The organism is Corynebacterium sp. LK33 (genome assembly GCF_014334955.1).
Taxonomy (GTDB): domain Bacteria; phylum Actinomycetota; class Actinomycetes; order Mycobacteriales; family Mycobacteriaceae; genus Corynebacterium; species Corynebacterium jeikeium_D.
Genome location: NZ_PDGU01000025.1, coordinates 57672 through 107887 on the forward strand (window position 1 = coordinate 57672; position 50216 = coordinate 107887).

Annotated in this window: 46 protein-coding genes and 1 riboswitch (1 of these 47 only partly in view); of the genes, 27 read left to right on the forward strand and 19 right to left on the reverse strand. The window is 58.3% G+C overall.

What is annotated here, in order from left to right; translation table 11 throughout:
• Both CRD20_RS08685 and CRD20_RS08690 read left to right on the forward strand, forming a co-directional pair.
• Positions 1–416: the 3' end of a trimeric intracellular cation channel family protein gene (locus CRD20_RS08685; RefSeq protein WP_187405258.1), read on the forward strand. 679 nt of this gene lie to the left of the window's left edge; 416 of the gene's 1095 nt are visible here — the last part of the coding sequence; the start codon falls outside the window, past its left edge; it ends in the stop codon at positions 414–416.
• A 15-nt stretch (positions 417–431) separates the two neighbouring features.
• A complete protein-coding gene (locus tag CRD20_RS08690) occupies positions 432–1727 on the forward strand; it encodes an alpha/beta fold hydrolase (RefSeq protein WP_187405259.1) in 1296 nt (431 codons plus the stop codon).
• Between the two features lie 49 nt (positions 1728–1776).
• On the opposite strand, the gene CRD20_RS08695 is transcribed toward CRD20_RS08690, so the two are convergent.
• From CRD20_RS08695 to arsC, 8 genes are all read right to left on the reverse strand, one after another.
• Complete coding sequence (locus CRD20_RS08695; RefSeq protein ID WP_187405260.1) at positions 1777–3585, reverse strand: amino acid ABC transporter ATP-binding/permease protein; 1809 nt, start codon at positions 3583–3585, stop codon at positions 1777–1779.
• Between the two features lies 1 nt (position 3586).
• On the reverse strand, positions 3587–5305 hold the full coding sequence (locus tag CRD20_RS08700) for an ATP-binding cassette domain-containing protein (RefSeq protein WP_370546166.1): 1719 nt from the start codon (positions 5303–5305) through the stop codon (positions 3587–3589).
• 117 nt (positions 5306–5422) lie between these two features.
• Positions 5423–6448: an ABC transporter substrate-binding protein gene (locus CRD20_RS08705; protein ID WP_187405262.1), complete on the reverse strand. Its 1026-nt coding sequence runs from the start codon at positions 6446–6448 to the stop codon at positions 5423–5425.
• A gap of 97 nt (positions 6449–6545) precedes the next feature.
• Entirely contained in the window at positions 6546–7406 is an 861-nt protein-coding gene (locus CRD20_RS08710; RefSeq protein WP_187405263.1) for an ABC transporter ATP-binding protein, read from the reverse strand.
• A complete protein-coding gene (locus tag CRD20_RS08715) occupies positions 7403–8500 on the reverse strand; it encodes an iron ABC transporter permease (RefSeq protein ID WP_224433635.1) in 1098 nt (365 codons plus the stop codon). The genes CRD20_RS08710 and CRD20_RS08715 overlap by 4 nt, the downstream gene beginning before the upstream one ends.
• 142 nt (positions 8501–8642) lie before the next feature.
• Positions 8643–8810 carry an antitoxin gene (locus CRD20_RS08720; protein ID WP_016422348.1) on the reverse strand — a complete coding sequence of 56 codons (168 nt, stop codon included), beginning with the start codon at positions 8808–8810 and terminating at the stop codon, positions 8643–8645.
• 153 nt (positions 8811–8963) lie between these two features.
• On the reverse strand, positions 8964–10361 hold the full coding sequence (locus tag CRD20_RS08725) for an MFS transporter (protein WP_187405264.1): 1398 nt from the start codon (positions 10359–10361) through the stop codon (positions 8964–8966).
• A gap of 197 nt (positions 10362–10558) precedes the next feature.
• Complete coding sequence (gene arsC / locus CRD20_RS08730; protein WP_187405275.1) at positions 10559–10903, reverse strand: arsenate reductase (glutaredoxin); 345 nt, start codon at positions 10901–10903, stop codon at positions 10559–10561.
• A 315-nt stretch (positions 10904–11218) separates the two neighbouring features.
• Here arsC and CRD20_RS08735 point away from each other — a divergent pair, with 315 nt between their 5' ends.
• The 7 genes from CRD20_RS08735 to CRD20_RS08765 all read left to right on the forward strand — a co-directional run bounded on the left by CRD20_RS08735 (position 11219) and on the right by CRD20_RS08765 (position 16257).
• Positions 11219–12310, forward strand: coding sequence for a metal ABC transporter substrate-binding protein (locus CRD20_RS08735; protein WP_255468800.1), 1092 nt, complete (start codon positions 11219–11221; stop codon positions 12308–12310).
• A gap of 23 nt (positions 12311–12333) precedes the next feature.
• A complete protein-coding gene (locus tag CRD20_RS08740; protein WP_070827869.1) occupies positions 12334–13002 on the forward strand; it encodes a metal ABC transporter ATP-binding protein in 669 nt (222 codons plus the stop codon).
• A complete protein-coding gene (locus tag CRD20_RS08745) occupies positions 12992–13822 on the forward strand; it encodes a metal ABC transporter permease (RefSeq protein WP_070549457.1) in 831 nt (276 codons plus the stop codon). Before CRD20_RS08740 ends, CRD20_RS08745 begins: the two co-directional genes overlap by 11 nt.
• Positions 13815–14633, forward strand: coding sequence for a metal ABC transporter permease (locus tag CRD20_RS08750; RefSeq protein WP_070549459.1), 819 nt, complete (start codon positions 13815–13817; stop codon positions 14631–14633). The genes CRD20_RS08745 and CRD20_RS08750 overlap by 8 nt, the downstream gene beginning before the upstream one ends.
• Before the next feature lie 3 nt (positions 14634–14636).
• Entirely contained in the window at positions 14637–15329 is a 693-nt protein-coding gene (locus CRD20_RS08755) for a metal-dependent transcriptional regulator (protein WP_049172669.1), read from the forward strand.
• Between the two features lie 92 nt (positions 15330–15421).
• Positions 15422–15739 carry a hypothetical protein gene (locus CRD20_RS08760; RefSeq protein ID WP_126107947.1) on the forward strand — a complete coding sequence of 106 codons (318 nt, stop codon included), beginning with the start codon at positions 15422–15424 and terminating at the stop codon, positions 15737–15739.
• Positions 15736–16257 carry a hypothetical protein gene (locus CRD20_RS08765; RefSeq protein WP_070643751.1) on the forward strand — a complete coding sequence of 174 codons (522 nt, stop codon included), beginning with the start codon at positions 15736–15738 and terminating at the stop codon, positions 16255–16257. The genes CRD20_RS08760 and CRD20_RS08765 overlap by 4 nt, the downstream gene beginning before the upstream one ends.
• 13 nt (positions 16258–16270) lie before the next feature.
• On the opposite strand, the gene CRD20_RS08770 is transcribed toward CRD20_RS08765, so the two are convergent.
• Complete coding sequence (locus tag CRD20_RS08770; protein WP_246819678.1) at positions 16271–17236, reverse strand: NADP-dependent oxidoreductase; 966 nt, start codon at positions 17234–17236, stop codon at positions 16271–16273.
• Between the two features lie 30 nt (positions 17237–17266).
• On the reverse strand, positions 17267–17953 hold the full coding sequence (locus CRD20_RS08775; RefSeq protein WP_070549497.1) for a GntR family transcriptional regulator: 687 nt from the start codon (positions 17951–17953) through the stop codon (positions 17267–17269).
• A 148-nt stretch (positions 17954–18101) separates the two neighbouring features.
• Between CRD20_RS08775 and CRD20_RS08780 the strand changes: the two genes are divergently transcribed.
• From CRD20_RS08780 to CRD20_RS08800, 5 genes are all read left to right on the forward strand, one after another.
• Positions 18102–19313 (forward strand): NRAMP family divalent metal transporter, encoded by a 1212-nt coding sequence (locus CRD20_RS08780; RefSeq protein WP_070862844.1) that lies wholly within the window; start codon positions 18102–18104, stop codon positions 19311–19313.
• 89 nt (positions 19314–19402) lie between these two features.
• A complete protein-coding gene (locus CRD20_RS08785; RefSeq protein ID WP_187400422.1) occupies positions 19403–20176 on the forward strand; it encodes a LamB/YcsF family protein in 774 nt (257 codons plus the stop codon).
• Positions 20177–20247: 71 nt separating this feature from the next.
• Positions 20248–20901, forward strand: coding sequence for an allophanate hydrolase subunit 1 (locus CRD20_RS08790; protein ID WP_187400423.1), 654 nt, complete (start codon positions 20248–20250; stop codon positions 20899–20901).
• Positions 20902–20919: 18 nt separating this feature from the next.
• Positions 20920–21804 carry a biotin-dependent carboxyltransferase family protein gene (locus CRD20_RS08795; RefSeq protein ID WP_187400424.1) on the forward strand — a complete coding sequence of 295 codons (885 nt, stop codon included), beginning with the start codon at positions 20920–20922 and terminating at the stop codon, positions 21802–21804.
• Positions 21805–21891: 87 nt separating this feature from the next.
• The gene (locus CRD20_RS08800) at positions 21892–22359 is read left to right on the forward strand and encodes a GNAT family N-acetyltransferase (RefSeq protein WP_049193633.1); all 468 of its coding nucleotides are present in this window, start codon (positions 21892–21894) and stop codon (positions 22357–22359) included.
• 49 nt (positions 22360–22408) lie between these two features.
• Here CRD20_RS08800 and CRD20_RS08805 read toward each other — a convergent pair whose 3' ends face one another.
• Positions 22409–23884, reverse strand: coding sequence for an NAD(P)(+) transhydrogenase (Re/Si-specific) subunit beta (locus CRD20_RS08805; protein ID WP_048734918.1), 1476 nt, complete (start codon positions 23882–23884; stop codon positions 22409–22411).
• A gap of 6 nt (positions 23885–23890) precedes the next feature.
• Entirely contained in the window at positions 23891–25480 is a 1590-nt protein-coding gene (locus CRD20_RS08810) for a Re/Si-specific NAD(P)(+) transhydrogenase subunit alpha (RefSeq protein WP_101687675.1), read from the reverse strand.
• 387 nt (positions 25481–25867) lie between these two features.
• Here CRD20_RS08810 and CRD20_RS08815 point away from each other — a divergent pair, with 387 nt between their 5' ends.
• A complete protein-coding gene (locus CRD20_RS08815; RefSeq protein WP_187405266.1) occupies positions 25868–27070 on the forward strand; it encodes an alpha/beta hydrolase in 1203 nt (400 codons plus the stop codon).
• A gap of 6 nt (positions 27071–27076) precedes the next feature.
• Here the strand turns inward: CRD20_RS08815 and CRD20_RS08820 are convergent, their stop codons facing one another.
• The 4 genes from CRD20_RS08820 to CRD20_RS08835 form a co-directional block, all read right to left on the reverse strand.
• Complete coding sequence (locus tag CRD20_RS08820) at positions 27077–27622, reverse strand: TetR/AcrR family transcriptional regulator (protein ID WP_049189337.1); 546 nt, start codon at positions 27620–27622, stop codon at positions 27077–27079.
• A complete protein-coding gene (locus CRD20_RS08825) occupies positions 27609–29105 on the reverse strand; it encodes an MFS transporter (protein WP_187405267.1) in 1497 nt (498 codons plus the stop codon). The genes CRD20_RS08820 and CRD20_RS08825 overlap by 14 nt, the downstream gene beginning before the upstream one ends.
• A 212-nt stretch (positions 29106–29317) precedes the next feature.
• Positions 29318–31165: a hypothetical protein gene (locus tag CRD20_RS08830; protein WP_069359586.1), complete on the reverse strand. Its 1848-nt coding sequence runs from the start codon at positions 31163–31165 to the stop codon at positions 29318–29320.
• Positions 31162–31788, reverse strand: a complete 627-nt coding sequence (locus tag CRD20_RS08835; RefSeq protein WP_246822226.1) for a hypothetical protein — start codon at positions 31786–31788, stop codon at positions 31162–31164. Before CRD20_RS08835 ends, CRD20_RS08830 begins: the two co-directional genes overlap by 4 nt.
• Positions 31789–32075: 287 nt before the next feature.
• A riboswitch (TPP riboswitch) is annotated at positions 32076–32197 on the forward strand.
• On the opposite strand from CRD20_RS08835, the gene thiC reads away from it, so the two are divergent.
• The 3 genes from thiC to CRD20_RS08850 all read left to right on the forward strand — a co-directional run bounded on the left by thiC (position 32196) and on the right by CRD20_RS08850 (position 36925).
• Positions 32196–33902, forward strand: coding sequence for a phosphomethylpyrimidine synthase ThiC (gene thiC / locus CRD20_RS08840; RefSeq protein WP_187405268.1), 1707 nt, complete (start codon positions 32196–32198; stop codon positions 33900–33902). Its footprint overlaps the riboswitch before it by 2 nt.
• A 381-nt stretch (positions 33903–34283) precedes the next feature.
• Entirely contained in the window at positions 34284–35267 is a 984-nt protein-coding gene (locus tag CRD20_RS08845) for an HtaA domain-containing protein (RefSeq protein WP_255468801.1), read from the forward strand.
• A 314-nt stretch (positions 35268–35581) separates the two neighbouring features.
• Positions 35582–36925, forward strand: coding sequence for a glycosyltransferase family 87 protein (locus CRD20_RS08850; RefSeq protein WP_255468803.1), 1344 nt, complete (start codon positions 35582–35584; stop codon positions 36923–36925).
• A 2-nt stretch (positions 36926–36927) separates the two neighbouring features.
• On the opposite strand, the gene CRD20_RS08855 is transcribed toward CRD20_RS08850, so the two are convergent.
• Entirely contained in the window at positions 36928–37125 is a 198-nt protein-coding gene (locus CRD20_RS08855; RefSeq protein ID WP_101738976.1) for a hypothetical protein, read from the reverse strand.
• Between the two features lie 264 nt (positions 37126–37389).
• Here CRD20_RS08855 and CRD20_RS08860 point away from each other — a divergent pair, with 264 nt between their 5' ends.
• From CRD20_RS08860 to CRD20_RS08870, 3 genes are all read left to right on the forward strand, one after another.
• Positions 37390–38772 (forward strand): M18 family aminopeptidase, encoded by a 1383-nt coding sequence (locus CRD20_RS08860; RefSeq protein ID WP_187405269.1) that lies wholly within the window; start codon positions 37390–37392, stop codon positions 38770–38772.
• 135 nt (positions 38773–38907) lie between these two features.
• On the forward strand, positions 38908–40320 hold the full coding sequence (locus CRD20_RS08865; RefSeq protein WP_048732929.1) for a M20 family metallopeptidase: 1413 nt from the start codon (positions 38908–38910) through the stop codon (positions 40318–40320).
• Between the two features lie 4 nt (positions 40321–40324).
• Positions 40325–41665, forward strand: coding sequence for an alpha-amylase family protein (locus CRD20_RS08870; protein ID WP_187405270.1), 1341 nt, complete (start codon positions 40325–40327; stop codon positions 41663–41665).
• Positions 41666–41821: 156 nt separating this feature from the next.
• On the opposite strand, the gene CRD20_RS08875 is transcribed toward CRD20_RS08870, so the two are convergent.
• Both CRD20_RS08875 and CRD20_RS08880 read right to left on the reverse strand, forming a co-directional pair.
• Positions 41822–42019, reverse strand: coding sequence for a hypothetical protein (locus tag CRD20_RS08875; RefSeq protein ID WP_049172707.1), 198 nt, complete (start codon positions 42017–42019; stop codon positions 41822–41824).
• Between the two features lie 89 nt (positions 42020–42108).
• Positions 42109–44160, reverse strand: a complete 2052-nt coding sequence (locus CRD20_RS08880; protein ID WP_187405271.1) for a hypothetical protein — start codon at positions 44158–44160, stop codon at positions 42109–42111.
• Positions 44161–44317: 157 nt separating this feature from the next.
• Between CRD20_RS08880 and CRD20_RS08885 the strand changes: the two genes are divergently transcribed.
• The 6 genes from CRD20_RS08885 to CRD20_RS08910 all read left to right on the forward strand — a co-directional run bounded on the left by CRD20_RS08885 (position 44318) and on the right by CRD20_RS08910 (position 50038).
• Positions 44318–44926: an ECF transporter S component gene (locus tag CRD20_RS08885; RefSeq protein WP_187405272.1), complete on the forward strand. Its 609-nt coding sequence runs from the start codon at positions 44318–44320 to the stop codon at positions 44924–44926.
• 8 nt (positions 44927–44934) lie between these two features.
• The gene (locus CRD20_RS08890) at positions 44935–46551 is read left to right on the forward strand and encodes an ABC transporter ATP-binding protein (protein WP_187405273.1); all 1617 of its coding nucleotides are present in this window, start codon (positions 44935–44937) and stop codon (positions 46549–46551) included.
• A gap of 44 nt (positions 46552–46595) precedes the next feature.
• Entirely contained in the window at positions 46596–47366 is a 771-nt protein-coding gene (locus CRD20_RS08895) for an energy-coupling factor transporter transmembrane protein EcfT (protein ID WP_187405278.1), read from the forward strand.
• Between the two features lie 19 nt (positions 47367–47385).
• Complete coding sequence (locus CRD20_RS08900) at positions 47386–47901, forward strand: hypothetical protein (protein WP_101687664.1); 516 nt, start codon at positions 47386–47388, stop codon at positions 47899–47901.
• A complete protein-coding gene (locus tag CRD20_RS08905) occupies positions 47901–48746 on the forward strand; it encodes a YdcF family protein (protein WP_101687663.1) in 846 nt (281 codons plus the stop codon). Before CRD20_RS08900 ends, CRD20_RS08905 begins: the two co-directional genes overlap by 1 nt.
• A 107-nt stretch (positions 48747–48853) precedes the next feature.
• Complete coding sequence (locus CRD20_RS08910) at positions 48854–50038, forward strand: acyl-CoA dehydrogenase family protein (RefSeq protein ID WP_016422383.1); 1185 nt, start codon at positions 48854–48856, stop codon at positions 50036–50038.
• The last annotated feature ends 178 nt before the right edge of the window (positions 50039–50216 follow it).

Consider the following 50216-nt stretch of genomic DNA (forward strand, 5'->3'; position numbering starts at 1 on the left):
GTCGAGCAGAGGGCAAGAGTCGCGAGGTTGGTCGACGTTTCGAGCCCGCACGCCTCCGCAGCTGGCGTCACCGTCAGATGGAAAAGGCGCTGCAGCGTCGCATTCAGTCTGAGGTTGATAGGGGAGTGTCTCGTTCCGACGCCGAGGCCAGCGCGGAGGAATTCCTGGAGGAGTTCAATGCGGACTTTCCAGCGGATCTGCACATGCCGACGGCACAGCAGGAGACAGTGCAGGATGACAGCGACGAATCCGATTTCGGTGTGGACCTATCCGGTGATTCCTATGATGACTACGGAGAAGATACGGCACTGCGGCAGCGGGAATACCGGGAGATGTTGGATCAAATTCTTGCTGACGATGAGGCGACCGATTTACTCGTCGCAAAGCTGATGAAGAAATACGAGCAGCGGGATTAGAGGAGCGGTAGAGACATGGCATCGACGAGTACTGCAAGCAGGCATTTTGGGCACATTATTAAGGAACACACCGTTGAGGTGCCCTGGGATCCTTTTACCGAAGCTGCGAATGCCGCGACATTTGAGCTTTTCGCCAGGGAAATCTATGCGCCAGGAAATGAGGATGCGCCGGCAATTGTCTATTTGCAGGGCGGCCCGGGATTTCCGGCACCGCGTCCGGTAGGTGCCAGCGGAGTAATCGGTGAGGCGCTGAAGGAATTCCGCGTCATCCTGCTGGATCAGCGCGGCACTGGGCGCTCGCATCGAATTGATGCGACCAATATTGCAGATGTTCCGGCCGAGCGGCTTGCCCAATTGCGTCAGGAATACATCGTCGAAGACGCGGAAGCATTGCGAAAGCATTTGGGCATTGCCAAATGGTCACTGTATGGCCAGTCCTTTGGCGGGTTTTGTATTACTTCGTATCTCAGTTGGTATCCGGAATCCGTGGAGCACGCCTACCTCACAGGTGGTTTACCTGTTCTGGACCGTGGTGCTGACGACCTTTATCGCACGACATATGCGAAGCTGCGCACCCGACACGAGCGTTTTTATCGCGAGTATCCGTGGGCCGAAAACCGAATTCGAGAAATCTGCGCGCACCTGGAGCAATCTGCAGAAACTCTCCCTACCGGTGAGCGACTGAGTTCTCGCCGATTCCGCACCATCGGAATTGAATTGGGCCGCGGAGATGGATTCCACAATCTGGCGTATTTGTTGGAAGAGCCATTCCACATTCGCAATGGCGAAAAGCAATTGCGCACCGATTTTCTGGCCGATGTAGGATTCCGCGTGAGTTTCGCCGACGGTCCGCTATACGCCGCGATTCACGAATCCATTTATGGTGGTGTCGGCGAGCAGCCCACAACTAATTGGGCAGCGCACCGTATTCGCGAGGAAATTCCAGGTTTTGAAGAAAAGGCCAATCCTGCAGGAGACGAGTCGTTCTACCTCACCGGTGAGCACGTTTTCCCCTGGCAATTCGACGAAGACCCCGCGCTCCTTCCTTTTAAGGAAAAGGCGGAAGCATTGGCGCAGCACACCTGGGAAAGCTCGCCGTATGATTCCGCGCGCTTGCTTGCCGACGCCCCAACCTCGGCAGCCGCGGTTTACCTCGACGATATTTTCGTGCCGTTCGAGTACTCCATGGAGACAGCCAACTGCTACCGCGACCTGCGACCACATGTGACCAATGCGTTCCAGCATGACGGTATTCGCCACGACGGCGCGGCCATCTTCGCGCGGCTCCGCGAGCTCGTCGAGGATCATTAGGCGAGTATCCGAGTGCTGCGGAAGACCTGCGCGGAGAGCTAGAAGGAGCCTAGACCTCGGCGCGCGCAAGTCGAGCAAATGCGCCGTCTGCGTTTAGGAGGTTGTCATACGTGCCGCGTTCGATGAGCTGGCCGTTTTCGATGACCAGGATGTCATCGGCCTCGGCCAGTGTCTGAAGTCGGTGCGCAATAAAGATGCAGGTCGCTCCACATGCGCGGGCATTGTCCACGATACGAGCCTGCGTCAGTGGATCCTGGTGGCTGGTGGCTTCGTCGAAAATAGCAATCTTTCCGGCGAGGTGTGCAGCGAGGTCATTGGGCTTAGTGCCGTCGGCTAGTACCGCGCGTAAGTAGGTGCGGGCCAGCGCCAGACGTTGACGCTGACCACCGCTGAGCCGCTGCGCGCGGCGGCCAATGGGCCTGTCCAGCGGCATCTCAGCAGGGTTGATGGCGGCGAGTTCGAGCGCCCAGTGCATCAGTGATTCGGGAACCTCGCAGCCATCAGGCGCGCCGAGACATAGATTCTCAGCGACGGTGGCCTCCATGAGAAAGGGATTCTGATCTGCGACAACAACAGCTCGGCAGACATTGGTTGAGCCGAGGTCACGGGCATTGTGGCCATTGATGATGACCTCTCCCGCATCCGGATCGACATGCCGTTGGATTAACCGGGAGAGTGTGGACTTTCCCGAGCCGGTTGGTCCGACCACACCGATGAACTGCCCTGTGGCAATGCGCAGACTGATATCGCTCAGCGCGGGGTGATCAGCGCCAGGGTAGCGGTAGCTGACATCGCGCAGTTCGAGGGCAGGGACTGAGCTGGTGGATTCGGACAGGGACGTCTCCGCATCTGGTGTCTTCGGTTCTTCCACAGTCGGCGGCTGCGCGGCCAGCTCCCTGATCCGAGTGACTGCATTGAGTCCTGCTGGCAGAGAAGATGCTAGGCGCTCGATCGAATCCATTGATGAAGCAGTTCCCGCCACCAGGGACGTCGTCACCAAAACAGCAGGGAGCATACGGTAGTCGGCTGAAAGCGCCGGGATACCAGCACAAAAGACGGCAATGCTGCCACCCCAAATCCGAAGTCCCGTTGCACCAGAACGGAGGCCCGCCCGCTTGCCGCCTGTACGCATTTTCTGAGCAAGCTGTTCATCGAGCTCACGCAATCCCCGCAGCCGCTGCTCGGCTGCGCCGTAGATGAGGATTTCCTCCCGAAGTCGTAGCGTATCGGCAATGTACTGCGCAATGTCCGTGCGTGTGGAGTTCGTTGCGGAAGCCTCCGTCGTCGCCTTCTTAGAGCCCGCGAGTGCAATCACAAAGCCAACCGCGAAGGTCAGTGTCAGAGCAATCGCAGGCAGGGCTCCGGCAGTCAATGCCGCTGTCACGACCGCCATCAGCGGAATCAGTACGGCCGTCACCGCGGGCGCAATTGTGTGCGCGAAGAAGACTTCCACACGGTCAACATCACGAATCGCAATCGTGTGGATTCTGGCGGTACCCAGCCCATCGGTTACCGCGGGTGCCTGCGGGATAAGACGCTCGACGATCCACAACCGCAGCTCGCCGAGCAGCCGAAACGCCGCCAGATGCCCGAGGTACTGCTCGACATACCGCAGAATCGCTTTCAACAGCGCCAGGCCTGCAATCACGCCAATGACCGCCCACGTCCACTGCATGCTCAAGCTTTGCGACGAGTCGGTTGCGTCCCACTTCGACAGCGCAATTGTGGCAATTGCCCAGGCGGGCACAGCCAGCATCAATGCACCCAGAATGTGCCCAGCCACGCGTGCGAGGATAGATGCACTGAGCGCTCCGCGAGCCTGTGCGGAAAAGCGCAGCAACCAGATGATGTTGTTCATGTCAGCTCTCCTCGGTCAGCGCTCGTGCGTAATACTCATTGCTTGTGCTCAGTTGGTCGGGTTTGCCCGCAGCCACGATCCGGCCTTCGGCGACGACAATGACCAGATCAACGTCCGATAGCGCTTCCATGCGGTGAGCGACCATGATGCTCGTTCGTCCTTCAGCAAGGCGGGTCAAGGACTCCTTGATGAGACCTTCCGTCCGACGATCGATGTCCGCTGTCGGCTCGTCGAGAAGCACAATCGGAGCGGCGCCGAGCAGACCACGCGCAATGACCAGGCGGCGTCGTTGCCCGCCTGAGAGCCAATTGCCCTGATCCCCGACCTCTGAATCGAGACCACCAGGGCGCTGCTCGATTTCGGTGAGTAAGTGCACGTCGCGAAGTGCTTTTCGCATATCGACGGCCGTTGCGTCCGGGCATGCGATGCGAAGATTGTCCGCGACGGTGGTGCCGAAGATGGCTGGTTGCTGGGAGATGAGCAGCGAGTTGGCGAGCAACTCCGGGGTTGAAAGCGCGTGGCCGTCGAGGCAGACTTCCCCGGAATGCGGCTGCAGACCTGCGAGTACACGCAGGAGTGTGCTCTTTCCGGAACCGCTGGGGCCAACGATGCCGACCCTGCTGCCGGCTGGAATGGTCAGGTTGATATCGGAGAGAATACGCTTTTCGCCGATGTCAACGCTCACATCGCGGAGGGAAATCTCCGGTGCGTGTGGCGCGATGGCCTTGGTGGAATGCGTTGTTGCGGCTGTGGGCGCTTCAGCTCGAGGCTCACCGAATATCTCCACAATTCCATTTCGATGCGTGCGCCCGCCGAGTCCGATGTAGAAAGTGCGGCCGACGCGATTGACAGGTTCGTAGAGCAGAACGGATAGGAAAACGCCTGCGAGAGCTGTACCAACGCTGATCGCATCTGCCTGCAGACGCAGCAAGACAAGACCGATTGCGGTCGTCGACATTGCAATGCCAAAAACCGCGTCGTTGACAATAATCATCAGCTGATTGCGGGCGAGCAGGGCGGTGAGCTCAGCCATCGCAGTGCGAGTTTGGCTGGCAAAACGCGCCATGACCCGGTCAACTGCTCCAAGAACTTTGAATGTGCCCAGCCCTTCGAGCATTTCCAAATACGCATGCGTGGCCTTGGCTTGCTTTCGGCGATACGTCGCATTGGATTTCCGCAGAATCTTTCCAGCACCAATAATGATTAACGGTGTGGAAATGAAAAATAGTGCCAGCCACAAGGCGGTTTTCGTATCCACCCACAAAGCCCAGACCGCCAAAATGATCAGTGGAGCACTAAACGAGGCCAACGTGGGAGCGAGAAATGTCGCTCGGTAATTCGCGGTCTGTTCGACGCTTGTGGTCGCGGCATCGAAGAGTAGGCCCTCGCCAGTGTTGGATGAGCTTCGGTGTGCGTGACCAGCTTTCCCGCCACGGTGCCCTCTGCCATGCGCGTGTTTCGGGGCTGGTTCAGGAGCAGAAAACTCCGGCTTCAGTACACTGCCAACCACGTGTGAGCGCCACAGCTTTTCCTGCTCGCCAGCAAGCCGTGGTGGCAATGCCTCGGTGACGAAAGCACAGAGGCTTCCCAGAATGACCGCCACAATGGCAGCGACCAGGGATTCATGAAGTCCCCACTGCCCAAACCAGTCGCCGCCACTGGTGTCTGCGACACCGCCGTACAAATTGCTGAGAGCATCGAGCGCGTGTCCAAGAGACACGGCACTGAGAGCGAAGAAAAAGCTGCGCCCCCAGCTGGATAACAAAACCCAGTGCATTCGGCGGGGTGGGGAAGTCAGTGCTTCATGAATCCACATAGCGACGTGAAAACCTATTTTCTATTTAGCCAGCGCGTCAGCGATCTCACGCAGTCCATCGGGCATGTGCATTCCGGCGGTGCCAGAGGTCGTCTTCGCATCAATCATTTGCACTCGATCATTCTTGACCGCAGTGACGTCGGCAAGCGCCGGATTATCCAGCAACTCCTGGAATGGAGCCTTACCCTGGCCGTGGAAATCCTGAATCAAAATGACATCCGGATTCAGCTGCACAATTGTTTCCGGATCAGCGGGAACGGCACCCGGGCGCTTGCCCTTTGGCGAAATCGGCTCGCCGCCAGCCAACTCAACGAGATTCGTCGTCGCCGACTGCATTCCCATAATCATCTTCTGACCACCGCGGGCAAACAGGACCAGCGTCTTTGGCTTAGTTGTGGAATCAATTTCCGAGAGAATCTCTTCGGTTTCCGATTCAATCTTGGCAACCATTTCGGCCGCCTTGTCTTCGGCTCCGAGCAACTTGCCGAGTTTGGTCACCGACTCTGCCAGCGCCTTCGGCGAGGCGAAATCACTGCTGGCAAACGCCGCGGTCGGGACATCGCTGGCGCCCAGCAGCTCACTTGCCGACTGCTCCTGATCATGGCGGCTGGTCATCAACACCATGTCCGGCTCATAGGACAGAATCTGCTCCGGATCCGGCTTCGTGGAGTTGGCAATCGCGTTGGGCACCTGGCGCGCCAGCTCAACCTGATTACCCGAGCTCTCATCGAGCGCATTCTTCGTCACGGCTACGACACGCTCTGGCCCAACCAGTTCCAGCGCCAGATCCGCAACCTCGGTCGACAGCGCAACGATGCGCTTCGGCTGACTCTGCACCGTAACGTCGTGGTCGCCGACGGTCGCAGTACGCGGCCACTGTGCCTGCTGGCTTGTCGCAGTCTCGCTTGATGACGGCTGCTGCGCCGTCTCCTCCGAGGAAGAACAAGCGACCACCGCAGCGAGCGGGAGTGCTGCAATCAACGGCAGAGTGACGGCCTTTTTAGAGTTTCGCTTCAAGGCAGAGATAGGAGAAGTTGGTGAAAACACGAAAGTACTTCCTTGAGTGTTGAGTTGTGATTGTTGGGGAGTTTTCGGTTGCGTTGGTACCAGCTGGATTCAGACAGTCTGAAGCAGTCAGCCGCAATCAGTCAGCCGGTCGAGCTCGCGCCAACGCCGTCACTCGCACCGAACCGGTATGTGGATCGGTATCGACAGCACTGGAGATGCGATAAATCGCATCTATTCGGGGAGGCGTCAGCACTTCTTCGGCGGAACCAGTGACTTCCAACCCGCCATTGTGAATCACACTGAGCCGGTGGCAGCTGCGGGCCGCGAGGTTGAGGTCATGAAGGACGACTCCGATTCCGTGGCCCTCGTCGGCAAGCTCGCCGAGCAGCTCGAGGATTTCCAGCTGAAACCCGATGTCCAAGGCCGCAGTGGGTTCGTCGAAAAGCATGACCTTGGCCTGTTGTGCCAATAGTTTTGCGATGAACACCAATTGCCGCTGCCCGCCGGACAGAGCCGTAATCGGGCGGTCGGCCAGTGCTGCGACACCAACGCGGTCGAGAGCGTAGGCGACGATGTCGTGGTCCGTGGAGTTTAGTGAACTGCGGAAACGGTCCCGCCGACGGTGGTGCGCGTACCTGCCGAGTGCCACGACCGTTCGAACGTCAATAGCGGCATCGGCCGGTGTGTGCTGGGGCAGGTACCCCAACCGGGTGGCGCGTTCGTGGGCTCGAAGCTTCGTCAGCGGCGCGCCGAGGAGCTCAACCTGCCCTGAACTCGGTGTCACAATTCCCGCCATTGCACGGAGCAAGGAGGATTTTCCGGTGCCGTTGGAGCCGATGATGCCGTGGACTTCGCCAGGTCGAATAGCGAGGTTCACGCCACTTACGACGGTCCGATTGCGGTAACCGACGCTGAGGTTGGTAGCCCGCAGCAGCGCGGTGCTGTCGGCGTCTGGCTTAGTGACGTGGTCGCTGAGGTTTTGTGTCTGTTTGCTCATGACTGGCGGCCACCTTGCCGAAGAATCAACGCGAGTAGCGCAGGTGCACCAAGGAACGCTGTGACTGTGCCAGTTTGCAGTGCAACTGGGGAAAAGAGACTGCGGGCGACGAGATCGGCGAGAATGAGAAACACTGCGCCGAGGCACATAGAAATGGGCAGCAGGCTGCGGTGATCGGGGCCGATGGCAAGGCGAATCAGGTGCGGGACGACCAATCCGACAAAGGAAATAACGCCAGTGACAGCGACGCCCGCTGCCGTGACTAACGCAGCCAGGGCGAGCAGCAGTTGCCGGATCCACACTGTGCGCATACCAGTGGCAGCGGCCTGTTCTTCGCCGAGGAGGAACAGGTTGAGTTCGGGAATGAGCATCATCAAGATAACCGTGCCGACGGTAATGGGGCCGACTGCCAGTGCAATGTCCTGCCAATTCGAAGCAGTTAAATCGCCGTTGAGCCAGAACATGGCCTGTTGAGCGTCATCGCTGTGTGGCGCGTTCGCGATGGTGGCGGAGATGACTGCGCCGAGGAACGCGTTGAGTGCAATACCGACGAGCAACAGGGTGGCTCCACTGCCGCCATTGAGACCGGCGACGATCTGGACAAATATGACAGCCAGCAACGCGCCTATGAATGCGCCAGCCGAAAGAACCCACGGCGCTTTCGCGGCCACGCCAGTGACGATGAGAATGACTGCTACCACTGCTGCACCGGAGGAGACGCCGGTAACACCGGGTTCGGCCAGCGGATTGCGAAAGACTGCCTGCATGGTCGCACCTGCGACAGCGAGCGAGGCGCCGACCAGTCCCGCAAGGAGGACACGAGGCAGTCGGATGCTCCAGACAAGTGATTGCGTGGCGGGGGATATCTCTGGCAGAAGGTGGTTGAGAGCCGGGAGGTCGTCGGAAAGCGTATTGATAAGCGGGGTGAGCAGCGCGACGATGCCGTTGCTGAAACCTGTTCCCGCGGGGCCGATGGAGATCGCCAGGAGGATTGTGGCGGGGACGGCCAGGAAAAATAGAAAGCCGAAGAGCCTGGCTCGAAGTTTTTGTTTTCGAGTGCGCGGAAGAGAAGCTCTATCGACAATAGTTTTCACTTGGTTAATGATGGACAATTTGAAAATAATTGTCAATAAAGGCGCGTCAGTGGGTCTGTGGGGTCTCCTAAGAACAGCAAAACCCCGCACCAGCTCCCTTGTGAAAACAGGGTGCTAATGCGGGGTGAAGAAGCTCTGTAGCTTACTTCTTGTCGCCCAGGCGCTCGTCTGCCATGTCGCGAACCTTCTTGATCTGGTCGGCCTTGTCCTCGCCGAGCTTGTCCTTGCCCAGCTGCTCAGCCTTGTCCAGAACCTTGTCGGTGTTCTCTTCGTTGCTCAGTGCTTCCTTGGCCTTGTCCATAAGTCCCATGGTGAAGACTCCTTCCATTTTTAATGTCTATTCGCGTTTTTTCGTTTGCGGCATAGAGTGTACCGATGACTTGGCGACGTTGCGACCGTTTTGGACTCACGGAGCGAATCCGGGATTCGACTAGCAGCACCGTGACTGAAGGCTATTGAGTGGCTATTGAGCTGTCTTGGTGCGGGCTTCATCTGCCTTGTGCATGACTTCGCGCTCGTACTTGCCGACGAAAATCATAAGGACAAACGCAATAGCGACAACTCCAATGAGGGTTGCGAATGTTACATTCCAGCCTGCGAAGTCGATCAAGAGTCCGACACCAGTGGAGGCGAGTGTTGCGCCGAGAAGGTATCCGAACAATCCAGTGAAACCAGCTGCGGTTCCCGCAACATACTTAGGCGAGAGGTCGATGGCCTGCAGTCCGATGAGCATGATTGGGCCGTAAATGAGTGCGCCGATCAGGGAGATGAGCACATAGAACATCCACAATGGTGCCGTAGCGGGTAGCTGCCAGTATGCGAAAATGGTGATGCCGGTGCCGATCAGGAAGAGCATGCCGGCGCCTGAGCGCCAACCCTTGAAGACCTTGTCGGAGACCCATCCGCACAGCAGGGTGCCCACAATTGCTGCGCCCTCGTAGAGCATGAATCCGATGATTCCGCCCGTGACGTTGGTCTTGTGCAATTCGTTTGTCAGGTAAATCGGAATCCAGTTGAGAACGCCGTAACGAAGTGCGTAGACGAACACATTGGCCAGCGCCAACATGACGATAACCGGATTGGTAAGAACATGGTTCTTGACGATTGTGAACCAGGGTTCTTGTGCCTCGTCATTAGTTCCTTCGACCTTGTCTGGGTCGTTACGGTATTCCTCTACCGGAGGCAGTCCGATGGATTGGGGGTTGTCTCGAATCAGCAGGAATGCGATGGCAGCAATCACGAGCGCGACAATCGCCGGTAGCCAGAATGCGGGAGTCCAGTCGGCATCGGAAGTGGCGAACGAATGCAAGCCCCAGGCTGCCAGAGCACCACCGACGGCGGCACCGACATTGTGGGCAGTGTTCCAGATCGACATCAAAGTGCCGCGCTCGGATGTCGAGAACCAGTGGACGACAACGCGTCCAGAAGGAGGCCAGCCCATGCCTTGGAACCAGCCATTGATGAACATGACTGTCGCGAAAATCGCAACAGAGGCACTAATCGCTGGGACGAACGCAACAAAGAGGTTTACGATTGCGGACAGCGCTAGGCCAAGCGGGAGGAAGTACCTGGCATTGGCCCTGTCGGAGAGCATGGCCATGAAGAACTTGGATAGGCCGTAGGAGAAGAGAACCGCATTGGCTACGATGCCAATTCCGGCTGCGCCAAGTAGGTCGTGCTTTTCCAGCACAGCGGACACCAGGGGGATGTTATTTCTGATGAGGTAGAAGCCCGCGTAGCCGATGAAGATGCCCATGAAGACGTTGAACCGCCAGGTCCGGTAGGTCGGGGCGATCTTTTCCTCGGGAAGGGGAGCTGCTGGGCCGGGGGCGCTGAGCCAGCCGAGCCTCTGACTGCTCATAATGAGAGTCCTTTCGCTGAAGGCCGCCGTTGCCTCTAGCGCAACCTGTGCGGGTGGCTAGGGCGACAGGCGGAGAGCTTTATCGTTTCAGCGGTGAGTTTACAGTGACTTCAGTCCCTGTTAATGGGTTGTTAACCTCCCGGTCGTGGAGGTCTTTGGAGGGGGTTGATGTAAAGGCGATTAACACATGTCATTGGCTAGAGAATGTCGTTAATAGCCTCGGTGGGGCGCGCCATCCTTACCCCCTTATTGGTGACGACAAACGGGCGCTCAATCAGGCGTGGGTGCGCAACCATTGCGTCCAGAAGTTCCTCGTCGCTGGAGTCCTTGGAGAGTCCCAGCTCCTTGAACTCCGCTTCCTTGGTGCGCACGGCATCGATGACGTTCAGGCCTGCCGCCTCGATTAGCGAGCGCAGCTCGGCCTTGGCTGGAGGAGTGTCTAGGTACTTGATGATTTCCGGCTCGATTCCGGCTTCGCGTAATACGGCGAGAGCCTGGCGGGACTTTGAGCAGCGGGGGTTGTGATAAATCTTCGCTTCCATGTCTCCATCATGGCTGATGTTGTGGCGTGAAGGTTGGCGCTGTGGCGTGACGGCCTGCGGATAGGGTTTGTTCAATGTTTATCCTTAAAAAATGTCATACCGAAAACACTTAAGTTCAATAGGTTGAAAATCGCTGTCGTTAGGTTTACTCTCACATGTGATAGATGAACGGCGAAGTGCGCCCCAACCGCCCCTAAGGTGACCCGATTTACTGAAGCGGCCGGTCAGCGTAGCCGTCGTAAAGCAGGAACAAAACGATCAAGAGCGGATACCAACATGACAATTTCCGGAAAACTTTCGCGATCAGCCAAGTTTATGTGTGCGGGTCTTTCGATTTTGCTAGCCGGCGCTGGCCTTGCAGCGTGTGGCGATAGCAGTGAGGGAGCCAGTGGCGAGAACCCAATCAACGTCGTGGCTTCCACGACGCAGATTTGTGATTACGTGAAGCAGCTGGACATCGATGAAGTGGATCTGACCTGCCTGTTGGCGCCGAATGCAACGGCTCATGAGTTGGAAATGACCCATGAGCAGCTGAGCAAGACTGGTAACGCGGATCTCTTGTTCGTCAACGGAGTCGATCTGGAGCACTTCCTGGACCAGGCGATTGAGTCCTCGGGCTTTTCCGGAACGATGGCAGTGACCAGTGGCGTTCTCACTGCAGGTGACGTAGATGCCATGAAGGCGGCCAAGGATATGGACAAAACCAAGCCACTGCCGCCAGAGAAGGCGAAGAATGGTAACTACACCATTGACCGAGGTGTGGAAAAGATTGATGTCTCCCCATGGCCATTCCCGCCGGAAGAGCCCGGTGAGGAGGCGGAATTTCGCTTCGATCCGCACGTATGGACCTCGCCTAAGAACGCCAAGATTCAGGTTGCCAACATCGGCTACGCCCTGGAAAAGGTCGCCGAGGAACGTGGTGACAATGAGCTGAAGTCCACCATCGCCGACCACGTTGCGGTCTACCAGGAGAAGCTGGATCAGCTGGATGAGTGGGCAAATAAGTCCATCGCCACTGTGTCGGACCCTGTACTGTTTACCAGCCACGACGCCTTTGGATACTTCTCCCACGAGTTCAATATCAACTTCATCGGCGCAGCGCTGTCTGATTTCAACGAGCAGCAGGATGCCACGGCCGCGCATATCGCCGAGGCGGCAAAGACCGTGAAGGACTCGGGTGCAACCGCGCTGTTTGCGGAAAACTCGAACAACTCGAAGTCAATTGAGGCGATTGCCAAGGCCGCGGGTGTCAAGGCCATCGTTGGTGAGGACGCACTCTACGGCGACTCGCTAGGTCCGGCCGGAAGTGACGGCGAGACCTACATTGGTTCAATCATCCACAACGTCACTCAGGTCGTGACGGCATGGGACGGAACCGTCGCACCCCTGCCAGAGGGCATCAAGTGAGCCTCAACCACTTAGCCAACCCCATGTCTGCCGATCCCATAGTCACGCTCCGCGATGCCTCATTCGGCTACACGGCGGTACCCATCGTCAGCCACATCACCGCCAGCGTCGCGCCGGGCACCGGGCTTGCACTCATCGGCGCCAATGGCTCTGGAAAAACGACCGTGCTGCGCGGAATCTTGGGCGGGACTCGTCTCCTCGCTGGTGAGATGCACAATAACGCGAAGATCGTGTCCTACGTCCCGCAGTCGGCAGACCTCGATCGCACTTTTCCGGTCACGGCTTTCGATGTCGTCGCCATGGGAGTTCTGCGCGAACTGCGCCCCTTCCAACCGCTTGGACACCGCAAAGAACGCATCCACGCAGCGCTAGCCAAAGTCGGACTTGCCGACCGCACCGTTGATCGTTTCGGCAACCTCTCCGGTGGTCAGCAGCAACGCGTCCTGTTGGCGCGCGCCATCGTCGCACGTCCGCAACTTGTGCTTCTCGACGAGCCGTTCAACGGCCTCGACACTGAAAATCGGGCCATGCTGCTGAATCTCCTCAACGAACTGAAGGAAAATGGCACGGCGATCATTGCGGCCACTCATGATCTCGTGCTTGCTGAAGAGACCTGCGAAAACACATTAATCGTGGCAGAACAGCCGGCTTTTGGTGCGACCTCGAAGTTGGTGCCAGCCTATGTGGACTGAGCTTGCGAATGCGCTTGGGATCGCGCCTTTCATGTTCAGGCCACTAGTGCTGCTGATTGCCCTCGGGGCGGTCTCTGGCCTGGTCGGTGTCATCGTGAACCTTCGTGGTCTCGAGTTCAATGCCGAGGCCATGGTGCATTCGATTTTTCCCGGAATTGTGGCCGGTGCCGTATTCGGCGGCATCGACATGATTATCCCGGTGGCCGCGGCATTTGCGGTGGTAGTGGCAGTAGCACTGACCTTGGTATCGCGCTCGCACATGTCGGAAGCCGGAGTGGCAGTCGTACTGACCAGCTTCTTTTCCATTGGCGTGATCCTCTCGCTGAAGAAAGGTGATCAGTCAGGACAGCTGGAAGCGCTCATGTTCGGGCGACTGCTGGAAGTCACCGACTCCCGTCTCACCAGCGCCCTAATTGTCTGTGCCATCGCCTTGGTTCTTATCGCAGTGACCTGGCGCCAGCAGGTGTTTGTTGCCTTTGATCGCTTCGGTGCCAAAGCCGCAGGCGTCAATGTGTGGGGCATCGACCTCACCATTAACGCGGCGATTGCTGCGGTGGTGGTGTCGTCGGCAAGCGCAGTGGGAGTGTTGCTGGTAGTCGGATATCTGGTCGTGCCGGGAGCGGCGGCGAGACTGCTGACTCGCCGAGTGCATGTGATGGTGCCGATTGCGATTGCAGTGGGCTGTCTCAGCGGAATCGTTGGTTTGGCACTGGTGCCTTTGGGGCCGGTGTCGCCTCAGGCAGTCGTCGCGCTGACCTCGGTGGGACTGTATTTCGTGGCACTGGGACTGCGCGGCGTGATGGGAGGCGACCGTGTCTAGCATCCTGATTTTGCCAATCATCGAGCTGATATTGGTCGGCGCATTGGCCGGCGTGGTGGGGGTACTCGCGGTGCTGGGCAAACAAGTGTTCTTCGCAGAAGCGATTACACATGCGACTTTTCCCGGTGCGGTGGTGGGCGTTGTTATTGCGGCAGCGCTCGGCCTGAGCCACTCGTGGATTTCGGTGTTCCTCTTTATCGGGGCATTTCTGATGTGCATTCCGATTGGGGCCCTGTTCGGTCTGTCGAAGGTGGGGACGACGTCCTCGGCGGCGGGAATTGTGCTGACATTCGGGTTCGCGCTGGGCTACTTTCTGAACAAGTGGTTCGCCCCGTTGCCGGTGAAGGTTGAGAGTTTCCTGGTCGGCAGCGTACTCAACGTGAACAAGATTGATATTGCGCTGTCGGGTGGGCTCTTGCTGCTGGTGGCGTTGGTGCTGGTGGCTCGGTGGCGCCAGCTGATTTACTTCACATTCGATCCGGAGTCTTTCGGGGTCGCGCATTCGAGGAGAAGAGCACAGTTGGTCATCAGCGGGCTGATTGTGTTGACTCTGGTGGCGCTGATTCCGGCTGTCGGCACGATTTTATCCATCGCGCTGTTGGCTGCCCCGGCAGCTGCGCTGGTTGGGGTAGTGAACGATACCCGTTTGCTATTCGTGTTAGCACCATTGATGGGTATCGCGATTGGCCTGGTGGGGCTATTCATTGCGGTGGCGGCGAACTTGTCAGTTGGTGGCTGTATTGGCGTGTGCGCCGGTTGTTTCTATGTCCCCCTCAAGATTGCGGCAACACGCAATAACGCTAGAGTTTAAAGAATGCACGTGGAGGATTTACCAGCAAAGACCCAGGACTACCTCAAGGTCATTTGGGATTTGCACGAGCGCACCGGTGAAAAAGTGGCACTAGGCGACGTCGCTGAGCGGATGGGTGAAAAGAAGCCCACCGCCAGCGAAGCTGTGAAGAAGCTAGCTGCACGTGGACTTGTCAACCACGAGCCGTACCGGGGCATTAGCCTGTCGGACCGTGGGCGGGATATTGCGCTGATCATGGTGCGTCGCCACCGGCTTATTGAAAGCTTCTTGGTCTCGACTCTGGGATACACCTGGGATGAGGTTCACGAGGAAGCTGAAAAGCTTGAGCATGCGGTCTCGGATGATTTCATTAGTCGCATTGATGCAATGCTGGGATTCCCTGAGCGCGATCCGCATGGCGATCCAATTCCCAGCGCCAGCGGTACCATCGCCAGCGCAGTGCGCACTGACCTGACGGATATCGAAGCTGGCGCGATGGTGGTAGTCGATCGTATTAACGACTCCGATCCTGAATTGCTGCGCTATTTGGCTACATCAGGGGTAGGCCCGGGGACCGTGCTCCGAGCCGAAGCCGCACCATATGCAGGTATGCATGTCTTCGCCATCATCGATGAGGTGGGCGATAACGAGCCAAAGAAAATTCATGTGGCAGACTCGGCACTATGGGCAATCAAGGCGACTCCAACAACCAACTGACGAGAGCCGCAGCGCGCTCTTACTATAAGGTGTCGCGGAATCTCACTGGGCCGACGAAAGTGCCACCCGCACCGTCAGTGTCGTTCGACAGCGTGAAGAGTGCTCGTCGGCAGGCATATGCCAGTGTTGAGAGCGTTGATGTGCCATTGAATGCCATCGCTATCTCACGCGCCGAGCAGCAGGAACACATGGTTGACCTCGAACGTCGCTTGAATGCCTCGACCAAAGACATGCGGGCTCTGGTTGACTACGAAGAGCAGCGCATTGCGGTCACTAGCACCGTCAAAGAGGCAATCGTCTATACGCTGCTGGCAATACTCCTTCTGGCAGCAGCCATCGGACTTGGCTACGCCAGCCACCTGGGGGCCGATGCGATTTTGAATGCTGCGGCGGAGGTGACGCCGCGGTGAGTAAACGTTCAGGCTCCGACAACGGGTGCGTGACGGTCATTGTCGTATTTTTCTTCTTCGGCCTGATTATTCAGCTCTTCGGTGTCACGCTGTGGATTCTGCAATATGCATTGCCAGTGGCGGGTTTGGTGCTTGCAATCCTCATCGCATACCAGGCTTGGGCCGGCGTGCGCCGCAGTGCTGAGGCGCACGAGCTCGCCGAGCGTAATCACGCGGAGCTGCAGCAGATTGCCATGGACACCGAGTACCAGCTCACCGCAATCCTTACTGCCTGGGACAACGTGAACACCACAATGGGCGTCGGCACCATCTACAAGGATGTATTTGCCTCCGGTGAGGCTACGCCGGAGCTCATCGAGCTACGCGGTGAGCTCTCTCGTGCTCGGAAGCTAAACAACCGACTGCGCGAGCAGCGCGAAACTATGACCAACCGGGAGCTGGTGGAAGCCATCTCTGATGCCGACGCGCTGTGGTGCTCGCTGACGAAGACGTATCAGAACGCTCGTCGCGAGCTGTAGTAACGCACCTGGTTTACTCGACGGTCATCACAATCTTGCCGTCAGCGTGCCCGTCTTCCAATACTCGGTGGACTTCCGCGACCTCGGTGAGATTCTTAGTCAGTCCGATAGGAAGTGAAATCTCACCGGCAACCACGCGGTCGGCCAGGTCGGCATAAATAGTCGTGTCATTCGAAATAGCCGGAATGTGTGCCTCAATGCCACGTTCCCTCGCCGGTGCCAGGTCGGCCAGTGAAGGCAGCGCCACAATCCGACCATCCGATGCCAACACATCCAGCGAGGGGAGGAAAGTGTCGAAGTACACGCCATCGAGCACAACATCTACGCCCTCGGGGAACTGCTGTCGCACAACCTCGAATACATCTTCCGCTGTGTAATCAATATGCTGCGCGCCAAAGCCCACAAGTTTTTCATGATGGCGTGAAGACGCACTCGCCAACACAGTTGCGCCACGGGCAACCGCCAGCTGCGTCATCAGCTGGCCCACGCCACCACCGGCACCATGAATGAGTACAGTGTCACCGCCTTTCACCTTTGCTAGCTGATCGACAGCCACGGTCGCCGTGATTCCCACTAGGGCAAGGCCCGCAGCGGTAACGTCGTCAAGCGAATCGGGTGTTCGAACCACACCGTCGGCGGGGAAGACGTTGTGCGTTGCGTAGGTGCCGCGGAAGTCGTCTAAGCCGCGCATGCCGAAGACTCGGTCGCCGGGGACGAAGTTGTCCACACCTTCGCCGACGGCAACGACTTCACCCGCGGCTTCGCGTCCGAGGACGGCGGGAGGGGTGAACTTTGCGCACAGACCGGAAGAGCCATCGCGCATCTTGTAATCCAGCGGATTCGCGCCGATGGCTGTGGTTTTGACCAGGATTTCGCCGGGACCGGGCTGAGCATGATCGATAAGTGTCCTGGTGAAAATGTCAGCGGGGCCGAACTCCGGAATGGTCATTGCGTATGCGTTGCCTGAATTTGCTGCCATGTCCATCACTGTAGTCCTAGCAGCTAATTATCAACGGTCGGCAAGCGGGAGGGCAGCGGTGACGGCACTGAACGACTCATTGAGGTAGGCGCTGAGGAGGTCGGCGGCGTGGTTTGGGGTGTCCTCGATGAGAACTTTGGCGATACTGATGTGGCGATCGGCGTATCGGGCATGGAGTTCGATGCTTTGGGGGTAGGAGAGGAAGCAAAGACGGAGTTGGGCCTGAATTGATTCGGCGGTGGCTAACAGGTCGGGGGACCCGGAAGCTCTGACGATGGCGAGGTGAAAGGCATTATTCCGTTCGGGAAGGTTCAATGATGACTGTGAACCACAAATAGAAAGAATCTCTTCGCCGAGGAGCTTTGCCTGGCTCTTGCTTAGCGATCGCAGTGTTCCGCATTCGACGACATGGCGAAAGGCATACAGTTCGCGGATGCGTTGTTTGTCGAAGGAAGCGATAAACACGCCGTGATGAGGGATGTGAGTAAGTAGCCCCTCAGATTCCAGCTTGCGGTAGACCTGTCGGATGGTGTTGCGACTGACCTGCAGTCGCGCAGCAAGTTGGGTTTCACGGAGCTGCTCGCCACTGTAGTGCTTTCCGGCGAGAATCTCTCGGCGCAGGACAGTTGCGGTGACATCCGCTACTGAAACGTCTTGTTGTTTTTCCCCAGAGGACGTGCGGGTCTGATCGTCGAGGATGTTTCCGGGGGTAGTCATGTAATACAGACTACTAAAGCACTTTTGTGTGGCGGCCATCACCAATTAACATACGAGACATTGTTCAACAATCTCTGTGCAGGCGATCTTCAACGTAGGAATCCTTCAACGTGGGAATCGTCAGACTTGTAGGGAAAGGCCTTACGCTATGGACGCTTCAACATCTGCCCATAAGGCGCGGCGAACGGCACTCCTCGGCGCCGTATTCCTGATGGCGACCAGTGCTATCGGGCCGGGCTTCCTCACCCAGACCGCAACCTTTACGGCCAAGCTTGGTGCGGCTTTCGCCTTTGCCATTGTGATCTCGGTGCTTCTTGATATCGCGATTCAGCTCAACGTGTGGCGAGTGATTGCTGTCTCTGGACGCCGCGCGCAGGAGCTCGGCAACGCCGTGCTTCCGGGGCTGGGCTGGTTAATGTCAATTCTCATTGTCATCGGTGGTGTGGTCTTCAATATTGGCAACGTCGGCGGTGCTGGACTTGGTGCGAACGCGATGTTGGGCGTGGACGCAAAGATTGGCGGCATTGTTACTGCAATCCTCGCCATTGGCTTCTTCCTCTCCCGGCGGGCGGGTATGGCGCTGGACAAGGCACTCGTTGTGCTCGGTGTCGTGATGATTCTGGTCACTGGAATTGTGGCGTTCAGTTCTAACCCGCCAGTAGGGGAAGCACTGAAGAACACGGTCATGCCCGACACGATTGATTTGTTGGCAATCATCACGCTCGTCGGTGGCACTGTTGGCGGTTACATTACTTACGCTGGCGCTCACCGCATGCTTGATGCTGGCGCCGGCGGTGTAGAGAACCTCGCACAGACCACTCGCTCATCTGTTACGAGCATCATCGTCACAGCCATCATGCGTTTCCTCCTTTTCCTAGCTGTCTTGGGAGTGGTTGCGGGTGGCGTGGTCCTCAATACGGATGGAAACCCCGCTGCAGAGGCATTCCAAGCTGCGGCAGGAGATTGGGGTATGCGCTTCTTTGGCGTTGTCCTGTGGGCTGCGGGAATCTCGTCGATTGTGGGTGCCAGCTACACCTCAGCAACATTTCTGACTCGTTCCTCGGGTGCTGGAGCCAAGACTCAAAACACGATCACCATTGTCCTAATTGCAATCTCCACGCTGCTCTTCGGTGTCATCGGTACGGCTCCAGCGACGCTGTTGGTTTTCGCCGGAGCCTTCAATGGTTTGGTTCTTCCAATTGGCGTTAGTGTGCTGATTTACATCGCGCTGTTCCGTGCGGATCTCATGAATGGTTACAAGTACCCGAAGTGGTTGGCGGCTATCGGAATCTTGGGTGTCGCAGTCGCCTGGTTCTTGGCGTGGCGCTCATTCGGCGGTGTGTTTGAAATGCTCGGCTAATCCCCCGGTTTCTCGCACAGCTCAGATGAGAACCAACATAACAACGGTACAAAGACCAGCATTATTACTTGGAAGGAGCGGTGACGTTTATGGGCGCCACTATCGATCTCAACTCTGACCTTGGGGAAGCGTTCGGCTCGTGGAAGATGGGTGATGATATCGCTCTGCTGAACATTGTGACCAGTGCCAATATTGCCTGCGGGTATCACGCGGGTGACGCTAGCGTCATGATGGAGACCTGTGAGGCAGCTGCCGTGCGCGGAATTCGCATCGGCGCGCACGTCGCCTACCGCGATCTCGCCGGATTCGGACGACGACGCATGGATTACTCACATCGAGAATTGCGAGCCGAAACCGTCTACCAGATTGGTGCCCTTTCGGCATGTGCACGGGCGGTGGGTACCGAAGTTTCCTACGTCAAGCCCCACGGTGCCCTCTACAACCGCATCGCAGTGGATGAAAATCAGGCCGCTGCAGTGGTGGAGGCGCTCCTGCTCGCTCGCTCCACCTGCGGAGATGGGCTTGCCATTATGGCGCAGCCGGGGTCGGTCATCGAACGTCTCAGCCTCGACGCGGACCTCCCTGTGATTCGGGAAGCTTTTGCAGACCGCGCATACAACTCCGACGGAACTCTGGTGTCCCGAGCACTCGAGGGCTCGGTAGTTGTAGAACCCGATGCCGTCGTCAAACGCGTCATTGCAATGGCTAGTGGGGAACCAATCGTCGCCTACGACGGTTCACCGTTGACCGTGCAGGCTGACTCTATTTGTTTGCACGGAGACACCCCTGGTGCGGTCGAACTCTCCCGTATGATTCGCCAAGGGCTCGTCGACGCCGGAGTCACCGTCGCTGCCCCCGTATAGCGCGGATTCGCACACCGGTCTTATCAACCGCAGTTTTTCAACCCCGCAAGAAAGAAAGGATCAGCACCGCCATGGCCGAGATTCGCCCTATGGGAACAAATGCGCTGCTTATCGACTATTCATCATCGGCCAATCCGTTGGCGAAGGTACTTCGTGCACACTCTGCTGCGGCTGAGATTGAGGGACTCGTTGACAGGGTACCTGCAGCCCAAACGCTCCTTCTTCGCTTTCGCGGACCGGCTCGTCGTTACCTCGGCGCAGTAGAAACCGCGCTGCGGGGCAACAATGCGCAGAGGCAGACCGTCGACAAGCGAAAAACAATGACGATTCCCGTTCACTATGACGGCGCGGACCTTGAGTCCTTGGCACAAAGCCTTGGGATGAGCCCTCAAGCGTTGATCGATTGGCACTGCGAACGCCCTTGGACGGCCGCGTTCGGTGGATTCGCGCCGGGCTTTTATTACATGGTGCGCGGGAGCGGTCAGGGGTGGCCAGAGCCGCTTGATATTCCCCGCCTTACGACGCCGCGCACTCGAGTTCCCAAGGGCTCCGTCGGACTTGCGGGCCAATTCACAGGTGTATATCCCATCGATTCGCCCGGTGGCTGGCAGCTCTTGGGACATACAGATGTGGAGATGTGGGACTTGAATCGGCCTAATCCGGCGCTGCTTGAGCCCGGGGTTGAGGTGCAATTTGAAGCGACTTCTACGGTGAGTGCGGCGTAGAAAAAGGGGGCGGAAGAGATGAAGAATTCTATCGAGATTATTCGACCTGGCATATTGACGACGATTCAGGATTTGGGCCGTGCAGGGCAAGGCAGCCTGGGCGTGAGTACTTCCGGTGCGTTCGACCACGAGTCCGCGGCAGCTGCTAACCGGATGGTTGTCAACGAAGAAAGCCTGGCGGTGCTTGAGTGCGTCGTCGGCGGGTTGGAGTTCCAAGTAGCGGAGGGAGCAATCATATCCTTTGCAGGAGCCCACGGTGAGGTGACTGTCGAGCAGGATGGCAAGGTCATCAAGACCTCGATGAATAGTCGAATTGTGGTCGGGGCGAAGGCAATTGTGCGGCTTGGTACCTTCGATGCAGGTCTTCGCGGATACGTCGCGATTCGAGGGGGCATCGATGTCGCGGAAGTGCTGGGCTCGCGGTCATACGATACGCTCGGCAAGCTCGGCCCAGCGCCTTTGCAGGCCGGTCAGGTCTTGCAGGTCGGCGACCCGGAGTATTCGACGGGGTCGTCAATCGCAATTTATCCCGCGCCTCATTGGTCGAGCGAGGCTGCGCGCTTAGATGTTGTTCCTGGCCCTCGGGCGGACTGGTTTACGCGGGAAAGCGTCAGTGATTTCTTTCACGAGACATGGACCGTGACGCAAGATGCCAACCGTGTCGGACTTCGGCTGAATGGGACTACTCTTGAGCGCCAGGTCACCCATGAGTTGGCAAGCGAGGGAATGGTCCCCGGTGCGATACAAGTGCCCGCATCGGGGCAGCCGATTATTTTCGGTCCTGATCATCCGGCGACGGGTGGATATCCGGTCATTGGTGTGTTGACGGAGCCGTCATTGTCGAGGGCCGGGCAATTGGTGCCCGGCGCGAAGGTACAATTCCGCCGGGTGCGGGCGGTATAGGTCTGCGGCTTCATTCTGCGCGATGGTGCGCCACTACGTTTGCCAGCTATGAGCGTCACACCGTTCTTCGCAGTAAAATCAGCCACCATGATTGAACACGCCTCCTTTTCTCAACTCAGTGCGACCGATGTGTATGCCATCTCGGCACTGCGCACCGATGTGTTCTATCTTGAGCAGTCCTGTACAGAGCCGGAAATGGATTGGCGCGACCTGGAAGATACCGCAGAGCACTATTTCATCCGCGACGACAATGACTCCCGCAAGATTATTGCGTACTTGCGTGTAATTGACACGCTCGATGAGTTCTCGACGAGCTACCCGCGCACCATCGGCCGCGTTGTCGTCGATGCCGCGAGCCGGGGTAGGGGGTTGTCCTCGAAACTGCTGCAGCAGGTCATCGCTGACCACCCAGATACGGGGCTGATTCTGCATGCCCAGACGCAGGCGAAGGCTGTGTACGCAAAAGCCGGCTTCCATGAGATCGGGGAGACCTTCATAGAAGCCGGCATTGAGCACATCACGATGGTTCGTGATGCAGCCCGTGGCGAAGCCTAGGAATTAATCGCCTAGGCTCCGATTTGTACGGCGTTGCTTGCCTGAAGTTTTAAGCGTTGACCTTCGAACTCGCCAGGATGCGGTTCAGAGAGTCGACGCTGGCCTTCGCATCGCCGATAAGCATGTCGGTGTTTTCGTTGAAGAACAACGGGTTCTGCACGCCCGAGTAACCCGAACCCATCGAACGCTTGAGAACAATCACGCGCTCAGATTCCCACACCTTCAGCACCGGCATACCCGCAATCGGGGAGCCCGGCTGCTCTGCCATCGGGTTGACGGTGTCATTTGCACCGATGACCAGGGTGACATCCACATCAGCGAAGTCATCGTTGACCTCGTCCAGCTCCAGCACGATGTCGTAGGGAACCTTGGCTTCAGCCAGCAGCACGTTCATGTGACCCGGCAGGCGGCCAGCGACTGGGTGGATACCGAAGACCACTTCCTTGCCGGCCTCACGCAGGTTACGGACTAGGTCAGCAACAGCGTACTGAGCCTGTGCCACAGCCATACCGTAGCCCGGAGCGATGAGGATCTTGTCTGCGTCACGCAGAATCTCGGAGGTGTCCTCGTGGCTGACCTCGGTGTGGGAGCCTTCCACGGCGCTTCCCGACGAAGCCTCGGAGCCAAAGCCACCCAGAATAACGTTGGCAAAGGAGCGGTTCATGGCCTCACACATGATGTACGACAGGTAGGCGCCGGAGGAACCAACCAGCGCACCAGTGATGATGAGCAGCGGGTTGCCAAGCATGAGACCGGTGAAAGCGGCGGCCCAGCCGGAGTACGAGTTCATGATGGACACGACAACCGGCATGTCGCCGCCACCGATGGCGATGACCAGGTGCCAGCCCAAGAACAGGCCCAAAGCAGTCACTGCAACCATGCATGCCCATGCGATGGCGCCGCCCTCGGTGCCGGTTGCGATGAAGACAGCCAGGAGAACCAGAGTGACCACCAGAATGGCAATGTTCAGAGCGTTGCGGCCCGGCAGCAGAAGCGGCGAGCCCTTGATCTTCTCAGACAGCTTCAGGCCTGCGACGATGGAGCCAGTGAAGGTCACAGCGCCGATGAAGACGCCAATGTAGACCTCACCGAAGTGGAACTTCAGGGCATCGGGGGCGACATCTTCCGCGAAGATGTAGGAGTTGAAGCCGATGAAGATAGCGCCGAGTCCGACCAGACCATTGAACAGTGCAATCAGCTGCGGCATGCCAGTCATGGCAACGCGGCGTGCGCGACTGATACCGATGACACCACCGATGCCGATAGCGACGGCGATGAGAATCAGGGTAATCAGCGGCGAGAAGTGAGTATCCGGCTTGGTGTCTGCGGTGACGAGTGCCTGGAAGATGGCAATGACAACGGCTACAGCCATACCAGCAATACCGAAGGAGTTACCGCGGCGAGCGGTCTCCGGCTTGGACAGGCTCGAGAGGGCAGCGAGGAACAGGACAGCGGCGACAATGTAGCCGACGTTGGACAGGCGGTAGGTCCAGTCCAGAAGCGAAGCAGTATCAATGCTAGCCATTAGACTTTATGCCTCCTCTTTCACAAACATGCCAAGCATGCGGTCGGTGACGGCGAAACCGCCGAAGATATTGATGGAGCTAACCACGATGGCCGCGAACGCGAGACCGGAAACCAGCAGGTTGGAGCTTCCCACCTGGAGAATCGCACCCACCAGAACAATGCCGGAAATCGCGTTGGTCTCAGACATCAGCGGTGTGTGTAGGCGCGGCGTGACCGCGGAGATTACGTAGAAGCCAAGCACGATAGCCAAGGTGAGAACCATGAAGTTGGCGCTCACGCTGTGCGGTGCGCTGAGCATAACCACAATTGCCAGCAGTGCCATCAGGCCCAGAGCAATCTTCGAGCCCAGGCCCGATCCCATGAAGGAAACCTTCTCCGGCGCATTCTCTTCTAATGCGGCCTGGTGGGCCTGCTGCTCCTGCAGTGGGGCAGCAGGGGTGACAGCGACCTTGATTGGCGGTGGTGGCCAGAGAATCTCAGCTCCGGTAGCGCCGGCGCCATTCTGTGGGCGAGCCTTTGTTACCGTGATGCCACGGATAATCTCATCCTCGAGATTGAGAACCGGAGAGCCATCCTTTTCCGGCGTAATCAGCTTGAACAGGTTGAAAATGTTCTGTCCGTACAGCGACGATGCCTGCGCGGGCAGACGTCCTGCAAGGTCGGTGTAACCGATGATGGTCACACCGTTGTCAGTGACAATGGTCTTGCCTGGAACGGTCATCTCGCAGTTGCCGCCACCGGCGGCAGCCATGTCGACGATGACGCTGCCTGGTTTCATAGCTGCAACATCGGCAGCAGTCAGCAGCAGTGGAGAGCGACGGCCCGGGATATTCGCGGTGGTAATGACAATGTCAGCCTGCGCGGACTGCTCGGAGTAGAGCTTCGCGGCAGCGGCAGCCTGATCATTGGTCATTTCCTTGGCGTAGCCATCCTCGGACTTCTCGGCGGCGGCCGGAATCGGGATGAACTCTGCACCCATCGATTCGACCTGTTCACCGGCTTCAGGGCGCAGGTCTGTTGCCTTAACAACCGCGCCCATAGAGTTGGCCGTACCGATCGCCGCAAGTCCGCCGACACCAGCGCCGATGACGTAAACGGTAGCTGGTGGCATCTTGCCTGCGGCAGTCACCTGACCAGTGAAGAGGCGACCATATGCAGAAGCAGCTTCGACTACTGCGCGGTAGCCGCCGATGTTGGCCATCGACGACAGCACATCCATCGACTGTGCCCTGGAAATGCGGGGAACTGCATCCATAGCAAGGGCAGTGATGTTGCGTTGCGCGAGCTCTTCGACCAGTTCTTCGTTTCGGCCTGGCGCAAGTCGGCTGATCAGCATGGCACCGTCGTTAAGCAGTGCACGGAACTGCTCCGGCGGAGTGTCGAGCGTTACGACGATATCGCTGTGCCAGACAGACTCGTCGACAATGGTGGCACCGGCGGATTCGTAGTCCGCGTCGGTGAACTTAGCAGCCAGGCCGGCGTCAGCCTGCACGGCGACCTCGTAGCCAAGCTTGACGAGTTTGCCGACGGTCTCCGGGGTCGCAGCCACAATTGTTTGCTGGGGATCGGGTTCTAAAGGGATGCCGATTCTCATTGTGGGAGTTCTTTTCTGTTCGGGGGTTTTATTAAGGGCCATGCGCACTCGGTTGTCGGTTAACAGTGAGTGTGGGCGTGGCCACTTTGTCCTTGGTGTCAATAAGGTATGCGCTGGTGGGGAGGCAGCGGAGGCGTTTGTGGAAAAAGGTAATAAAAATATGTGGGTAACGGTGGTGAGGTGGGTTTTCTGAATTTGTGCACTCTTGGAAAGGGGGTAGGAAATGGGGGTGGTGGTGTTAATTTTGGGCGAGAGTGAACATTTTCAGCGCTCTGAATGATTGTTTGAGGGGTGAAAGATGGGGGAGGCTATTTCTGTCTTTACGTATGTATTTACGTATTAGGTAAATTCGTATTCCTAGGTTCTTGGCAAAAGTTAAGGAAAACGATGATTGGTTCACTAAAGACGGCCGGAAAGCCCGTGTCGGTATCCCGTCAAGGGCAGGGGCGTACGTTCTCGAAGGTGGTTGCTCTCTCGCTCGCAGCTGGAGTGGTTCTCGGCGGACAGGTGCCAGCGCAGGCGGCACCGCGCATTGGTCAGCTGCCGGACATCACTGCACGTGAAAGCACTGTTGACTACCAGAACTCGGAAACCGTGGACAAAATTGGCGGTGGTCTAGTGGATGTCATGGGTGGTGTGAACCGCGCCATCTCCGGTGGTGAAAGTGGCCATATCACCGAGCCGTTCGCCCCAGAGGCGGGGCACCTGCGCAAGGAGTTCGGAGCGATGGGCTCCCACCCAGTTGCCGCAACCCGTGAAGCAATGCCATGTGACGGTGTCGTCTACACCATCTACAACCGCGTACTGCGGGACCTCCACGGTCTCCACGGCACCACCGGCTGCTATGACGTGTTGCCGGAATCGGCCAACGCCTCCCCAGTTGGCGCGCAGCTCATTTACCCGGCGGATATCGACTCCATGGAGTCCGCGCCGCTGATGGTTCTGAGCCCTGGCATTGGTACTGAGCCAGGTATGTACGACGCGCAAGCGCGACTCTATGCAAGCCACGGATATGTCGTGGCTCTTGGCTACAACTTCACCAACTGGTTCGCGCCGCAGATGGTGCTGGCAGCTTCCGTGGCCGCAGCGGCCAATGAGGACGAGTCCACGCCACTTGCAGGCAAGATCGATTTCTCCCGGACGATGCTGGTCGGGCACTCTGCAGGTGGCGGCTCCGCAATCTTCCTGAACAATAGGATGGATAAGGCCTTCCAGGCTGCGGGCATCGATATGGTCACCCGTGGTCTGGTTGCTATCAACCCAGGGCCTTCCGACGCTGGACTGATCTCCACCCCTCCGGAGATTCCGAGCCTGGTGGCCATTGCTGAGCACGAGGACATCGTTCCTTTTGATGCCGATCGACGTGGTTACCGCGATGCTGCAGGGCCCGCCTGGGAAGCGGTAGTCACCGGTTCCTACCACGGCACCTACCTGGATGATCCGTCCAAGAATGTGCTCGGCTCGATGGTGCTGTCCTTTAGCGAGTATGTGCTCGACGGAACGAGTCGAGCAAAGGCTGTCTATGAGGGTGCCAACTATGGCCTGGCCACTGACTCCGAGCTCAAGGACGTTCAGCGCAAGGGCGTCTAGAGCTGGCTACTCCATCGACTCTGGAATCAGCTTTGCCGCAGCCTCGGCGATTGCCTTGCGCTGCGCTTTCGTGAGCTGATTGCCATTGAGGTAGTCGTTAGCCCAGAGTCCATCGGAAATCATTTGGACAACGTAGGCCATGCAGGCATCCTGGTCGGTGGCAATCCGTTCTACCGGCGGATTCCACCGGCGCAAAAGGCGCGTCCAAATCTCGCGTAGCTCCGGGTCGGCGGCAGAGTCGATGGACATGAGTAGCTCGGCCCTCGTTGCCGTATCCAGCGAGACCTGGAGGTTTGCGCGTAGGCGGTTGGCGGGGGATACCTCCTCCGCAGGCCCACCCGCGGCTTCGATAAGCTCCTCCTCCCATAACTGCGCCATGTGCTCATGGACGCTGCGGATCATGTCTTCACGGGAGGGGAAGTGGTAAATCAACCCTGATTTACTCATTCCGCATTGAGTTGCGACATTTTCGTAGGTGACCTCGGAAAAACCGCTTGTCTCGATAATCTCAACGATTGTGTCGAGGATGGCAGTGCGCTTACTCGTGCGCATATTCAGTCTCCTTCGGGTTGCCGCGGAATGTCACCGCAGTCGCAATCGCTGCAATGACAGCAACGACAGCCAGGATAATCAAAATGGCCAGGTAGGAACTGTCGAGGCCGGCGCGGGCGCCGTCGTTAAGCGCTGGCGTGTGAAGTGCATCGGTGAGTGAGATGCTGGCGTCGACAGGCGTAAACAGGGCGTAGAACATAGGCAGGAGACTGCCTGTGATTGCGACGGTGATCAGTGTGCCGAATTCGTACGACACGGATTCCATCGCCGCCGCCATACCTGCCTTTGACCTCGGGGCTGAGCCGATAATCGCGGTCGACGACACCGACATCACAGAACCTGCGCCCGCGCCGAGCAGTATCAATCCCGCGATCATGATTGAGAAATTGCCCGAGGAAACGCCGTAGTACATGCCTGTCAGTCCGACGGCGTTGAGGAGGAAGCCGCCGGTGATGAGTGTGCGGAAACCCACTCGATGGAGCACCATGCCGCCGATGACACCAACTGGCAAGGATGCCAGTGCCGCGGTGGCAACTAGCAAGCCCGCGTCGAGTGGTGTGTATCCGACGGAAATCTGGAAGCGCTGCGTCGTCATCAATTCGGCGCCTGCCAGGACAAACATGGCAAGCGCTGCTGCCAGCACGCCACCGGAAAACATCGGCGAACGGAAGACCGAAAAGTCGATGAGGGGTTCGGTAAGACGTGCCTGACGACGCTGAAACAGTACCGCGCCCACTAGCCCACAGGCGATAGCTGCGACGATGACGGTGGAGGAGCGATGACCAGCGAGTTCCTTGATAAGCGAAACCAGGCCCAGCATGGCCAGCATCGCGTAGAGGCTGGTGAGAAAATCCCAGCGCTTGGCTGGGTTGGGCTGATTTGGTGGAGCGAAAATCAGCGTGCCAATGATTGCGAAAACTACGACAGGGATGTTGATAAGGAAGATTGAGCCCCACCAAAAGTGCTCCAACAGGAAACCGCCGACGACGGGGCCAGCGGCGGCACCCAGTGTTGCTGTGGCTGACCAAATGCCAATAGCCGTGGCAAGTTCACGAGGGTGGTGGAAGGTCTCACGTAGCAGTGCGAGGGTTGCTGGCATCATGGTCGCGGCGCCCAGTCCTAGACAGCCGCGGGCGATGACCAGCGCCCAGGCGTGCGGCGCAAAGGCCGCGGCCAGGGAAGAGAAGCCAAAGATTGTCAGGCCCACAAGAAACATCTTGCGGTGACCGATGCGGTCGCCCAGAGTGCCTGTGCCGAGGAGGAGCGCGGAGATCACCAGTGGGTAGGCGTTGATGATCCACAGGCCCTCGAGTTCGGTTGTGTGGAGCTGCTCGCGCAGAACTGGCAGGGCAGTGTAGAGCACCGAGTTATCTATGCCGATGAGTAGTAGGCCGGCGCTGATGATAGCGAGGAAGACCCACCTGTGGGTGACTGGAGTGTGCGGATTAGCCCCCGTGGAAGCGGCGTGGTCGGTACTTGTCATTCCAGTAACTGTAACGAACGTTCGGTTTAGTTACAACTTCTGGAGGCGCGCCGATTTGGGTCTAAAACTTCAACAAAAGTAAGCTAATCCGCCCAAAGTGCCGGTGAAAAAGTGTCTAAGTTGAAGGCGTTGTTGAGTTACGAATTCACGGACGCCGTTCGATCCCCCCCGTGGTGCCCGAGCGGGTAAAGATCAGCTTGGACGCGCTGACTTTACGCTCGGACGTTGTGGCCTATCACCGCCGGGATAGTGATTGGCGCATCCCCGAAAAGCTCCTTCTGATATTCGTTCTGCTCGAAGGCGCCGGCATCGTTATCTCTGATGGTGGCTACATTTGTCAGTTTGCGTGCCGACGGTGCGGAGTCCTTTTGGAGCAGTCCGCCACGGTTTCCCGCAGTGGTGGCCGCGAAAGTCCCTGCACCACGGTTTCCAGCAGCGGTACCCGCGATTCCGCCAGCAGCACCCGTAGCTCCGGTAGTAGCACTGTTGCGCGCACTGATTAGGGAATTCATCAATCCACTTCCGCGCTGTGCAGTGCTATTCGAGGTGTTTGGCAAGGCAGAACCAGTTACCCCGACACCCAAGCCGGTTCCCATCCCGCGACCCGCTGTTGGTGCTGGCATACGACTGGGGCTCGAAGTCAGAACTCCCGAGGCTGGTGGGCGGGAGCTTGCGTTTCCAGAAGACGGCAGGGGCGGGATATTGCCCGCTGGTGTGAGCCCCGGAGTGCGTCCTGCACCGAGGGAGCCAGCCGGTCGGTTGCCGTGAACTCCGTAAGGTGAAGATGCTTGCGGTGATGTGCGTTGAAGTGGGGCGCTCGCGCCCGAAGGAGCGACCATGGCTGGATTCGCCGCGTTCGATTGAGCCATGCCTGATGTACCGGTCGGGGAAGTTGGCGAGATTGTGGAGCTCGTTGGGCTGCTAGGTGATGCGGGGTGCACAGGGGTAGCAGACGGATTAGTAGGGTTCGACAAAGTCGAAGTGCTCGGTTGAGCCTGCGAAGGAGCGGGAGCACTCGCGGCTGTGGATTGTGGTGTTGGAGAATCCGGAACAGTTGAGGTGGCGCCAACTGGTGCGCTGGCGGCCTGCATGCTTCCAGTCATCCCCGCAGGCGAAAGACCGAACTGACTAGTTCCAGAACGCCCGGCGACTGTGGCCCCAACGGAAACCTCGGCAGTCACACCACTTCCGGCATCGGCAGAAACCAGGTTAGGAATTCGAGGAATAGCGGTCTGTAGCTGTGCGGTATACGGGCCAGAGAGAAAGGCTGCTACCTCGGCCTGTTCAAAAGCCTTTTGCGCGCCAGGGTTTGGGAGTGCCTTGGACTCGGCCTCAATCGCAGATAGTGCATTGACGGCCATTGCCTTAACGGACGGCAAAACGGCAAGGTGTCCGGCCATGACCTCAGATGCGGTGGCGATGCTGGTTGCGCGTGCGGCCAGACCTTTCATTGTTGAGTCAGCAGCAGAGAAGACAGCACCGCTGTTGCTCGACACCAAGCCGGATGAGATGGAGGTTAGATTGCTGGCCAACGTGGTCATAGTTTCGGCGAAGTTGTTCCAGTAGGCGATTGCCTCGGCTACGGCACCGTCGTTTGTCGAGGAAAACATGGATAGTAGGGACTTCGCATCAAGACCGAGTTCCGCAGAAAGTGTGACTGGCGCGAAAGTGAGACTTCCAGCTTCAAACATTGGCCGACGCTGAAATACACCGCTTGTTCGCGCTACTTCGGCAATGGAAGCACCGTCACCATTGAACGGGTTAATGCTTCGAAGGATCCGATTCATGGTGGATTCGTGCTCAGTAATCACGCGACGGAAGTCAGCGAGATTTGTTTGCGCCCACGTGAGCTGTTTGCCCAGAGACAATCCGACGGCGGCAGAGCTTCCCGTACTGCCGGAAATTGCGAGACTGTGTTCTGTCGCCACCAGCTGGAGTGACGGAACCTGTGAGTAGCCGGCCAAGTTGGGCTGCATAAATCTGGAACCGCTTGCTAGAACATTCGTAATACTGAACTTCTGGATTGCAGAGTCGATTGTTGGAATTACGGCATGCATCATGATTCTTCCCCCAAGTAATCAATTAACAGCTCATTTACGGGAGCACACAGTTGGTGCTGTGGGTCAGGGCTATCTTGTCCGGTTGTGTCGATAACGAATCCGAGGGCCCCTTGCTCTGTTTCGACAGAAGCAATACAGGCGGAACTTCCTAGCGGTTCTGTTTGAGTGAATGTCACCCAATTGAAAATCCCTTTGTGATGAGCCAAAGGCTCGGCACTGTAGCGTTCGAGTTGTGAATGAGCGACCGCAGCATGCCAGATGCTCAGCAGGCCGGAAGCGTCGGATTCGATAACGCAGCCGATCTGTTTATTACCTTCGATTCGGCCCTCCATGTACGTCTGCTCCCGGAACCCCAGCCTGTCTAAGCGCCCCATAATCTCAGGGTCGTCACACGGATTGGTCAGGACGAATTCGGGTGCGTCGTAGTTGTAGTGCCCATCGGGACCAAGTGGAGCATCACCGGGCTTCGGCGGATTGTTGGGTGGAAGCACACCCGCAGGTAACGTCACGCCCGAGTCAGTAGTGATGGTTGTCGCATTGTCGCCGACAGGTTGAACGTCCTCGCCGGATGCCTCGGTCGATGCGCAACTAGTCCCCGTTACTCCCCATAGAAGTGCTGACACTAGGGCGGCAGTAGTCGCCTTTTTCAATTTTCCCTCCCCAAAGAATTTGTGTGAGAAAGATATAACACTGCGATCACACTCGCGCTTGCTGAGAAGCCGAAAAATAGAGCGACTGTGGATAACTTTTTAGGGGTGTGGACAACGCGGTCGATGCGCAGAACCACGCCTCTGCACAGCCGCAACCTGCACCTTTAGAGTGTGTTCTCCGTGCCGTCGTTAAGCGTTGGCGGCAAACGTGGGTGTAATGACCGAAGTAATCCGAACGATTGGTTAGACTATGAGGCGCATTACAAAACCACGGGAGTGCCAACCGAAATTCCGGCACTGAGAGGACGCTAGGGATCGAGCGTCGACCGGACGAACCTGAATCTGGGTAATACCAGCGTAGGAAAGGGATGTGTTGCTTCATGGCCGCACGTGTATCTGTATCCGCTCCGCCGAAAGAGGGCGAGGTTACAACTGGCCCGATTTACCGCAGCAACAAGCATTACGACGAGGTTGCGTTCAGCAACGATTTCGGTGAGGCGAACCTGCGGATTCCAGTTCGTCGGATCAATCTGACGGACGGTACTCACTTCGATGCGTACGACACCTCGGGTATCTACACCGAGGAAAACCCGGAGCTGAACCTGAAGGAGGGTTTGGCTAAGACTCGTGACTCGTGGCCGAAGGCTCCGGCGGTGCCAGCGGTTGCGGGTTCTGAGGAGGCTCCGAAGGTCAAGACCCAGCTGGCTTGGGCGCGCGCGGGAATTGTCACTCCGGAGATGGCTTTCATTGCTGCTCGTGAAGATGTGGATCCGGAAGTTGTGCGCGAAGAGGTCGCTGCGGGTCGTGCCGTGATTCCGGCGAACCACAAGCACCCGGAGACTGAGCCGATGATTATCGGCAAGCGTTTTGCCACCAAGATCAACGCAAATATCGGCAACTCGGCCGTGACTTCGTCCATCTCTGAAGAGGTGGAGAAGATGGTGTGGGCAACCCGTTGGGGCGCGGACACGATCATGGACCTGTCCACTGGTAAGGACATTCACGAAACCCGTGAGTGGATTCTGCGTAACTCCCCGGTGCCGGTTGGTACGGTGCCGATTTACCAGGCGCTGGAGAAGGTCAAGGGTGACCCGGCCAAGCTGACCTGGGAAATCTACCGCGAAACCATCATTGAGCAGTGTGAACAGGGCGTGGATTACATGACCGTTCACGCGGGTGTGCTGCTGCGCTACGTGCCGCTGGCCGCCAATCGCGTGACGGGCATTGTTTCCCGCGGTGGCTCAATCATGGCCGCATGGTGCCTCGCGCATCACCAGGAGAGCTTCCTCTACACGCGCTTCGCTGAGCTGTGCGACATTCTGGCGCAGTACGATGTCACGTTCTCCCTCGGTGACGGCCTGCGTCCGGGCTCCATTGCCGACGCTAACGATGAGGCTCAGCTGGCTGAGCTGCGCACCCTCGGTGAGCTGACCAAGATTGCCAAGTCCCGCGGCTGCCAGGTCATGATCGAAGGTCCAGGCCACGTTCCGATGCACAAGATCGCCGACAACGTGAAGTGGGAAGAGGAGTGGTGTGAGGAAGCTCCGTTCTACACCCTCGGCCCGCTGGCAACCGATATCGCGCCGGGCTATGACCACATCACCTCGGCTATCGGTGCGGCCATCATTGCGCAGGCTGGCACCGCCATGCTTTGCTACGTCACGCCGAAGGAGCACCTGGGTCTGCCGAACCGCGACGACGTCAAGGTCGGCGTGATTACTTACAAGATTTCTGCGCACGCCGCTGACCTGGCAAAGGGCCTGCCACGCGCTCAGGAGCGTGACGACGCGTTGTCGAAGGCCCGCTTCGAATTCCGTTGGCATGACCAGTTTGCACTGGCTCTGGATCCGGACACTGCGCTGGATTACCACGATGAGACCCTGCCTGCAGAGCCGGCAAAGACCGCGCATTTCTGTTCCATGTGTGGTCCGAAGTTCTGCTCCATGCGTATTTCCAAGGATGTGCAGGACTACGCGAAGGAACACGGTCTGGACTCCGTTGAAGCTATCGAGGCCGGCATGGCTGAGAAGTCCCAGGAGTTCGCTGATCAGGGTGGTCGCGTCTACCTGCCGATTACCGCGGAGTAATTGGTTGCCTCAAAGCTGCTGAAGCAAGCCGCGGTCGAGCTCTATTGGGCTTGGCCGCGGCTTTCTTTTGCTCTCAGCTATTTCTTCCAATCCCAGCGTTGAGACTCAAACGGGGGTGGGTAAGGTGCGCCTTAATAACTAGGTTAGGTGAGCCTAATACGCGGGGTGTACATTGCTTGTATGCACAGTCTGAAGTTCCTGACTTTCGATCATTCCCACCGCCATCTTGCGGGGGCTCACGAAACTCGCCTTTCGTCCGGCTCCGAATCATCGCCCGTTGGAGAAGGCAAGCGTCGACCGGTGAGGCAGAGTGCGCGCAGAGGTGTTACTGCGGTTTCGCTGTCCGGCGCCATGGTCCTTTCAGCGTTTGTGTCCCCAGCAATGGCTGAAACTGCGAAGCCAATCGTGCCAGACAACTTTCCCAATGTGATTAATCCAGCGGAGAACTTCCAGCCGCAGGATCCGCAGTATGTCGAATCCCCGGAAGTTTCTGTCACTTTTGAGGACGGCACACCAGCTGAAGGCGCCACAGTTCATCGCGGCGATGTTCTCATTGTTCGCGGCAGTGGTTTTAATCCGTCGGCCAACCGTGGTGGTTACCCGCTTCCAATTCCTCCGGGTGTGCCCAATGGCGTTTACGTTCTCTACAGTGCGTTCCCAGACTCCTGGAAGCCAAGTGAAGGTGCTCCGTCCTCGTCGCGGAAACATCCGCACGACAACATTGCCTGGGTCACGCCGGCTGGAACTCTCGAGGCGATACCGAACCAGGGCGTCGACATGCGACGTTCTATCGCTCGTCAGGCTACCCCGATGACAGATGATGGTAGCTTTGAGGCCCGCATTGTTGTTGACCCGCCAGAGACTCCAGCTGGTGACAATTGGGGCATTTACATCTACCCGGCAGCCGGCTCCATCAATGAGGCCGAGGAAATCTACATTCCGTTGAATTATTCGGATGCTCCGGGCAAGAATGCCCCGGCTCCCTCCAGCGAGGATTTAGTAATTTCTGTAGCTGCGCTGGAGAAGGTATTCGGCGCACTGGGTGGCGGAGTCACTGCTAAGAACGGTGCTCTAGAGCCTGAGGACGGTGTTGTCTCATTCACCCGCGACAATGACAACAGCGATGCCGAAGGGGAGAGCTACCGCGGAGAAGTTCACTTCACCGCGAAGTTCAGTCTGGTTCATGTGGTCGTTCGTAATCCGCGCATTGAGGACGGCCCGACTGGAAAGATTATTACGGCCGAGGTCTCGCAGGGCTACGATGTCGGTCCGGATGAGATGGAGCGTATGCCCATAGCCGCTGTTGTCAACAGTGATGGCGATCAGCTGATCACGACCATCGGCACTATCTCGCAGTTCCGGTAGTCCCTCCGGCCATCATGGCCGCCAATTGTTGTCCACCTGGCACTTCGTTCAAAGTAAGCCGTCATACCTTGCGGGTTCTTGTGGGGTTGTAACCACTGCCGTATTGGAATCACTACATTAGATAGAGGCGCTTACCAGCGATGAGGAGGAACGTGGGACGGCATAGTCGGGCAGAAGGACCGGTGTCACAGGATGAGGCATCGTCACGGGCTGCGGAGTCGCAACGTGCTGTTGCGGAGTCTCCGTCGCGGGCCTCGCGAAAAATATGGGTTCGCAAACCCAGTCAGGCCCCTGCGCTGACGCAATCGCCTGTGATGAGCTGGCCTCTTATGCTGGTCTCGCTGCTCGGTGGTCTTGCCTCGCTGCTGGCCTGGAATGGCCGCACCCAGCCGGACGATTGGGCGTCGCTCTGGGTGGGCGGGCTACTGATGGACAGGGGACTTGAGTCCCATCTCTATGATGCCGATCCAATCGATTTCACCGCCATGAGCGGAGAGGTCTGGCCACGCCTGGCGCAGGAAGTGTCTGCGCCATTTACGCATCCCTTTGTGCAAAACCCTTTGTTTGCAAAGGCTCTGGGAGCGATATCCCACGTCATGAGCTTTGAAACCTCGGTTGCTTGGTTGCTGTTTCTTTCCGGAACGGCCATCGTGGTCCTGGTCGCAGCTTCCTACCACCTGTGGTTTCGGTCGACCATGCCCTGGGGTATCGCAGCGCTGGTTACCGCATGCGTATTCGCCCTGCCGACCACTCTTAATTCGTTCTGGATTGGTCAGACGACACCGCTGATTGTCGCGGGCGTCGCCTATGGGCTTGCCGCCTCGCGCACTCGTCCTTGGCTCGCGGGCATCGTCCTCGGCATCGTCGCATCCATTAAATTGACTCCGTATGCGCTCATCGCCGTGATGCTCTTTTTCGCTTATCGACGGCGCGCAGCCTTTTGGTCGCTGGCCACCACGGCGGTACTGGCGGTCTGGATGTTTATCCGCATTGACATACCGGTTATTTCGGACTGGATTGATCGAATCGACGACATTGGTGCGTCGGTCTTGGTCGGTGGTGCGAATCAGTCGTTGGCGTCGACTTTAGCCACAGACCTGGGCAATCCTGATTTATTAGTAACAGTGGTTCGTGATTATCCGAGTCACGTGAAAACGATTCCACTGTGTATTGCGCTTGGCGTGGTGTTGATGGTCACGGCAGTTGCGTGGTTGAACCCGGTCTACCGGTTTGAGTTTCTAATCACCGGCGCGTGGCTTATTGCAGCCACATTCTCATCGATTCTTTGGACCCACTACATGTTGATGCTGGTCACGCCTGTGTTCGGTTTGGCCGCCATGGCGCGGAACCGATTGACCAGACAGTGGCCGTATATCGGTATTGCGTTGCTAGTGGTCCTGCTGACGTTCCCTGTGACAAACCCGATTGCTGCTACGCCGTATACCGGCGGATTTGTGTACTCGGGGATTACTGCGATGCTCTTGACGCTGGCATTGATGCTCATTATTGGTGGCTGCCACGCGTTTGCGGTACATCGGTACGGCGATGGTGATGCAGGCGAGGTTGGAGCTGGATTGGGCAGTGAATTAGCTGCCGCGGAGACATTGAAATTTCCTCAGCCAGAGCCAATGGTCTTATTCGACTTGAGGAAGCGCTAGATTTAGCGGCTCAGCATAGAGACGATGTCACGGGCAGACATGTCGCTGTAAATCTCGTTCCGGGCGTTCTTAACCTGGTGGCCGAAGTGGACTGCGTTAGCGTCACTGCTGGTGTCGCGGGTAAGAGCCTCGCGCAGCGGCTGAGAGAAAAAGGCGCGCTTGGTAGTGAAAGAGCGGGGGAACAGGTTTTCAAGGCTCACGGTATAAACCCTTTCTGTGGTCGGAATCCGGTCGGGACTCCGGTTTGAGAGGTTCTGTATTCAAATGGTTTTCTTTGATGCGGTTGCCACTATATGTCTGAATATGCCCGATATCGAGTTAAAACGGGCAAAAGTGACTAAGTGGATACCGTTCCCAACATGAAAGCTGCATCACACTGTGGACCGGCTCAATGCTCGGTCACGGTCAGTTGTGGGCTCCAATACAATGAAATCCGGAATCAAATGTGAAGTAGGAGTTTGGTTATGGCTATTTCTTCGGCACCCACCCCTGAGTCCCCGGATTCGGCGGATACCTCGGAAGCGGCATCGCGCAGAGTTCCGGCGGCAGCGCTCAGTCACGTTGAGGATTTAATTGATTTTGTGGCTGCGTCGCCAAGCTCATTTCATGCGGCACAACAGGTCGTTGACCGTCTGAGTGCAGCCGGTGCCACGGTCATCGATGAGCACGAACAGTGGCCAAGTAAACCCGGTGCCTACGTCCTGCGTCGCGATGGCGCTGCCGTTGCTTGGATCGTCCCGGAGACGCCGGCTGCCGATTTCACCGGTTTCCGTATTGTGGGTTCCCACACGGATTCGCCCGGTTTTCGTGTGAAGCCCAACGCGCGCACCTCCGCCGCAGGCTATGCGCAGGTCGCCGTTGAAGTCTACGGCGGCGCGTTGTTGGGAAGCTGGACCGACCGCGAAATTGAGTTCGCCGGTCGGGTAATTGATAAAAGCGGCAATGAGCACCTTGCTCGCACTGGCCCGGTTGCGCGCATCCCGCAGTTGGCTATCCACCTCAATCGTGCGGTTAACGAAGAGGGGTTGAAGCTCCACAAGCAGAATCACACTGCACCAATCATCGGACTGGATACTTTCGGCACCGATGTGTACCAGGTCATCGCCAATGCTGCGGGCCTGTCTATCGACGACATCGTCGCCTGGGACCTCATTTCCTTCGACACTCAGCAGCCGCGCACCTTCGGTGCTCACGATGAGTTCCTGGCTTCGGGCCGACTCGACAACCTGCTCAGCGTCCACTCCTCCCTGGTCGCCTTCGAGACCTTGCTCCGCCAAAACTGGAGCACGTCAACCACCATCCCCGTCATGGTCGCTTTCGACCACGAGGAAGTCGGGTCCGCCTCCACCACGGGCGCTGCAGGGCCACTGCTTGCCGACGTTCTGTCCCGCATCGCAGCGGCCACAGGCGCTGACCTGGAACGCACCCAGCAGCTCTACCGCGGTTCCATCTGTCTCTCGGCCGACGGCGCACACGGTGTGCACCCGAACTATGCAGGCGAACACGAGCCGGGGCACCAGCCGGAACTCAATGCTGGCCCAGTGGTAAAGATCAATGCCAACCAGCGCTACGCCACCACGGCGGTTGGTCAGGCCGAGGTTGTCCGAATCGCAGCGGAAACCTCCAAGCGCATTGGCCAGGAAGTGCCGGTGCAGTATTTTGTCTCTGCGAACCACAAGCCATGTGGCTCCACTATCGGCCCGATCACTGCAACGCGACTGGGTATCGACACCATTGATATCGGAGCTGCGATGGTTTCCATGCACTCGGCACGTGAGATGTGCGGCACGATTGATCCATGGTGGTTGGCCGAACTCACCGTGGATTTCTGGGGTGCCGGAAACTAGCAGCTCGCGTGCAGCGCTTAAGTCACCTCTAGCAGGGGAGATGTCGGGGCGCTGTGGCCGTCGTGAAGCGAAAGTGGGTGAGGGAATTTCCGTAGCTGCTCGTCGTGGAGCCTATTTTCTGTCATGCTATGAACCATGACTGATGCTAACGACACCCTGCCGTCGCACCGCCTTGAAGTACCTATCGAAGAGGCGGTGGCATGGCGTCGCCAACTGCACCAGAATCCGGAGCTGAGCTTCCGGGAGTACAGGACCTCGGACATGATTGAGGATCTGCTCAATCAATGGGACATCCCGACGTACCGGTTAACCCCGACGTCCGTAATTGGCGTCATCGAGGGAACAGCGGGCGACCCCAGCACTGGCCGTGTGATTGGCTACCGCGCGGATATTGACGCGCTGCCGATTCAGGAGGAAACGGGACTGCCGTACGCCTCGCGCACGCCAGGTGTGATGCACGCCTGTGGCCATGATGTGCACACGGCGATGCTGCTGGGCACGGCGAAGGTACTCTCTGGAATGCGCGATCAGCTGCACGGCAAGGTGCTGTGCATCTTCCAGCATGCCGAAGAAATGCTGCCAGGCGGTGCTCGTGAGCTGGTCGACAAGGGTGCCGCCGATGACTTGGATGAGGTCTATGCCTTCCACGTCGCGCCGCATCCGGTAGGGCATGTCGGAATTTGCGCTGGGCGAGTGACAACCATGTCGGGCATCGTCTCAATCGCGATTCGTGGCCGTGGCGGTCACTCCTCGAACCCACAGCTGTCGATTGACCCGGTGCTCATCGCCAGTGAGGTGACTCTCATGCTGAACACGATTGTCTCCCGCGATGTGGATCCGAAGCACATGAATATCGTCAACGTCGGCTCACTGCATTCAGGTGAGGCCGGCAACGTGATTCCGGATACGGCCAACCTGGAAGTGTCCATCCGCTCGGTGGATGAGGCCGACTGGGAGATTGTCTGCCAGCGTATCGAGGCCGTCGTCAACGGCGTCTGCCAAGCTCACGGCGCACAGGCGACTTTTGACTGGCAGATTCCGTACCCGATGGTGGTCAACGCCGATATTGCAGTCAATCGTGCCTGGCATGCGGCGACGAAGGCGGTTGGCAACTCCAAGGTGTTCGCTGCCGATCCGTGGGCTCCTTCGGATGACTTCTCGTATTTTTCCCGTGAAGCGCCGGGCTGTTACATGTTCCTCGGCACCGGTGGCCCGGAAGCGGGTAATCCCTTCTTTCTCCACAATTCCAAGTTTAAAATTGTGGAGAGAGCCATGGTCAATGGCATGCGCACGGAAATCCAAATCGCGCTCGACGCACTGAACCCGTCGAAGAATCATCCGCCGGAGCGCCCTGCCACATCTCCGACCATGCCCGCAGCAGGTTCCGTGCCTCCACGGCCGCGGAAGGCAGGCCTTGGCACGCCGCAGTCGCATGCGGGCCAGGCGCGGGCGTCGTCAAGCGAATCGGCGGGGGAGACCTCACCGAGTCCTGAGGCGGCGGCATCAGATAATTCCAATCAGCCTCAGGCACCTAGAGAGGATGCATAGGACAATGTCCACGACCCCCAACGCCCCTGATAAGACGCTCGCTGCCGCACCTGAGTGGTCGAAGTGGGCGATTGGATGGCACGTCTATCCACTGGGGTTTGTGGGAGCGCCCATCCGTGAGAAGGATCGAGGCGCCGCGCCGGTCAATCGAATTCGCAAACTGATTGACTGGCTTCCGTACGTCCAGGAGCTCGGGCTCAACGTCCTGCAGCTGGCTCCAGTATTCGAGTCGACTAGCCACGGCTACGATACCGAGGACTACTACCGCATTGACTCGCGCCTGGGGACCGAAGAGGATATGAAGGCTGTCATCGAAGCTGCCCATGAGCGCGGCATCAAAGTGCTTTTCGACGGCGTCTTCAACCACATCGGGTCAGAGGCGCCCGCGCTGAAGACCGCGAAGGAAAACCCTGACTCTGAAGAAGCGCAGCTCTTTGCGTTTACGCACTCAGATGGCGACATGACCGCGCCGGTGTTTGAGGGCCATGAGAGTTTGGTCGAATTCGATCACACCAGTGACGCGACTGTTGATTTTGTCGTCAACGTGATGAATTACTGGCTGGCGCGGGGGATTGACGGCTGGCGACTGGATGCGGCCTACGCAGTGGACCCACAGTTTTGGCACAAGGTTTTGCCTCGAGTGCGCGCTGAGCACCCGCACGCCTTTATCTACGGCGAGGTCATCCACGGTGACTATGCGGAGATTGTGTCGGTGTCCGGCATGGACTCGGTGACGGAATACGAGCTGTGGAAAGCGACCTGGTCTGCGCTGAAGGAGGAAAACTTCTTCGAGTTGGACTGGACTCTGAAGCGCCATAACACCTTCGCGGAGTCTTTTGTGCCGGTGACGTTTGTGGGAAACCACGATGTTTCACGCATTGCGACGCAGGTAGGGGCCGACAAGGCCGTGCTGGCGGCGACGGTGCTGTTTACCGTGGCCGGTGTGCCGCTGGTCTACTACGGCGACGAACAGGGCTACACCGGTCTCAAAGAGGAACGCATCGGCGGTGACGACCAGATTCGTCCAGTGTTCCCGGATAGTCCGGAGGAACTCTCTGCGCTTGGTGAGGACCTCTACCGCGCTTACCAGCAGCTCGTTGCGGTGCGACGCCGGTTCCCATGGTTGCACTCCGCTCGCGTGGAGACTGATGAATTGCGCAATGGTTTTCTTCGCTACCGCGTGACCGCAACCGACGCGGCGCTCGTGGACGATGCTGCCGAGGCCTTGGGCGAGACTGGAGCTTCCGGCGAGATGCCCTCGCTCGTTGTCGAGCTGAACCTGGAAAACGGCGCAACCAGCGCCGTGATCCGTGATGGTGACCACGTGGAATTTGAGTTTTCCTAGGCTCTCTTGGCGGCTCTAGGCTGCCCTCGGAGAACCAAAACCGCCCGGACACAATGTCCAGGCGGTAATTCTTTCGTGCCCCATCGATGAGTGGGCACAAGGGGTAGTGACTGCGTTTATGTTTGCTGGCTACCCCTGTTTTCGCAGATGCAGTGATTACATCTCTGCGGTCTCAGCAGGGGTCATCTCGTCGGAGGATGCCGGAGTGGTGGCCTTCTGCTCGAAGGTCTCCGACGGGTTGGCCTGGTCGCCGACCTTCACGTCCGAGTCAACCTGATTCGGGGGAGAGCAAGCGACCAGGGCTGCTGCGGCAATGGCGGATGCGGCGATAGCGCCGGCGATGCGGTTACGCATGGATGTGGCTCCTCTGTCGGAAAAACAATAGCTACAAGGGGCTAATAAACTTTTCTCACATTATCTTAAAGCAATATCTTAGAGGATTCTTAACGGCTTGCGGGAACCAAGGGGCCAATCGCCCCCGCGCCGATGCATAGGGTTGCCCCCGGAGTCGCCTTTTCCACATCGACATGGAGAGTATTTCCGCCACCGTTGAGGTACACATAGCGCGGTCGCAGATCGTTGTTCATCTTCACGACTGTGGAACCACCGCGGGTTTGCTCTTCAGTCTCGAAAGGATTGGGGAGCGACAGGCGCACATCCATGTCCTCGGAGGCGGTGGCCGGGAACTCAAGCACCCAGTCACCGAGCTTGATGATGTTCTCCAACTTGATGTCCTCCGACGCGGTGCCGTCCTCGCCAACTGTGATGCGATGGCCACACTGCTCGACAGGGCCGTCGGTGACACGGGTGACCTCGGAGACCTTGGCGTCGATAAGCGAACCGTCTGTATTGAACATGCGCGGGTGACCGGTGACGCGCTCAAACGGCGGGCGATCGGAGACCGCATCAAACACCCGCGAGTACATGTTCATCGGAGCGGCGACGGGCACGAGAACTTCGAAGGGGACGGGCTGGTCGATGAGATTGTAGTCGATCGCCTTGTCGGGGCCAGCGGCATCGGCTTCCTCGCGCAGCGCGGACAGCGACGCCTTGGTGTTGCCGATCCACTCCATTGCGATGTCATCAGACCAGGCATTGCGGTAAGTGACCACGGAAATCGTGGAGGTGACAGCCAGCGCGATGCCCAGCGACCAAATCAGAATGTGCGTACGAGCCGGTAGCAGCGCTGGCGCCTCGTCCTTCGGTGGGAGTCCAGCCAGGGAGATCGCGACGCAGATTACGATCACGAGCGCGACATCAGAGTAGTAGTGCAAAGTGTGCGCCAGCACGCCAGAGGTGTTCTCTCCCGAGCGGAACAGGGTGATGGCGAACAAGGTGGTGAACATGTACGCCACCGATAGCGTCCACGGAGCCCAGCCACGGTAATCGCGGCCGATGAGGGTGGCGGACAGAATCAACAGGATAATGCCGCCGAGAGTAATCAGCTGAGACGAAGCGGAGGCAAACGGCTGTCCCGGAGCCCAGCGTTCCCAGCTTGTTGGTCCGCCGATGATGCCGGCAAAAATCTGGCCGAGGCCGTTGAAGAACAGTTCGGGCTGTAGCTTGTCGGAAATGAAGCCAGTGGTTTCGGCGGGGCCGAAGTAGTACCACAGTGCCCAGGTGCCGGTCAGCAGCATCGATGGGATCCAGATGACGAGGCCACGGCGGAGAACCTGCAGGATATTTCTGCGTTCCATGTAAGCCAACGTGACGACAACCAGCATGGAAATCGGCGCGATAGCCAGGGACTTCTCAAAGAACCCGAGCGCCACGGCCAGCAGCACGAACAGGCCTACGGCCTCCCACGGGCGAGGGCCGAAGGAACGACGCATAGTCGTGCGAATAGCGACAATCATGAAAACCACGAATGCTAGGTGGAACGGCTGGGAATTGGCCGCGGCCGACCACCAGGTGTCGCCCGGAAGCATCAGCGGTGTCCAGGCGACGACCGTGATGAGGAAGAGAGACACCAGCGTGCGGCCGGTGAGAAGCTCAAAGAGTTTAGCTGTGGCGTATGTCAGCACTACCGACATCACGGCCATGGTGATAGCCGGTAGCCACCAGTTCCACGGCGCGATGAGGTGATAGAGGCCTTGCACCAAGAAGGCCAGTGGTGCAAGGTGCCCGTCGTGATCCTGAAGCAGGTAGTCCTTGCTCAGCAGTGGGGTGTCGTAAAGATGGCCAACAATGATGAAGTCATCCCAGTAAAAACCATGGCTAGTCAGCACCAGAATGCGAGCGACAAGCTGTATCGCAATAACAACTCCGATGAGTGGCCACCATTGCTTCGCAGACAGGTCAAGTCTCTCGCCCCACGTCAATGTGGGCATGTAGTATGGGCGAGAACTTTCCTGCTCAGCGGTGTTGTCAGCACCAGGGGCCTCGGCAGTTTTCACTGCGGAATCCGCGACTGTCCCCTCATCGCCCACTGTCGGCGTATGAGGGGTTTGGGCAGTTGGGGTATCTCCTGTAGATGACCGCTCGGCTTTAGTCATGGTTCCTTATGTTATCTAGGCCATCTGCTGGGCGCGGTAGGGTAGGCAAAAGTTAGTGCTTAGGGCGTGTCGACACAGGCTTCATACGCCGCTAATGAATACATCAATAATGTTTGAGCAATACCGCTCGAGTTAAAGAAAAATAGGAGCAAGTGGGATGACGCAATCGGCGAGTGCAGCGCGCGCTAACTTCTCGTGGCGCAATATTGACATCATCATTGCAGCTGTTATCGGCGTGGCCGTCGGCCTGATTTTTGTTATCTGGAACATCATCGGCGGTGCGGGCTATGAAGCAGTCAACGCGCTTACTCCTGGTCTTGGCGGTTTGGTCGCTGGTATGTGGTTCCTCGGTGGTCCGCTCGGCGCGTACATCATTCGCAAGCCGGGTGCAGCTATCTTCGTCGAGGTAATCGCGGCGACGGTTTCAGCACTGATCGGTAACCAGTGGGGTATCCCCACCCTGTACTCAGGTTTGGCGCAGGGGCTCGGCGCGGAGCTGGTGTTCCTCATTCTGGCGTATAAGAGCTACAACCTGGCCACCGTGGTTATCTCCGGTCTCATGGCAGGTGTCGGCGCATGGACTTTCGAGCTTTTCACTGGAAACCTGGCCAAGACTTTCGAATTCAACGTCATCTATCTGATCTCCACGGCGCTGTCGGGTGCCGTCCTCGCCGGTCTGCTGGCTTACTTCCTGGCTAAGGCACTGGCGGCAACTGGAGCGCTGGATCGTTTTGCCATCGGGCGAGAGCGGCACGACGACGTCTAGGAAAATCGATGACAGATGAGGCGTTGACGCGGGGGCCGTCGTCAAGCGGAAATGTCCCTGCGGTGAGCGCGCGGGGGTTCGGATATCGGCACGCGGGGCGCAAAGCTGCGGTACTGAACGACATCACGCTGGACATCGAGCGCGGTGAAAAGGTGCTGTTGCTCGGCGCGTCGGGGATGGGGAAGTCGACGCTGCTCGCCGCTATTGCTGGTGTGCTTGGCGACGACGCCGATGGCGAAGCCACCGGAAAGCTCCTGATTGAAGGTCGTACTCCTGCTTCCGCACGGGGTTCGGTGGGCTTGGTGCTGCAAGACCCTGACTCGCAGACGATTAGTGCTCGCGTTGGCGACGATGTTGCTTTTGGTGCGGAAAACCTGGGCGTTGCCCCAGCTGAGATTGGCAACCGAGTGCGCGCCAGCCTGGATTTGGTGGGGCTGGATTTGCCGCTGGATCATCCCACGCACAGACTTTCGGGTGGGCAGAAGCAGCGCCTCGCATTGGCAGGTGTGCTGGCAATGGGCGCACGGGTCATTTGTTTGGACGAGCCGACGGCCAACATCGACCCGGCCGGTGTGCCGGTACTACGCGATGCTGCGATTACCGCGGCGGAGAGGACCGGTGCGGCACTGATTGTGGTCGAGCATCGAGTGGATGCGTGGGTCGATGTGGTCGACCGCATCATCGTGCTGGGCCGCGGAGGTGTGATTGCCGATGGTGCACCGCATCGGGTCTTGGAAGACTACGGGCAGGCTCTGACGGATGCTGGGGTGTGGATTCCGGGTGCTCCGCCCGCGCTGCCGGACGCGCGTTCAGTTGCCTGCGACCAGGACGGGCACCCTAGCGGTGACATCGCAATCGAAACCCGTGGGCTGGACATCGGCTATGGCGCGAAGAAGTCGTGGTTCAGGGGTAGCGAAACTGTTGAGCCTATTGCTCGCGATGTATCAGTTTCTATTCCATCTGAAGCTTCCACCTGCATCGTTGGTCACAACGGCAGCGGGAAGTCCACGTTAGCGCTGACGCTCGGCGGCCTGCTTGAGCCGATGGCGGGCACGGTCCAAGTGGCCGGCAGCGGTAGTGCGCCGTGGAAATGGCCGTCGAAGAAGTTGGCTACTCGGATTGGCACGGTCTTCCAAGACCCCGAGCACCAATTCGTCACCGGCACAGTGCTGGAAGAGTTGCAGCTTGGCCCGAAGCTTGTCGGTGTCAACGCTGATAAGCGCATCGAGGAATTACTTGAGCGGCTGCGGCTAACGGCCCTGACCAAGGCGAATCCGTTCTCACTCTCGGGCGGTGAGAAGCGACGTCTGTCGGTGGCGACCATGCTGGCGACAGCGCCGGATATTGTGCTTCTCGACGAACCGACGTTCGGCCAAGACCGCCGGACATTCACCGAGCTGCTCACTTTGCTTCGCCAGCTTGCTGACGACGGCCGAACTGTTATTTCGATTACCCACGATCCGTTGGTGGTCCAAGCGATGGGGGACTACGTCGTTGACATGGATATGTTTCATCCGGAGTGGCCAGGCCCTGCGGCGCCGGGACAGCGTGGTTCAGGGGAGCAGGCCGGTCCGAGCAGCAATAGCGGTTCGCGCGGCCAGGGCGAAGCAGGAGGGAAATCGTGACTGAAGTCGGTTCCGCCGGTACGGCTGAAGGTACGCAGAGCGCCATTTCGAGTAAGCAGCCTTTCCTCGCGACGGTCAACCCGGTGGCGAGAGTACTGGGCCTATTCTTGCTCACCACACCACTGCTGATTTCCATCGACTGGGTCTCCGCAGTGGTTGCGCTTGTCTGCACGCTTTTCTTGGTGCCGCTGTCGGGTTTGGGTTTTCGTCGTTTTCTAGGACGCAGCCTGCCACTTCTTATTGCCGCGCCCATCTCAGGAATCTCGATGGCGCTCTACGGCAACCCGGAGGGCAAAGAGTATTTCTCCTTTCTGCTTGCGCATGTGACGGATAATTCCATTTCCCTGGCCATCGCGATTATGTTGCGTGTGCTGGCTATCGGTACTCCAGTTATCGTGCTGACAGCCAATATCGACCCCACCGATTTGGGCAATGGGCTGGCGCAGATTCTCAAGCTGCCCAGCCGGTTTGTGCTGGCAACGGTGGCGAGTCTTCGACTCGTCGGCCTGTTCATCAGCGATTGGCAGGCGCTGACCCGAGCCCGTCGCGCACGCGGTTTGGGTGACCACGGCGCAATCCGCCGCATTATTTCCCAGGTGTTCGCTCTGCTGGTGTTCGCGCTGCGCCGCGGCACCAAACTGGCTACAGCCATGGAAGCCCGCGGCTTTGGCGCACCGATTAAGCGTACGTGGTGGCACACCTCGACATTGGCCGCGCGTGACTATGTCACCATGGCCGCCTGCCTTGCCATTGCCGTCGCAGCAATCGGTATTTCCGTGTGGGCCGGGGAGTTCCGCTTCCTGGGCGTGGCGTAGCAAAGGCGTTTCAATCACGATGATTCTGCTTATCGACGGCCGTTCCGGCAGTGGCAAAACCACCTTTTCGGCAAAGTTGCACAGTATCCTCGGTTGGCCAGTTATCCACTTGGAGGATGTCTATCCGGGCTGGTACGGCCTGCAGAAAGCATCGGCCGAAGTCGCGGAGACCATTTTGAACCCCGCTCTACCGGCCGACAAGCGCGGGTATCGCCGTTGGGACTGGTACGCCAGTGAATTCGCCGAGTGGGTCCCCACGCCACCGGACTCCTCGCTCATCGTTGAAGGCTGTGGCGCTGTCACTGAAGCTAACCTTGCCGCTGCCCGCGCCATCGGCGACGGCAACGCCTGGGGAGTCTGGGTAGAGCTGGACACGCAGACTCGATTTGCCCGCGCCATGGCTCGCGACGACCACTTCGAGGAACACTGGGACATGTGGGCCGAGCAGGAATCCCAGCATATGGCGAAGCACAATCCGCAACAGCTCGTCGACTGGACCATCAACGTCCCAGAACAGTTAACGTGGAAGCTCTGATGAGAAAAACACTCGCGTGCCTCGGTGCAGGCTTCGGTTCCATGCTCCTCGTCGGCGGACTACGCGTCGCCGCTAATTCGGAGCTACGCCCACCACGCCTGCCCAATCGCAGACCTCCGCGGTGGGTTCTTCCCACAGTAGGTGCCGCGTGGACACTGGCCAGCTGCCGCGCCTACTACGCTCGCGCATCGCATCGCTTGACGACGCCCCTGCTCGCCGGCCTCGCAGTACCAGGAGCCGCAGCGATCGTTTTCGAGGCCGTTCGTCTTCGATGTGCAGCCAAAAAACCAACTCTGCCGCCACACACCGTGGTTGTACTGGGATGCGGATTGAAGAACAATCGGCCCTCGGCCCTGCTGGCCAGAAGATTACAGCGAGCAGTCTCAGCGTGTGATGAGCGTACCGAGCGAATCATCTGCTCCGGTGGGGTCGGCAGTGAAGCGGTGACAGATGCCACCTGCTCCGAAGCGGACGCCATGGTGGAGTGGTTGGAGGCGAACGCCGGGGACGTCGTAAAGCGTGGCGACATCGAGTTGATCCCCGAGGACCAATCGACGAATACGTCGGAAAACATTGACTATGCGTGCGAGTTGATGCGCGGCATGGACGGTGCGTTGAGCGCTGGAACGGTAGTTGTGACCAGTGATTTTCATGCGCCACGGGTAGCGAAGCTCATGCGCGAACGGGGGCTGGAACCCTGGTGTGTCGTCGGCGCCTATACGCCGTTGAGGTACTGGGCGACATCGCTGCTGCGGGAATTCCTCGCGCAGTTTATTCTGTGGGCGCCGAGCGGCAACGCGAGAATTTTACGAATTTCGCGGGTGCAACAAAGTGTTAGCCATTAGTATTAAACGAAGATAATTACGTCGTGCGGTGATAGTGCTGCGTAGAAATGCGTAGAGCGCGATATCGAACACGACATCGGAATCATTAAATCGGGAGGAACACCCACATGGCTTTGACCCCAGGATTCGACCTGTTCCAGCTGCCAGAGGAGCACCAGGAGCTCCGCGCCGTTATCCGTGATCTGGCGGAGAAGCAGATTGCTCCGTACGCAGCGGACGTCGATGAGAACGAGCGTTTCCCGGAGGAGGCCCTGAAGGCTCTCAACGAGGCTGGCTTCAACGCCGTCCACGTGCCGGAGCAGTTCGGTGGTCAGGGTGCGGACTCGGTTGCGGCCTGCATCGTCATTGAGGAAGTTGCTCGTGTCTGTGGCTCGGCTTCTCTTATCCCGGCTGTGAACAAGCTCGGCACTATGGGCTTGATCCTCAAGGGCTCCGACGAGCTGAAGAGCAAGGTCCTGCCGGACATCGCCAACGGTGAAATGGCTTCCTACGCACTGACTGAGCGTGAGGCCGGTTCGGATGCCGGTTCCATGAAGACCCGCGCGGTCCGTGAGGGCGATGAGTGGGTCCTCAACGGCTCCAAGTGCTTCATCACTAACGGTGGCCGCTCCACCTGGTACACCGTCATGGCTGTCACCGACCCGGAGAAGGGTGCCAACGGCATCTCTGCATTCATGGTCCACAAGGACGACGAGGGTTTCCGCGTCGGTGGCCTGGAGCACAAGCTGGGTATCAAGGGTTCCCCGACCGCGGAGCTGTACTTCGAAAACTGCCGCATCCCGGCTGACCGCATCATCGGCGAAGAGGGCACCGGTTTCAAGACTGCCCTGGAGACCCTGGACCACACTCGCCCGACTATTGGTGCACAGGCACTGGGCATCGCGCAGGGTGCTTACGACTACGCTGTTGGTTACGTGCAGGAGCGCCAGCAGTTCGGCAAGCCGATTGCTGCTTTCCAGAACACCCAGTTCATGCTGGCTGACATGCGTATGAAGATCGACGCTGCTCGTCTCATGGTCTACACCGCAGCCGCTAACGCTGAGCGCGGCACTGCTGAGGGCGGCGCTCGCCTGGGTCTGATGGCCGCAAACGCCAAGACCTTCGCCTCTGACGTTGCTATGCAGGTCACCACTGATGCCGTGCAGCTGCTCGGCGGTTACGGCTTCACCCGTGACTTCCCGGTTGAACGCATGATGCGTGACGCCAAGATCACCCAGATCTACGAGGGCACTAACCAGATTTGCCGCATGGTCGCAGGTCGCCAGATTCTCGCAGACGCACAGAAGCGCTAATCACCAGCGCAAACGCTAAGCCCTCGCTACCAAGGCGAGGGCTTTTTCATGCTGCCACATCACTCAGGATTTGTCGCTTAACCCCAATGCGCGCTAGTGACTGCGTTTATGGTCGGCGGCGGTGGGGCGATGCGAGTTACTGACTGCGTTTATGACAAAAATGGCCCGAAAAACGGCT

Bases quoted from the DNA above. Each gene is read 5' to 3' on its own strand.
- CRD20_RS08690 (WP_187405259.1), top strand. From the start codon at position 432: ATGGCATCGACGAGTACTGCAAGCAGGCATTTTGGGCACATTATTAAG.
- CRD20_RS08695 (WP_187405260.1), bottom strand. From the start codon at position 3,585: ATGAACAACATCATCTGGTTGCTGCGCTTTTCCGCACAGGCTCGCGGA.
- CRD20_RS08710 (WP_187405263.1), bottom strand. From the start codon at position 7,406: ATGAGCAAACAGACACAAAACCTCAGCGACCACGTCACTAAGCCAGAC.
- CRD20_RS08720 (WP_016422348.1), bottom strand. From the start codon at position 8,810: ATGGGACTTATGGACAAGGCCAAGGAAGCACTGAGCAACGAAGAGAAC.
- CRD20_RS08725 (WP_187405264.1), bottom strand. From the start codon at position 10,361: ATGAGCAGTCAGAGGCTCGGCTGGCTCAGCGCCCCCGGCCCAGCAGCT.
- arsC (WP_187405275.1), bottom strand. From the start codon at position 10,903: ATGGAAGCGAAGATTTATCACAACCCCCGCTGCTCAAAGTCCCGCCAG.
- CRD20_RS08735 (WP_255468800.1), top strand. From the start codon at position 11,219: ATGTGTGCGGGTCTTTCGATTTTGCTAGCCGGCGCTGGCCTTGCAGCG.
- CRD20_RS08740 (WP_070827869.1), top strand. From the start codon at position 12,334: ATGTCTGCCGATCCCATAGTCACGCTCCGCGATGCCTCATTCGGCTAC.
- CRD20_RS08745 (WP_070549457.1), top strand. From the start codon at position 12,992: ATGTGGACTGAGCTTGCGAATGCGCTTGGGATCGCGCCTTTCATGTTC.
- CRD20_RS08755 (WP_049172669.1), top strand. From the start codon at position 14,637: ATGCACGTGGAGGATTTACCAGCAAAGACCCAGGACTACCTCAAGGTC.
- CRD20_RS08770 (WP_246819678.1), bottom strand. From the start codon at position 17,236: ATGGCAGCAAATTCAGGCAACGCATACGCAATGACCATTCCGGAGTTC.
- CRD20_RS08775 (WP_070549497.1), bottom strand. From the start codon at position 17,953: ATGACTACCCCCGGAAACATCCTCGACGATCAGACCCGCACGTCCTCT.
- CRD20_RS08780 (WP_070862844.1), top strand. From the start codon at position 18,102: ATGGACGCTTCAACATCTGCCCATAAGGCGCGGCGAACGGCACTCCTC.
- CRD20_RS08785 (WP_187400422.1), top strand. From the start codon at position 19,403: ATGGGCGCCACTATCGATCTCAACTCTGACCTTGGGGAAGCGTTCGGC.
- CRD20_RS08790 (WP_187400423.1), top strand. From the start codon at position 20,248: ATGGCCGAGATTCGCCCTATGGGAACAAATGCGCTGCTTATCGACTAT.
- CRD20_RS08795 (WP_187400424.1), top strand. From the start codon at position 20,920: ATGAAGAATTCTATCGAGATTATTCGACCTGGCATATTGACGACGATT.
- CRD20_RS08800 (WP_049193633.1), top strand. From the start codon at position 21,892: ATGATTGAACACGCCTCCTTTTCTCAACTCAGTGCGACCGATGTGTAT.
- CRD20_RS08805 (WP_048734918.1), bottom strand. From the start codon at position 23,884: ATGGCTAGCATTGATACTGCTTCGCTTCTGGACTGGACCTACCGCCTG.
- CRD20_RS08810 (WP_101687675.1), bottom strand. From the start codon at position 25,480: ATGAGAATCGGCATCCCTTTAGAACCCGATCCCCAGCAAACAATTGTG.
- CRD20_RS08815 (WP_187405266.1), top strand. From the start codon at position 25,868: ATGATTGGTTCACTAAAGACGGCCGGAAAGCCCGTGTCGGTATCCCGT.
- CRD20_RS08820 (WP_049189337.1), bottom strand. From the start codon at position 27,622: ATGCGCACGAGTAAGCGCACTGCCATCCTCGACACAATCGTTGAGATT.
- CRD20_RS08825 (WP_187405267.1), bottom strand. From the start codon at position 29,105: ATGACAAGTACCGACCACGCCGCTTCCACGGGGGCTAATCCGCACACT.
- CRD20_RS08830 (WP_069359586.1), bottom strand. From the start codon at position 31,165: ATGATGCATGCCGTAATTCCAACAATCGACTCTGCAATCCAGAAGTTC.
- thiC (WP_187405268.1), top strand. From the start codon at position 32,196: ATGGCCGCACGTGTATCTGTATCCGCTCCGCCGAAAGAGGGCGAGGTT.
- CRD20_RS08845 (WP_255468801.1), top strand. From the start codon at position 34,284: ATGGCTGAAACTGCGAAGCCAATCGTGCCAGACAACTTTCCCAATGTG.
- CRD20_RS08850 (WP_255468803.1), top strand. From the start codon at position 35,582: ATGAGCTGGCCTCTTATGCTGGTCTCGCTGCTCGGTGGTCTTGCCTCG.
- CRD20_RS08860 (WP_187405269.1), top strand. From the start codon at position 37,390: ATGGCTATTTCTTCGGCACCCACCCCTGAGTCCCCGGATTCGGCGGAT.
- CRD20_RS08865 (WP_048732929.1), top strand. From the start codon at position 38,908: ATGACTGATGCTAACGACACCCTGCCGTCGCACCGCCTTGAAGTACCT.
- CRD20_RS08870 (WP_187405270.1), top strand. From the start codon at position 40,325: ATGTCCACGACCCCCAACGCCCCTGATAAGACGCTCGCTGCCGCACCT.
- CRD20_RS08875 (WP_049172707.1), bottom strand. From the start codon at position 42,019: ATGCGTAACCGCATCGCCGGCGCTATCGCCGCATCCGCCATTGCCGCA.
- CRD20_RS08880 (WP_187405271.1), bottom strand. From the start codon at position 44,160: ATGACTAAAGCCGAGCGGTCATCTACAGGAGATACCCCAACTGCCCAA.
- CRD20_RS08885 (WP_187405272.1), top strand. From the start codon at position 44,318: ATGACGCAATCGGCGAGTGCAGCGCGCGCTAACTTCTCGTGGCGCAAT.
- CRD20_RS08890 (WP_187405273.1), top strand. From the start codon at position 44,935: ATGACAGATGAGGCGTTGACGCGGGGGCCGTCGTCAAGCGGAAATGTC.
- CRD20_RS08900 (WP_101687664.1), top strand. From the start codon at position 47,386: ATGATTCTGCTTATCGACGGCCGTTCCGGCAGTGGCAAAACCACCTTT.
- CRD20_RS08905 (WP_101687663.1), top strand. From the start codon at position 47,901: ATGAGAAAAACACTCGCGTGCCTCGGTGCAGGCTTCGGTTCCATGCTC.
- CRD20_RS08910 (WP_016422383.1), top strand. From the start codon at position 48,854: ATGGCTTTGACCCCAGGATTCGACCTGTTCCAGCTGCCAGAGGAGCAC.